This window comes from Kitasatospora sp. DSM 101779 (assembly GCF_025655475.1).
Classification (GTDB): Bacteria; Actinomycetota; Actinomycetes; order Streptomycetales; family Streptomycetaceae; genus Kitasatospora.
Genome location: NZ_JAHTIK010000001.1, coordinates 1,452,874 through 1,495,849, shown reverse-complemented (window position 1 = coordinate 1,495,849; position 42,976 = coordinate 1,452,874). Strand labels below are relative to the sequence as shown.

Here is a 42,976-nt window from a genome sequence, read left to right as displayed (position 1 = left end):
CGTACGCCGGACTGTTCGCCGTCGAGGGCATCGGCGCCGCCGTCCGCGGGCCGGTCGACCACAACCGGGCACTGCTCGCCGCGGCGGCCGGCGACCGAGCCGCCGCGGACCGCCACGCGGCCGCCGCCCGTACCCTCGCCGCCGCTGCGGGCATGCCCGAGCCCGCGCCGACACCCACCTCGGCACCGGCACCGGCACCGGCCGCAGAGTCGTCCGAGCCCGTCGGGGCGCCGGCCGTGTTCCGCTTCGACGGCGGTCGATGGCTGCTGCGCTACGCCGGACGCGAGGCCGGGCTGCCCGACAGCAAGGGCCTGCGCGATCTCGCCGTGCTGCTCGCCCGTCCCGGCACCCCGGTACCGGCCCTCGACCTCGCCACCGCCGTGACCGTCGGACATCCGGGCCGGGACCACGGCGGCCTCCACCGTCCCGCCGACACGGGCGAGTTGATCGACGCCACGGCACGTGCCGCGTACCGCCGGCGGCTGCGCGAGCTCGCCGAGGAGACCGAGGAGGCGGACGCCGCGGGGGACGCCGAACGCTCCGCCCGGCTCGCCGTCGAGCAGGACGCCCTGCTCGGGCAGCTGTCCGCCGCGTACGGGCTCGGCGGGCGGGCACGCCGCACCGGGTCGGCCGCGGAGCGGGCGCGCACGGCCGTCACCGCCCGGATCCGGACGGCGGTGTCCCGGATCACCGCGGTGCATCCGGAGCTCGGCCGGCACCTGCAGGCGGCCGTCCGGACCGGCACCTTCTGCGAGTACCGGCCCGAGCAGGCGCCGCCGTGGCGGCTGTGAGATCACCGTGCCGTCCGATCTCACGCCCCCGGGGCAGGAGCAACAGCCCGAGGAGGACACCATGACCACCACCACCGCCCGCCCGGCGACCACCACCCCCGACGAGGAGACCGTCCGCCGGCTCGCCGGCCTGCTGGTGGACTTCCTGCAGACCGGCGTGCCGCCGCAGGGCCTGTTCGCCCCCGACGTGTTCTGCGACCTGACCGTGCCGCAGTGGCGCCTGCAGGCCACCGGACCCGAGGGCGTGACCGCGCTGCGCCGGGCAGGCCACCCGGCGACCGGCACCGTGCCGCGCAGCCGGATCGACCGGACGGAGACCGGCTTCCTCATCGAGGTCGAGGAGCGCTGGGAGGCCGGCGGCGACCACTGGTACTGCCGCGAACTGATGCGCATCGACGTCCGGGACGGCGCGATCTCGGCGATCTCGGTCTACTGCACCGGCGACTGGGACTCGGCGCAGCAGCGCCGGCACGCCGAGGAGGTGCAGCTGATCCGCCCCTGAGGTCCCGGCGTTGACGCGCCCTCAGGGCCGGCGGAGCGTCTGCCCGCAGCCGCCGCCGCGACCGGCCGGTCTATTCCCGTGACCGGCCGGTCGCCGAGTGAAACAGACCACAGCCCCACCCCCTGCTGCTACGCGGCCGATCATGGCAGAATGGCGGCAGTAGTAGTGACGTTCAGCGCACTCCGGGGTCGGTGAAAATCCGAACCGGCGGTTACAGTCCGCGACCCGTCCGCAGCCAGCGGCCGGTTGACCAGGTGAAATTCCTGGACCGACGGTTAAAGTCCGGATGGGAGGCGTGCGCGGCGGACGAGCAGGTCCATGGCCCGGCGACGGGCCGTGGTGAGTGTGCAGGAGAGCTCTCTTCGGCGACGGTGCCGGAGCCGGGTTCCTCCTCTCCGTGCTGTCCGCGTCATCTCCCGTGCCGCCCCGGAGTCCGCGCCCCTAAGCGCGAGGAGTACCCGGGTGTTCACCGGCATCATCGAAGAGCTCGGCGAGGTCGTCTCCATCGAGGAGATCGGCGACTCCTCGCGTATCCGCCTGCGCGGCCCGGTGGTCTGTTCCGGTGCGAAGCACGGCGACTCCATCGCGGTCAACGGCGTCTGCCTGACCGTCGTCGACAGCTCCGAGGAACTGGCCGCAGAGACCGGCGAGTTCAGCGCCGACGTGATGGCCGAGACGCTGCACCGCTCCAGCCTCGGCGCCCTGCGGCCCGGCTCGCGGGTCAACCTGGAACGGGCCATGGCGCTCGGCGCCCGGCTCGGCGGACACCTCGTCCAGGGGCACGTCGACGCCACCGGCGAGCTGCTCTCCCGCGCCCCCGGCGACCTCGACGCCGACGGCAACCCCCGCTGGGAGGTGCTGCGCTTCTCACTGCCGCAGTCCATCACCCGGTACCTGGTCGAGAAGGGCTCGATCACCGTGGACGGCGTCAGCCTGACGGTCGTCGACGCGGCCCTCGACTCCTTCAGCGTCTCGCTGATCCCCGCCACCCTCGAACTGACCACCCTCGGCACCAAGGCCGTCGGCGACCCGGTCAACCTCGAGGTGGACGTCCTCGCGAAGTACGTCGAGCGGCTGCTCGACACCCGCACCCTGCCCGACCACCTCGCGAAGGACGCCTCGTGAGCGCGCTGACCTCCGTCGCCTTCACCGCCTTCGGCGAGCCGGTGAAGTGGGCCGACATGATCGGCAACCTGCTCGGCCTGGCCGCGCTCGCCCTCGGCTGGCGCCGCTCGGTGCTCAGCTGGCCGGTGCAGCTGCTCGCCGGCGCCGTGCTGGTCGCCGCCTTCCTCGGCGGGCAGGCCCCCGGCATGGTCGGCAAGCAGCTGATCGTCATCGTCACCGCGGCCTGGGGCTGGGCCCGGTGGCAGCGCGGCCGGCGCGACGGCGGCGCGATCGCCGTCCGGTTCGCCTCCTGGCGCGAGCGCGCCCTGCTGGTGGCGGGCGCCGCGCTCGGCACCGCCGCCGTGGCGGGCCTGTTCATGGCCTTCCCGAAGCTGTCCTGGGCCCCCTGGCTGGACGCCTACATCTTCGTCGGCACATTGACGGCGATGGTCGCCCAGGCCCGCGGCTGGGTGGAGTTCTGGTTCGCCTGGATCGCCGTCGACCTGATCGGCGTCCCGTACTCCTACACCCACGGCTACGTCTTCTCCGCCCTCACCTTCGCCATCTACTTCGTGCTGGTGCTGCTCGGCCTGCGCGCCTGGTGGCTGAGCACCCGTACGGCCCGTCCCTCGACCGCCAACGTCCCGCAGGGAGTCACGGCATGACCATCCAGCACCCCGACGAGCTCGCCCTCGACCCGGTCGAGCGCGCCATCGCCGACATCGCCCTCGGCCGCGCGGTGATCGTGGTCGACGACGAGGACCGCGAGAACGAGGGCGACATCGTCTTCGCCGCCTCCGCCGCGACCCCCGAACTCCTCGCCTTCACCATCCGCTACAGCTCCGGCGTGATCTGCGCCCCGATGACCGGCGAGGAGCTCGACCGGCTCAAGCTGCCGCCGATGACCGCCGTCAACGAGGACCGCAAGGGCACCGCCTACAGCATCTCCGTCGACGCCCGGGACGGCGTGGACACCGGCATCTCCGCCGCCGACCGCGCCCGCACCATCCGGCTGCTCTCCTCGCCCGGCACCGAGCCCGCCGACCTCACCCGCCCCGGCCACGTCTTCCCGCTGCGCGCGGTGGACGGCGGCGTCCTCGTCCGCCCCGGCCACACCGAGGCCGCCGTCGACCTCGCCCGGCTGGCCGGCCTCGCCCCGGCGGGCGCCATCGCCGAGGTCGTCAACGACGACGGCACCATGGCCCGGCTGCCCGAACTCGTCGCCTTCGCCCGCGAGCACGGCCTCGCGATCATCTCCATCGAGGACCTGATCGCCTACCGCCGCCGCACCGAGCTGCACGTCGACCGGGCCGCCGTCACCGCCCTGCCCACCGAGTACGGCGACTTCACCGCCGTCGGCTACAGGGGCACCATCGACGGTGTCGAGCACCTCGCGCTGGTCGCCGGCGGCCTCGACGCCGACGGCCGCCTGCCCGAGGGCGAGGACGTCCTCGTCCGGCTGCACTCCGAGTGCCTCACCGGTGACGTGCTCGGCTCGCTGCGCTGCGACTGCGGCCCGCAGCTGCAGGCCTCGCTGCGCCAGGTCGCCGAGGCCGGCCGCGGCGTCGTCCTCTACCTGCGCGGGCACGAGGGCCGCGGCATCGGCCTCAGCCACAAGCTGCGCGCCTACGAGCTGCAGGAGCAGGGCCGCGACACCGTCGACGCCAACCTGGACCTCGGCCTGCCGGCCGACGCCCGGGACTACTCGATCGGCGCGCAGATGCTCGCCGACCTCGGCGTCCGATCGCTCACCCTGCTGACCAACAACCCGCACAAGCAGAACGCGCTCACCGAGCACGGCCTCAAGGTGAAGGGCCGGCTGCCCGTCGAGACCCGGGTCGGCGAGCACAACGAGCGCTACCTGCGCACCAAGCGGGACCGGATGGGCCACGACCTGCCGTGGCTCGACGCCGACTCCTGAGCAACCCCGCACCACCACCAGCACAGCCTTCGAGACAGAGGAAGTACGACGTGAGCGGCCACGGAGCCCCCGAGCTGACCATCAAGAACTGCGCCGACCTGCGGGTCGCGGTGATCGCCGCGCAGTGGCACGACCAGGTGATGAACGGCCTGCTGGACGGCGCCCACCGCGCCCTCAAGGAGCTCGGCATCGAGGAGCCGACCGTGCTGCGGGTGCCCGGCACCTTCGAGCTGCCGGTCGCCGCCAAGCACCTCGCCGGGCGCGGCTACGACGCCGTGGTCGCCCTCGGCGTGGTCATCCGCGGCGGCACCCCGCACTTCGACTACGTCTGCGAGGCCGCGACCATGGGCCTGACCCAGGTCGCGGTGGACACCGGCGTCCCGGTCGGCTTCGGCGTGCTGACCTGTGACAACGAGCAGCAGGCGCTGGACCGCGCCGGCCTGCCCGACTCGGCCGAGGACAAGGGCCACGAAGCGGTCACCGCAGCCGTCGCCACCGCCGTGGCGCTGCGGGGCGTCAGCGAGCCCTGGCGGTAGAACGGGGGATTGTCCCACCGGACTGTCCACGGTCCGGAACCGTTTACCGTCGGTCAGCCCGTACCCCGTATGGTGAGGTCATCATGGCTTCGAAGACATTCGAGGAGCTCTTCGCCGAGCTCCAGCAGAAGGCCGCCGACGGCGACCCCTCGTCCTCCCGCACCGCGCAGCTCGTCCAGCAGGGCGTCCATGCGATCGGCAAGAAGGTCGTCGAGGAGGCCGCCGAGGTCTGGATGGCCGCCGAGTTCCAGTCGGACGAGCAGACGGCCGAGGAGATCTCCCAGCTCCTCTACCACCTTCAGGTGATGATGATCGCCCGCGGGCTGACGCTCGACGACGTGTACGCCCACCTCTGACCGCACCGTGCCAGCCACCCTCCCACAGTGAAGGACTCATCTCCCATGCTCCGCATCGCCGTTCCCAACAAGGGTTCTCTCTCGGGTCCCGCGGCGGAGATGCTGCATGAGGCCGGCTACCGCCAGCGCAAGGACCCGAAGGAACTGGTGCTGGTCGACCCGGAGAACCAGGTCGAGTTCTTCTTCCTGCGGCCGCGGGACATCGCCGTCTACGTCGGCTCCGGCCGGCTCGACGTCGGCATCACCGGCCGCGACCTGCTGCTCGACTCCGGTGCGGACGCCGAGGAGGTGCTGGCCCTCGGCTTCGGCGGCTCCACCTTCCGCTTCGCCCGCCCGCTCGGCGTGCAGGTCGAGGACGTGCAGGGTCTGGAGGGCATGCGGATCGCCACCTCCTACACCGGCCTGGTGGAGCAGCACCTCGCCGAGCGCGGGGTGAAGGCCACCGTCACCAAGCTGGACGGCGCGGTCGAGACGGCCGTGCAGCTCGGTGTCGCCGACGTCATCGCCGATGTCGTCGAGACCGGCACCAGCCTGCGCAACGCCGGCCTGGAGGTGTTCGGCGACCCGATCCTGGTCTCCGACTCCGTGGTGATCCGCCCCAAGGGTGCCGGTGACGACGCGGGCGTCGAGCAGTTCCTGCGCCGCCTCCAGGGCGTGCTGGTGGCCCGCCGGTACGTGCTGATGGACTACGACATCCGCGCCGAGAAGGTGGGCGAGGCCGTCGCGCTGACCCCGGGCCTGGAGTCGCCGACCGTCTCGCCGCTGCACACCGAGGGCTGGGTGGCCGTCCGGTCCATGGTGCTCCGCAAGGAGGCCCAGCGGATCATGGACGACCTGTGGGGGATCGGCGCCCGCGCCATCCTGGTCACCAACATCCACGCCTGCCGCCTCTGACCGAACCTTCCGGGCGGGGGCCGGCCGGCCCCCGCCCCGCGCCATGGAGCCACCCCGTTGTCCACCCCCGCCGCCGCCCTCCCGGTGACCTGGTCGCCGCGCCGCAACCGCTACGTGCTGCTGCCGCTCTGCGCCGTCCTGGTGATCGTCTTCACCGTGCTCGCCGTCATCCTCCCGGCGAACTGGCACACCAACGACCGCGCCATGATGGTGGTCAGCGGGCTGCTCTTCGCCGGCGTCGGCCTGATGCTCGCCCGGCCCCGGGTGAGCGCCGACGAGAACGGCGTCACGGTGGTCAACTTCGTCCGCAGCCGCCGCCTCGCCTGGCCCGAGATCGTCCGGGTCAACCTGCGGGCCGGAGACCCCTGGGTGATCCTCGACCTCGCCGACGGCACCTCGCTCGCCGCGGTCGGCATCCAGCCCGCCGCCGGCCGGGAGCAGGCGATCACCGCCGCCCGGACGCTGCGCGACCTCGTGGACGAGCGCGGGACGGCGCGTCGCTGACGGTCCGCGGAGGCGGGATCCCTACACTCGTTCGGTATCGTCTAGGCTGGTGACGGCTGGTAAAGCCGGGGCAAAAGTGCCCGCCACCCCCCGAACGACCTGAGGAGTGACTCTCCCCATCCATGGACGATCCGTCCGGTAGTACCCGCGCCGCCCTGCGTCCGACCCTCGGAAGTCAGGCGGCCCGATGACCACCGCCTGGCTGTTGTTGCTCGCGGCCTTCCTGCTCATCCTCGCGAACGGCCTCTTCGTGGCCGCAGAGTTCGCCTTCGTGACCGTGGAGCGCGGCACCGTCGAACGCGCCGCCAAGGCCGGCGACCTCCGGGCCCGCAGCCTCTCCAGGGCCCTGCGGCACCTGTCGTTCCAGCTCTCCGGAGCCCAGCTCGGCATCACCATCACCTCCCTGGTGGTCGGCATGCTCGCCGAGCCCGCGCTCTCCGTGATCCTCTCGCCCGTGTTCACCGCGATCGGCCTGTCCGACGCGGCCGCCCGCGGCGCCGCCGTCGTCATCGGCATGATCGGCGCCACCGTGCTGCAGATGGTCATCGGCGAGCTCGTCCCGAAGAACTGGGCGATCTCCCGACCGCTCCAGGTCGCCTACGCGGTCGTCGGCCCGCAGCGCGCCTTCTCGGCCGCCTGCCGCCCGCTGATCAGCTTCCTGAACGGCTCCGCGGACAAGATGGTCCGCGCGCTCGGCATCGAACCGCAGGAGGAGCTGGGCCACGCCCGCACGCCCGCCGAACTCGTCGCGCTGGCCCGGCACTCCGCCCGCGCGGGCGCCATAGACCAGCAGTCCGCGACCCTCTTCGTCCGCACCTTCGGCCTCGGCCGGCTCACCGCCGAGTCCGTGATGACACCGCGGATCGACGTGGTCGCCCTGCACCACGACGCCACCGCCGCCGACGTCGTCAACCTCGTCCGCGCCACCGGCCTGTCCCGCTTCCCGGTGTACGTGCACAACCTGGACGAGATCACCGGCACCGTCACGCTCAAGGACGCGCTCGCCGTGCCCGAGGACCGCCGCGGGCACACCCGCGTCGCCCACCTCGCCTCGGCGCCGCTGCTCGTCCCCGAGACCCTGCCGGCCGAGCAACTGCTCGACCGGCTGCGCCGCCAGCAGCCGATGGCCGTCGTGGTCGACGAGTACGGCGGAACCGCCGGCGTCGTCACCGTCGAGGACATCGTCGAGGAGATCGTCGGCGAGGTACAGGACGAGCACGACCCCGCCGACGAGCCCGACCTGCGGCCGATGCCGCCGGAGAACGGCCTGCCCGTCTGGGAGGCCGACGGCCTCACCCGGACCGGCCAGCTGGAGATCATCGGCCTGCAGGCCCCCGAGGGCCCCTACGAGACGCTCGGCGGCCTGCTCGCCGACCTGCTCGGCAAGCTGCCCGCCGTCGGCGACACCGCCGAACTGCCCGGCTGGCGCTTCACCGTGCTCGCCGTCGACCGGCACCGCACCGGCCGGGTCCGGATCCAGCGGACCGACCCCGACCTCGCGGGCGACGACGGCAAGGGCGGCAAGGACGGCAAGGACGGGGGGAAGGGCCGATGACCTTCCTCCAACTGGCCGCAGCGATCCTGCTGCTGCTCGGCAACGCGTTCTTCGTCGGCGCCGAGTTCGCCGTCATCTCGGTGCGCCGCAGCCAGATCGAGCCGCTCGCCGAGTCCGGCAACCGGCGCGCCCGCACCGTGCTGCACGCCCTGTCCAACGTCTCCGCGATGCTCGCCGCGGCCCAGCTCGGCATCACCGTCTGCTCGCTGGGCCTCGGTGCCCTCGCCGAGCCGACCATCGCCCACCTGCTGCACGACCCCTTCCACGCGGTCGGCGTGCCCGAGTCGCTGATGCACCCGCTCAGCTACGCGGTCTCGCTCGCCGTCGTGGTCTTCCTGCACATGGTGGTCGGCGAGATGGTGCCCAAGAACATCGCCCTCGCCGGCCCGGAGAAGGCCGCGCTCTGGCTCGGCCCGCCGCTCGACCGCCTCGCCCGGATCCTCCGCCCGTTCATCGCCTTCCTGAACGCCTTCGCCAACGCCGTCCTGCGCCTGTTCAAGGTCGACGCCAAGGACGAGGTCGAGTCGGTCTTCAACAGCGAGCAGCTGCTGCACCTGCTGGCCGACTCCGCCGACGCAGGACTGCTCGACGAGCAGCGCCAGGAGCGGCTGGAGGACGCCCTCGAACTCGGCGAGCGGCCGGTCACCGAGGTGCTGCTGAAGCCCGACCAGCTGGTCACCGTGCCGGCCGGGGTGACCGCCCGGGAGATCGAACGGCTCGCCGTCCGCACCGGCTTCTCCCGGTTCCCGGTGGTCGACGCCGCCGACACCGTGCTCGGCTACCTGCACGTCAAGGACGTCCTCGACGTGGAGGACCCGGACGCGGCGATGCCCGACCGGCTCCGTCGCCCGATCCCCGAGCTGCGCGCCGGACTGCCGCTGGACGACGCGCTCGGCGCCATGCGCCGGGCCGCCGCCCACCTGGCGGCCGTCGTCGACGCCGACGGCCGCCAGCTCGGCCTGGTCGCCCTGGAGGACGTCCTGGAGGAGCTGGTCGGCGAGGTCCACGACCCGGACCACCGCAGCGCGGCCCTGTAGGGGGCGCACCCCGATCCGCCGGCCCCGTGCTCACCGCACGGGGCCGGCTGCCTTCTCCCGCCCGCCGTACACGGCGAACACCACGGCGGAGGCGAGCTCCACGGCCGCGCCGGCCGCCAGCGGAGCGGCCGGCCCGGCCCGCAGCAGCAGGGCGCCGAGTGCCGCCCCGGCGCACATCACGACCACCGCGGAGGCGGCCCGCTCGCGCGAGTCCATCTCCGCGTGCACCCGCAGCAGGCCGGTCAGTCCGCGGGTGAGCACGGTGGTCGGCAGGTCCGGGGCGGAGATCCGCAGCGCGATGGCGTTCCGCCAGCCCATCGCCAGCGCCAGCACGGCGAGCACCACCAGTGCCCGGCCCGAGGGCAGGTCCTGCTGCTCCGGCAGACCGGTCGCGGCCACCGCGGCGGCCGCCAGCATCAGCCCGACCCCGGCCACCGCGGGCGGCGGCCAGAGCGCCCCGTGCCGCCGCACCAGCACCTCGTTGATCCGGTGACCGAAGAGCGCGCCCAGCGAGAACGCGGCGAGGCCCAGCCCGGCCCCGGCCACCGACACGTGCGCGCCGCCGAGCCCGAAGCCCAGGAAGAGGATGTTGCCGGTCATCACCGCGGTGTACACGTGGCCGAGGCCCAGGAAGCTCGCGGCCTCGACGATGCCGGTGACCGCCGTCAGCAGGAGCAGTGCCACGGTCTGCGGGGAGGGGCGCCGGGTCGTCGCGAGCACCCTTGTTGATACCAGCCGGGCTGCGCGGGGCGGCGGAGACCGGCCGTCGGTGCGCGGCCGCTCACCGGAAAGGCCCACGGCCCGGGGCGGAGGCGCTCAGCTGGTACGGCCGTCGATGAGCTCGCCGTACGCCTGGAGCAGGTCCGGCAGGCGGAGGGTGGCGAGGTCCTCCCGGCTGGGGAGGTCGCGGTGGGCGCTGAGCCGCAGATCGCGGTAGGCGCAGGACTTCTCGTAGAGGGTGCGGATGAACCGGCCGTTGCCGAGCTCGTCTATCCAGCCCTCGGCGACCACGTGGGCGCAGATCGAGGAGAGCTCCTCGGCGGCGTCCTCGTCCCAGCCGTCACCGCCCGTCAGCGCCAGGCTGCGGCCGATCTCGGTCAGCTCGCCGGGGCGGTAGCTCGGGAAGTCGACCCGGGTGGTGAACCGGGAGTTGAGGCCGGGATTGGCCGCCAGCAGCCGGTTCATCCCCTCCGGGTAGCCGGCCAGGATCACCACCAGCCGGTCCCGGTTGTCCTCGGCCCGCTTCAGCAGCACCTGCAGCGCCTCGTCGCCGTACGCGTCGCCCTTGCTGTAGCCGGAGTTGGACAGGCTGTACGCCTCGTCGATGAACAGCACGCCGTCCAGCGCCGAGTCGATCAGCTCGTTCGCCTTCACCGCCGTCTGCCCGAGGAACTCACCGACCAGGTCGGCTCGTTGGGCCTCCACCAGATGGTCGCCGGAGAGCAGGCCGAGGGCGTGGAAGACCTGGCCGAGGATCCGCGCCACCGTCGTCTTGCCGGTGCCGGACGGTCCGGAGAAGACGAAGTGCCGCTTCGGCGGCTGCACCGGCAGCCCCCGCTCGGCCCGCAACCGGGCCATCCGCAGCTGCGCCGAGAGCGCCCGCACCTGCCGCTTCACCGGATCCAGGCCGACCATCCGTTCCAGCTCGGCGAGGGCCGCGTCCAGCTCCTGCTGCAGGCTCGCCGCGGCGGTGCCCGCGGGCGACGGCCCGCCCGACGTCTCGGCCTCGCCGGGCGTGCGCGGGGGAGCGGCCGACGCCGCCTCGGCGGCGCCCGAGCGCTCCGCCACCGGCTCGGCCGCCGCCGGTGCGGCCGCCCCGCCCTGCTCGGTCCGGCCCAGCCCGCCCATCAGTCCGCCGAAGCCCGAGGTGTCCGTCAGATCGGCCGGCTCCCCGAAGCCGGGCGGCTGGGCCGCCGGGGAGACCGCCTCCGGCACCGTCTCCAGGGTGTCCAGCACGTCCGGTCCGTCGAAGGACTCCGGGACGTCCAGCGGGTCGATCAGCCCGTCCAGCGCGGCGTCCTCGGCGGTGATCGCGGCGAGCCGGGCGGCGGTGTCCATGAACGCCGGGTCGGCCCGGTGCACCGCCCGGTACAGCGGCAGCGCGGCGGCGCTGCGGCCGGCCCCCTCGTAGGCGCGGGCCAGCCAGTAGCGCAGCTCCTTGCGCTGCGGCTGCTCCGAGCGGCAGCGCGCCAGCGAGGCGGCCAGCGGAGCCTGCGCCTGCGCGCACATGTCGAGCCTGACTCTCGCCATGCCGCCGAACAGGCCCGCCTCGATACCCAGCAGCGGGTCGTCCAGCAGCCGGTCGGTGTCCCGGATCAGCTGCTCCCAGTCCTTCACCAGGTAGGAGCGGCAGGCGTGCAGGAAGCGCACCGACGGGTCCTCGTCGGGCGGCGGGCAGTCGGCCAGGGCGCGGTCCAGCTCGGCCAGGTGCCGGCCGTCGAGCCAGTGCGAGGCGTGCGCGAGCGCCAGGTCGCGGACGTCCTCCAGCACCGGCTGCACCCACCAGCCGAGCCAGTACCAGGAGCTGAGCGGGCGCCGGTGGCGCAGCCGCTGCTCGCCGAACCGGGCCCGGTGGCGGTGCATCGCGAGCAGTGCGCCGGAGGTGTCGCAGCGCAGTGCGTGCAGTCCGAGCCAGGCGTCGGCCATGCCCGGATCGAGCCGGACGGCCGCGCGGAACTCCTCCTCGGCGCGGGCGTAGGAGCCCGCCGCGTACGCGTCCATCGCCCTGAGCCAGGCCCGGTCGGCCTGCCTGTGCGGTCCTGTGCCGCCGGAACCGTTGCCGCTGTCCACCGTCACCCCACGCCCCCCGCAGTGTGCATCGAGGCCCGGTCGGCCGACGGATCGCCGGACGGACCATCCGTCAGTTCGCGCAGCCCCCGGGGCGCATGCGCGCCTGCCTGGAATCGTACCGGGGCGGAGCTGATCCGGAAGGGTGCCGCGCCGGGTCAAATATCCGTGGCAGCGCGGTCGTTGAGAGGCGGGCGACGAGGTCGCGAACGCAGAACGGCATCTCCGGCTCACGGGGGAACAAGCCGGAGATGCCGTGTCGAGAGGTTGCGAAATCAACCGATCTCGCGACGCCACGAACTTAAATCCTGGCGATACCCCAGGTCAAGAGGGGGATGCGGGCTCACCGTGGGTGCATCCGACGATCCTCCCGGTGATCCCGTCGACCGTCACATCGGCGTGCGGCCGGCTCGGATCGCCGGCGAAATGAGCCCGCTCGGCGCGGATCCAGCTCTGCCAGAACGCTGCCAGTTCGGGGCCGTCGCGCAGCAGCCCGCGGGCGTTCGCGGACGCGGCGTCAAGCTCCATCCACACCAGCTGCGCGAGCACCGGGCGCACCGCGCGCCGGCCCGCGCCCACCCCCTCCACCAGCACCACGGGGGCGGCCGGCACCGTACAGGGCTCGCCGAAGCGGTGCCGCTCCCAGTCGTACACGGGGTAGGAGGCGTCCTCGCCGCGCGCGAACGGGGCCAGTACCTGGTCGTGCAGCCGCCCCGTCCAGCCGAAGGGCTCCTCGTGCGTGGCCAGGTCGTCCAGGTGCACCACCGGGGCGCCGCCCAGTTCGGCGGCGAGCTTGTCGGCGAAGCTGGTCTTGCCCGAGCCCGCGTGTCCGTCGACCGCGACCAGCCGGACCGGGCCCAGGGACGGCGGCAGTGCCGCCAGCCGGATCGCGAGATCACCGAGTTCCGTCATGCGGCCAGCGTACGGCGGTGCACCACCGGGACCGGAACACCCCGGAGGGGCACGCGCGCCGCGTGCCGGACGCGCCCCGCCCGGCCGGCGGGCAGCGGCCGTGTGCCGCCCGACCGGCGGAGGTGCCCCGCACTGCGAGGGCCGTGGCCGGCCCGTCAACCGCGCCGGGCCGCGGATCACCCGCGGGCGCGGCACAGCCCCACCGGGGGCCTCGTCCGAACCGGTGAGGGCCCGGCCGCCGGCGTTCGGGCGTGTCGGGGGGAACGCTCGGCGGGCGCGGGGGAGACCCGGGACGACCCCGCCGAGCGGAGGGAACGGAAAGCGGTGCCGCGGAGTCACCCACGACCGTGGGGACGGTGACGGCCGCGGGAGCGGCCGGCGGTCACGCGGCACCCCGCCGGGGAGACGGCTCCGCCGGGGAAGCGGGCCGGGCCGGACGGCCCGGCACGGCGATCCTCCGCCGGGCGGTCAGCGCCGGCGGGAACGCTGCGCGGGGATCCGCGCGGGGCCGTCGGCGGGCGCGCCGGCGTGCGAGAACGGCTGGGTGCGCCAGTCGAGTTCGGCGGGGAGGCTGAGCAGCGCGGCCAGGCCGGTGCCGCCGTCCTCGGCCGGCTCCTCGCACTCGGCGAGCTCGTCGGTCGGCGTGCCGGTGCCCGGGCAGAGCGCCGCGGAGAAGGGGTGCCAGGCGGTCGGCAGCACGGCGTGCTGCGGGAGCCGCTCCTCGTCGCCGATCAGGGCGATCGGGCGGTCGCAGGCCGGGCAGTGCACCCGGACGATCTCCCAGGTGTCGGCCTCGCCCGGGTCCACCCCCAGGGTGTACTCGAACTCGGTGCGTTCCTCGTCCTCGCTGCGCGGGCGGTGGTCAATTGCAGGCATGTGATCCCCCTCGGATCGGGCCGGGCCTACGTCGTCCCCGGCCACCACCAGCACTTCCCGCCGACGGGGGGTCATAACCCTGCATGACGGCGCACGGTGATGCACGGGCTGTGGCCTTCGCCACATTCCCGCGGCATGTGCCGCCGGGCCCGCTCCCCGTGCGCCCCCCGGCCGCCGCGGCGCACCCGCCGGGACGGTGCGCCGACGCGGTGGCGACGCGGCCGTGCACCATCGAGTAGGTTTGCGCGTTGTGGAGGATCTCGACCAGCGCATCGTCCAGCTGCTCCTGCAGGACGGCAGGATGAGCTACACCGACCTGGGCAAGGCCACCGGCCTGTCCACCTCGGCGGTGCACCAGCGGGTGCGCCGCCTCGAGCAGCGCGGGGTGATCCGCGGCTACACCGCGATCATCGACCCGGAGGCCGTCGACCTGGCGCTCACCGCCTTCATCTCGGTCAAGCCCTTCGACCCGAGCGCCCCCGACGACACCCCGGAGCGGCTCGTCGGCCTCCCCGAGATCGAGGCCTGCCACAGCGTCGCCGGCGACGAGAACTACATCCTCAAGGTGCGCGTCGGCGCCCCGGGCGACCTGGAGGACCTGCTCGCCCGCATCCGCTCCGCCGCAGGCGTCTCCACGCGCACCACCGTCGTCCTCTCCACCCCGTACGAGGCGCGCCCCCCGAAGCTCTGACCCGGCGCCCCCGGGGTGCAGACTGGGCCCATGACCGAACGCACCAACCGCACCGTGCTGCTGCGCGGCGGCAACGTCTACAGCCCCGCCGACCCCTTCGCGACCGCCATGCTGGTCGAGGGCGAACACATCGCCTGGGTCGGCAGCGACGGAGCCGCCGAGGCGTACGCCGACACCGCCGACGAGGTGGTGGAGCTCCACGGTGCCCTGGTCACCCCGGCCTTCGTCGACGCCCACGTGCACGCCACCTCCACCGGCCTCGCCCTGACCGGCCTCGACCTCACCGGTTGCCCCACCCTCGCCGAGGCCCTCGACCGGATCGCGGCCGCCGCGCGCACCACCGACGGCGTCCTCATCGGCCACGGCTGGGACGAGAGCGGCTGGCCCGAGGGCCGCCCGCCGACGCTCGCCGAACTCGACGCCGCCACCGCCGGCGCCCCCGCCTACCTGTCGCGCACCGACGTGCACTCGGCGCTCGCCACCACCGCCCTGCGCGCCCTCGCGGAAGGCCTCGCCGACCTCCCCGGCCACGACGCCGAGGGCCCGCTCAGCCGCGACGCCCACCACGCCGTCCGCCGAACCGCCCTCGCCCACCTGACCCCCGCTCAGCGCCGCACCGCCCAGCAGGCCGCCCTCGCCCGCGCCGCCGCACTCGGCATCGGCGCGCTGCACGAGTGCGCAGGACCCGACATCTCCTCCGAGGACGACCTCGCCGAACTCCTCGCGCTCGCCGCCGAGGGCAACGGGCCCGAGGTCTTCGGCTACTGGGGCGAACTCGGCGGCATCGACACCGCCCGCCGGCTCGGTGCGGTCGGCGCCGGCGGCGACCTCTTCGTCGACGGCGCGCTCGGCTCCCGCACCGCCTGCCTGCACGCCCCCTACCGCGACGCCGGCACCGCCGACGCCCCCGTCCACGGCACCGCCTACCTGACGGCCGACCAGATCGCCGACCACGTCGCCGCCTGTACCGAGGCCGGACTGCAGGCGGGCTTCCACGCCATCGGCGACGCCGCGGTCGACGCCGTCGTCGCGGGCGTCCGCGCCGCCGCCGACCGGGTCGGACTCGACCGGGTCCGCGCCCTGCGGCACCGCGTCGAACACGCCGAGCACCTCGACGACAAGTCCATCGCCGCCTTCGCTGAACTCGGCCTCACCGCCTCCGTGCAGCCCGCCTTCGACGCCGCCTGGGGCGGGCCCGACGGCATGTACGTCCAGCGGCTCGGCGCGGAGCGGGCCGCCGCCCTGAACCCCTTCGCCGCGATGCTGCGGGCCGGCGTCCCGCTGGCCTTCGGCTCGGACGCCCCGGTCACCCCGCTCGACCCGTGGGGCACCGTCCGCGCCGCAGCATTCCACCGGACCCCGGAGCACCGGATCTCCGTCCGGGCCGCCTTCACCGCCCACACCCGCGGCGGCTGGCGGGCCCTCGGCCGGGACGCCGACGGGGTGCTGGTGCCCGGCGCGGTCGCCAGCTACGCCGTGTGGGAGGTCGACGACCTGGTCGTCCAGGCCCCCGACTCCCGCGTCGCCGGCTGGTCCACCGACCCCCGCTCCGGCACCCCCGGCCTCCCCGATCTCACCCCCGGCCACCCCCTCCCCACCTGCCTCCGCACCGTCGTCCGCGGCCGCACCGTCCACCAGGCCTGAAACGCCGGGGAGGCGAACCAGCGGGACCGGCAAGGCCACATGGGGGCGCGGGGAACTGCGCGAGACGGAAGGGCACATCCGCCAACGGCTCCGGAACAGCGGTTGCACCGCCGTTCCGGACCACCGGTCGGGTTCCTTCCGATGTCGCGCAGTTCCCCGCGCCCCCTGGTGCCTCGGCCTGTTTCGTAGGCGTAGGGTGAGTACGAAACCGTTTCGTTCCGTGCCGTTCGCCGGGAGGTCGCCATGGCGCCGGATGCCGAGCCGAAGGTGCGCCGCAGCCGTCTGACCGAGGAGCGCGAGCGCGAGCTGTACGACGCCGTGATCGAGCTGCTCCGCGAGGCGGGGTACGACGCGCTGACCATGGACGCGATCGCCGCCCGCACCCGCTCCAGCAAGGCCACGCTCTACCGTCAGTGGAACGGCAAGCCGGAGCTGGTCGCGGCAGCCCTCCGCAGTTGCCGCCCCATCACCGCCGCCGACGTCGACACCGGCACCCTCCGCGGCGACCTCCGCGAACTCCTCCGCATCCGCTGCACGACCTCCCTCCGGGACGCCTCACTGATGCGTGCCCTCGGCCAGGCGATGCACAGGGACCCGGACCTGCTCCGCGCCTTCCGCACCCTCGTCGTCGAGCCCGAGACGGCGGCCCTCGCCGCGATGCTCGACCGCGGGGTGCGCCGCGGTGAGCTGGCCGCGGACTGCCCGGCCGCACCGTTCGTCCCGCACATGGTGCTGGGCGCCCTCGCGGCCCGTCCGCTGCTGGAGGGCGTCGAGGCCGACGCGGAGTACCTCGCCCACTACGTCGAAGCGGTGGTCCTCCCCGCCCTCGGCCTCTGACTCCCAGCCCCCCCCAGGACGGACATTGCCACCCGCCGACCCGCCGCCGACCGCCACGACCGAGCAGCCCGCCCCTGCGGACAGGCCCGTCCACCCGGAGAAGTCCTCTCCGCCGGCGAATCCGGCGCGCCCGCATCCCGTCCGCGAGCTGCTCCTGATCGCCGTCCTGTACACCGTCTACCGGCTCGGCCGGGTCGCCGCCGAGGGCCACGTCCCGCGGGCGTTCCGCAACGCCACCGACGTGTGGAACCTGGAGCGGACCCTGCACCTCCCCGGCGAGGCGGACATCCAGGACCTGCTGCTCCACAGCGACCTGCTGGTGCACGCCGCGAACGCCTTCTACGCGACGGTGCACTTCCCGGCCACGGTGCTCTTCCTGCTCTGGACGTACTGGCGCCGCCCCGGGCACTACGTGTGGATACGCCGGGTGCTGACCGTCCTCACCGGCGCCGGCCTGGCGCTGCACCTGCTGCTGCCGCTGGCCCCGCCGCGGATGCTGGAGGCGACCGGCCTCGTCGACACCGCCCGGGTGTACGGCCCGGCGGTGTACGGCGACCCGGCCACCGACAGCCTGTCCAACCAGTTCGCGGCGATGCCCTCGCTGCACGTCGGGTGGGCACTGACGGTGGCGGTCGGTCTGATCGCGGCCACCCGCTCCCGCTGGCGCTGGCTCTGGCTGCTGCACCCCGCGGTGACCTATCTGGTCGTCGTCGGCACCGCCAACCACTACTGGCTGGACGGCATCGTGGCGATCGCCCTCACCGGTGCCGCCCTGCTGCTGCTCCGCCCGCCCGCCTCCGCCGCGCCCCCGCCGCCGCTGCCCGGCCAGCGCGGCCCGGCCGCCCCCGCCCGCGCCGCCACCGCCGCCTCCTGACCTCTTCCCAACGGCTCCGGGAGCGCCCCCGCCGCACCCCCGACCCTCCGGAGGCACACTGATCCGGGGTACCGTCTTCGGACGGCCGCCCACCAGGGCGGACCGACGGACCAGGCGGTACAGCCAGAGGGACGGTGTACAGGTGGCACTGCCGGTGGAACAGGAGCAGCCGGTGGCGGACGAGGCGGACACCGCCGCGCGCCCGCGGCCCGAGCGGCCCGCACGCCCGGGGCGGCCGGCCCGCATCCGCGCGGGCCTGCCCAGGACGGGCCTGGCCGTGCTCGCCGGTCTGCTGATGGTCGCCGCCTTCCCGCCGTACGACCTGTGGCCGCTGTCGATCGTCGGCGTCGCGGCGCTGTCGCTGCTGACCCGCGGCCGCACACTGCGCCAGGGCGCCTGGACGGGGTTCGCGTTCGGCCTCCCGTTCTTCCTCGGTCTGCTGGCCTGGCTGCGGGTGGTCGGCTGGGACGCCACCGTCGGCCTGTCGGTGATCGAGGCGCTGTTCGTCGCCGCCCTCGGCGCGGGCCTCGCCGCGACCTCGCGGATGCGCGCCTGGCCGGTGTGGGCCGCCTGCCTGTGGGTGACCCAGGAGTGGGCCCGGGACCGGCTGCCGCTCGGCGGCTTCCCGTGGGGCCGGCTGGCCTTCGCGAACACCGCCAGCCCCTTCACCCCGCTGGCCTCGCTGGGCGGTGCCCCGCTGGTGACCTTCGCCGTCGCGCTCTGCGGCACCCTGCTGGCCTGGGCCCTCCTGCGGGTCCGCCGGGGCCCGTGCCGCTCGCCCAAGGCCGCCGCGCTGGCGGGCCTCGGCGCGGTGGCCGCGCTGCTCGCCGGTCTGGTCGTCCCGGTGCCGACGAAGGGCGACGACACCGTGAAGGTGGCCCTGGTGCAGGGGAACGTGCCGCACCCCGGCATGGACTTCCTGGGCCGCCCGATGCAGGTCCTCGACAACCACGCGAGCGAGACGGAGAAGCTCGCCGCGGACGTCGCCGCCGGCCGGGCCCCCAAGCCGGACGTCGTCATCTGGCCGGAGAACGCCTCCGACCTGGACCCGTTCTCCGAGCCCGCCGCCTATCAGCGGATCGACCAGGCCGTCCGGGCGGTCGGCGTGCCGACCCTGGTCGGCGCCCTGGTGGACGGCCCGGACGCGCAGCACGTCCAGAACGAGGGCATCGTCTGGAACCCGACGACCGGCCCCGGGGCCTCCTACACCAAGCAGCACCCGGTGCCGTTCGGCGAGTACGTGCCGTTCCGCGCCGAGCTCTCCAAGGTGATCGAGCGCCTGCAGCGGGTCGCCCGCGACTTCTACCCGGGCGACCACAATGGCGTGATGCAGCTCGGCCCGGCCCGGATCGGCGACGTCATCTGCTTCGAGGTGGCCTACGACGAGATCGTTCGCGACACCGTCAACGACGGCGGCCGGGTCATCGTGGTGCAGACCAACAACGCCACCTACAACCGCACCGGCCAGACCGAGCAGCAGCTCGCCATGAGCCGGCTGCGCGCCGTCGAGCACGGCCGGGCCGTCCTGATCGCCGCGACCAGCGGCATCAGCGCGGTGATCGCCCCGGACGGCTCGGTGGTCTCCCGGACGAAGGAGCTCACCCCGGCGGTGCTGAACGCCACGGTGCCGCTGCGCGACTCCCGCACGGTGGCCGACCGGGTCGGCGCCGCACCCGAGTGGGCGCTGGCCGTCGCGGGCCTGCTGGCCTGCGGTGTCGTGGCCGGCGGCGCCGTCCGCCGCCGACGTTCGGGCGGAACACCCGAGGCGGCGGAACCGTTGGACCAGGTGGTGCCGTAGTCGCGGCCGGAGCGTCCGGCCGGAGGGAGAGCACCTTCGGAGTGGATTCGTCCGTGTCCCAGCAAGCAACCACGGCCCGGCCGGCGCGCCGCAGCACGCTGCGCCGGGTGCTTCCCCTGCTCGTCGCCGCCTGGCTGGTGCTGGAGATCTGGCTGGTGACGGTGGTGGCCTCCGCGGCCGGCTGGTTCAGCGTGCTGGTGCTGCTGCTGGCCGGCGTCTTCGTCGGCGGCTGGCTGATCAAGCGCGCGGGGCTGCGGGCCTTCTCCGCGGCCGTCGAGCAGAGCCGCGACCCCCGGCCGAAGCAGGCGCAGACACCGACGACCATGACGGTCCTCGCGGGCGTGCTGCTGATCGTGCCGGGCTTCCTGTCGGACGTGCTGGCGCTGACGCTGCTCTTCCCGCCGACGCGGGCACTGTGGCGGGCCGGCGCCCGTCGGGCGGCGCGCGACGTGCTGCGCTCGACGGCCCCGGTCGGTGAGGACCGCTTCGCCGACGCGATGCGGCTGCAGGAGCAGCTGCGCATCCACCGCCCCGGCGGCACGGTGATCCAGGGCGAGGTGGTGGAGCCCGGCACCGGCGCCGGTCCGGACACCGAGTACCGCCCGCCGATCACGGGCTGAGCAGACCGTCCCCCGATGCCCCCGGGCCGCCCGCCCGGGGGCATCGGCGTGCTGTTCTCCCTGTTCCGGTGCCCCTGTTGCGGGCCGGATCCGGGCATGCCGAAGGGCCCGGACGACTTCGTCCGGGCCCTTCACGGTTGTCGGTGCCGCCCCCGGCATCGCCGGGGGAGGACCTCACGCGCTCTTGCGGCTGTCGCGCGGGTGGACCGCGAGGTTCATGCCACCGGAGCGGAGAACGGCCAGCCGCTCGGCCAGCACCTCCTCCAGCTCCTCGCGCGTCCGACGCTCCATCAGCATGTCCCAATGGGTACGCGTCGGCTTGGTCTTCTTCTCCTCCGGCTCCTCACCGTCGAGGAGCACGGCCTCCTGGCCGCAGAAGCGGCACTCCCACACCGAGGGAATCTCCGCCTCCACGGAGAAGGGGACCTCGAAGCGGTGTCCGTTCTGACATGCGTACTCGACGGTCTGGCGGGGAGCCAGATCGATACCACGGTCGGTCTCGTAGCTAGTGGCCCCGAGTCGCGTGCCGCGGAGAGCTCGCTCGCTCATGAATCGTGCCTCCCGGGCTTATGGCCCACAGGACTAGTGGTCGCTGTCTTCGTCGTTCGGTCAACGCTCGGCCGTCGACGAAGATTCCCGTCCGGGGACATGCGTCGCCTGTCGTGCCGCCCACGTTTGTACCCATCGGCGCCCGATTTGTCACATCTGGACGGGGATGTCACCCTGCGTGCCACTCCTGGCGCACACAGCGATCACTCGGACGCCGCACCGGGCTCCCCGATCGGCCGATCCACCGGCCGCGGCTCACCAGACCGGCCGCGGCCGGACCGACCCGGTGTCCTTGCCGAGTTCCACGCCCAGCTCGGCGACCAGGTCCTCGGCCCGGCCGGCCGGCGAGGCCGGCGCGGACGACGGGGCGGCCGCCTCCGTCCGGGTGTCCCGGTGCGGCAGCAGGGCGATCACCGCGTCCCGCAGCTGGGCGGGCGCGTCCTCGTCGAGCGGGTCCACCGTGGCGGGCACCTGCAGTCGCACGGGGGCGGCGGCGCCGACCCGGGCGTAGCCGCGGCCGGCCGGGGTGTGCGCGGCCGGCGTGATGTCCAGTGCGGCGCCGAGCGCGGCCCGGCCGAGGTCCGGGGTGACCGGGCCGAGCACCACCTTGGTGCGGGTGGCGGCCCGGACGGTCGGGCGCAGCCGGTCCAGCGCCTCCACGCCCTCGGCGATGACCACGGTGACCCGGGCGGCGCGGCCGTGCCGCAGTGGGATCTCCAGCAGGTCCTGCGGGTCGGGGCGGTCCTCGGCCTGGGCCAGCTCGCTGAGCTCCGTGGGGTGGTCGAGCAGCAGCCACAGCGGCCGGGTGGCCTCCTCCGGGGCGGCCACCCCGTGGTGCCGGGCCGCGTTCAGTACGCCGAGCCGCCGCTCGGTCTCCTTGGCAGCCCACTCCAGAGCGGCGACCGCGCCGTGCAGGCTGGTCTCGACGGTGTGCACGCCGGGCCGGTTGACCAGGCAGGCGTGCTCGCCGGTGCCGGCACCGTCGATCACCACCAGGTCGCCGTGCGGGAGCGCCTGCAGCGCGATCGAGCGCAGCAGGGTGGAGGTGCCGGAGCCGGCGGAGCCGAGCGCGAGCAGGTGCGGCTCGGCGCTGCGCGGGCCGACCCGCCAGACCACGGGCGGCTGCTGGGCGACGGTGCCCGCCTGGTTGACCGGGATGGTGCGACTGCTGCCGAGTGCGTCGGTGAAGCCGAGCACGATCTCGCCCGGCGCGGTGACGAAGCGCTGCGCGGTGATGTCGGTGGCCAGCGGGGCGAGGGCGGTGACCCGCAGCCGGTTGGACTCCTCGTCCCAGTCGAAGCGGTACTCCCGGGCCCGGCCCGCCTTGCCCTGGACGACCTGCTCGATCCGCGCCCGGGCGGCCGGCTCGGTGTCGGTGAAGTACGCGGGGTAGGCGATCTCCAGCGCGGAGAGCCGGCCGTCGGCGTCGAACTCCCAGCCGCCGAAGACGTTCTTGTAGTGGCCGTCGAGGGTGTAGAGCGGGCTCATGTCGTCCGGCCCGGCGAGGTACGGGGTGAGGGCGGCGTACAGCGCGGCGAGCTTCAGGTCGGCGGCGTCGGGCTCCGGCGCGGGCGCGGCCTTGGGGCGGCGTCCGGTCCAGGCGGCGCTGGCCATCAGGGCGGCCAGGGTGAACAGCAGGCCGTGCGGCAGCAGGAAGACGCCGAGCGCCAGGGCGGCGGTCAGGAACAGCGTGGGACCGCGCCGTTCCTTGGGGGTCGCGGCCCAGCGGCTCTTCGTCCACTCGAGGTGGTGGCGCAGACCGCGGCCGATGAGCGTGAGCGGCGCGAACATGTCGGCGGCGTGGTCGCCTGCGGTGCGGGCGAGGTCGCGGCCGCGGTGGAGATGGCGGGTGAGGGACATGGCGGGCTCCCCGAGCGGTGGGACAGGGATGGGGGCGGGGCGGTGGCGCAGAAACGGAACGGGGGGTGGGACGGGCGATGGCCCGGGGCGGTGGGGTCCGCTCCCGGGCCGCGGTCGTGCGGTGGGGGTCAGAACTTGATGCCGCCGATGAGGCTGGCCAGTGTCGCGCCGCCGGCGGTGATGCTCGGCGCGATCGAGGAGCCCGCGACGTAGAAGCCGAACAGCGCGCACACCAGGGCATGCGAGACCTTGAGTCCGTCCCGGCGGAAGAAGAGGAAGGCGATGGTGCCGAAGAGGACGATGCCGGAAATGGAGAGGATCACGTGGTCAGCTCCTCGTGAGGGGGCGGGGACAGGTGTTACTGAAAGTGTTCTTATCGTGACAAAAAGTAATAGATGATGGAATGTGGCAAACGGGTGGATCTGCTCGCGTCCGATGCATCGGGGGTATGCGCACCGAGCCCCGGCCGTGCGCTCCAAGGCGTCCCCCTGCGGCGTGATCGCCCTCGGCGGAACGGGGAAATTCGCTCGAACGGATGCGTGACCCCGTGGCGGCGACGGCCCGGGACCCCTTCCGCTACGGTGCGTACCGGAATCCGCGCACCCGAGGTGCGCCCGTCAGCACCCTCAGGAGAGGCCCGGAAATGACCGACGAGACCCCGCAGACGCCCGACCCCGAGGTCGTCGAACTGGCCGGCCGGCTGTTCGACGCCGCCCGCTCCGGCGACGCCGAGCTGCTCGCCGCCTACCTGGCGGCCGGCGCCCCCGCCGACCTCTCCAACGAGCGAGGCGACAGCCTGCTGATGCTCGCCGCCTACCACGGGCACGCCGCCGCGGTGGCCGCCCTGCTGAAGCACGGCGCCGCGGCCGACCGGGCCAACGACCGCGGCCAGACCCCGCTCGCAGGCGCCGTCTTCAAGGGCCACGACGAGGTGGTCACCGCCCTGCTCGACGGCGGCGCCGACCCGACCGCCGGCACCCCGTCCGCCCTGGACACCGCGCGGATGTTCGGCAAGGACGAGCTGGTCGCCCGGTTCGAGAGCCGCTGACCGGCCCCCTTAGGCTTGGTGACCATGTCGAACACCTCGAAGACCTCGGACATGGAGCTGCGGACCACCGGCTACGGGCACCCGGACGCGGCAAAGCTCGCCGCGGAGGTGCAGCAGGAGTACGTCCGCCGGTACGGGGACATCGACCAGACGTCGATGCACGAGGACCACTTCGACCCGCCGGGCGGTCTGTTCCTGGTCGGCTACCTCGACGGCGAGCCGGTCGCCTGCGGCGGCTGGCGCGCCAAGGAGGCCGACGCCGACGGACTGCGCGACGGCGACGCCGAACTCAAGCGGATGTACGTGGTCGAGCGGGCACGCGGGCGGGGCCTCGCACGTGTCCTGCTGCGCCGGCTCGAGGCCACCGCGCGCGCGGCCGGACGGACCAGGCTCGTCCTGGAGACCGGCACCGAGCAGCCCGAGGCGATCGCGCTCTACGCCTCCGAGGGCTACGTGCCGATCACCAAGTTCGGCTTCTACAAGCACTCCGAGCAGAGCGTCTGCATGGGAAAGCCGCTCGACGGCTGACGCCCCGGCGGGGGACGATCGCCGGATGGACGTGACCGAGGACGTGCCGACCGGGCCGCCGATCCGCCGGCTCGCCGCCGAACTCGCCGCCGTGGGGGGGGCGTCGTGGGCGTCTGCCTCGGCGGCAGCCGGGCCCGCGGCACCCACCGCCCGGACTCGGACACCGACCTCGGCCTGTACTACCGCGGCCCGCTGGACACCGGTGCGCTGCGGGAGCTGGCCGCCCGGACGGCCGGGCGGCCGGTGGAGGTCACCGAACCCGGTGGCTGGGGGCCGTGGGTGGACGACGGCGCCTGGCTTACCGTCGGCGGCGCCCGGATCGACTGGATCTACCGGGACCTCGACCGGGTGCGACACCACTGGTCCGAGGCCCGGGCGGGCCGGTACGGGACGGGAATCCAGGCCGGGCATCCGCTCGGCTTCCACTCCCACGCCTACCCGGGCGAGCTGGCGCTCGGCCGGGTGCTCGCCGATCCCACCGGCGCACTGGCCCGGCTGCAGGCCGAGGTGGTGCACTACCCGGCCGCGCTCGGCGCCGCGCTGGTGGCGACGGCCCGCTGGGAGGCGCCGTTCACCCTCGCCAATGCGGCAAAGGTCCCGCACGACACCGCCTACCTGCACGGCTGCCTGTTCCGGGTGGTCGGGCTGCTGGCGCACGCCCTGCACGGCCGGGCCGGGCAGTGGCTGGTCAACGAGAAGGGCGCGGTGGACGCGGCCGGACGGCTGCCGGGTGCGCCGGCCGGCTTCGCCCGTCGGGCGCACGGCCTGTTCCGTGCGGAGGCCGCCGCCGCCCTGGCGGAGGCGGCGGCCCTGACCGACGAGGTGCTCGCGGGCGGGTGACGGACCCGTTCGGGCTACTTGAACCAGTAGCGGACGCCGCCGTGGTGCGAGCAGGTGCCGGAGAAGGTCGCCGAGAAGGACGCGGTGCCGTCGTTGCACGCCGCCGTCTCACCGCTCGACGCCGGGCTGGCTCCGACGTCCCAGCCGCAGAGGCCGGTGGTGTGGTGGGCGCAGGTGTGGCCTGCCGCGGTGGTGGGCGCCGGCTTGGGTGCGGCGGTCGTCCGGGCGGCTGCCGCCGTGGTCCGGGTCGGGGCGGGCGCGGTGGCCCGGGCGGCCGGGGTGGTCGGCGGGGCTGCGGGGGCGGCTGCCCCGGCGGTGGCGGGGCTCGGCGTGGGCGACGAGCTGGGCGACGAGCTGGGGGACTCGCTCGGCGCGGCGGGCGCGGAGCTGTCCGGTGCGCTCGGTGTCGCGGAGGTGGTGGCGGCCGGGGGAGCGGCAGTGCTCGTGGTGGTGTCCGCCGGGTCGCACGCGGCGCTGAACAGGGCGAGGGCGAGCAGGGCGGCTGCGGGCAGCAGTCTTCGGCCGCTGAAGGAGAGTGTCACGGGCGGCCAAGCTACGGCAGTCCGTGTCCCTTCCATGCGGATTTTCCGATTTTCCGACGTCGACGAAGGCGGCGGTGTAGGGCTGCCCAGAACAGTGCTGCAGCATCGTGCCGAAACTTGCTGCAGCAGACTTGAAATGACATCTGGTCAAACGGGCCGGTGCCGGATCAGCGTGCGCCGGTGGTACCGGGAGTGACCCACCCCCGATGTGACCTCGGCGGGGGCGGGGACCCGCAGCCGGACGTCCTCCGGGTGCCGCCGAACCACCCGGAGGAAGGACCCTCCGTCACGCCTCCACCGGTGCGGCGACCTCGCCGGTGCGCCGGAGCTTCTGCCAGCGCAGTCGGCCACCGGTCACCGCGGTGATCGCGGACTGCAGCAGGACGATGTACATCAGCTGCCGGTAGACCAGCTGCTGGGTCGGCAGGCTGATCAGGTGCCAGGGCTTCTCGCGGTCGAGCTTGAAGGCGTACCAGGACAGCACCGCCTGGATCAGCAGGAAGCCGCCGAAGCTGGTGAGTGTCAGCTGGGCGTCCGCGAAGAACACGCCGTACAGCAGGAAGATGTCGACCAGCGGCGCCAGGAGCGGGGCGACCACGCCGAACATCACGACGAGCGGCAGCCCGAGGCGGCCGAAGCGCCCGGCCGGCCCGCGGGCGGTGACGGCGCGGCGGTGCTTCCACATCGCCTGCATCGAGCCGTAGCTCCAGCGGTACCGCTGGGACCAGAGCTGCTGGAGGCTGGCGGGGGCCTCCGTCCAGGCGCGGGCGCGCTCGGCATAGACGACCCGCCAGCCTTCGCAGAGCACCGCCATGGTGATGTCGGTGTCCTCGGCGAGCGTGTCGTCGCTCATCCCGCCGACGGCCTGCAGGGCCTCCCTGCGGAAGGCGCCGACCGCGCCGGGGATGGTCGGGATGATGCCGAGCATGTCGTACATCCGGCGGTCCAGGTTGTGGCCGAGGACGTACTCGATGTGCTGCCAGGCGCCGATCAGGGTGTCGCGGTTGCCGACCTTGGCGTTGCCCGAGACCGCGCCGATCCCCGGGTCGGCGAAGGGCTGGACCAGCTCGCGCACGGTGGACGGCTCGAAGACGGTGTCGCCGTCCATCATCACGACGATGTCGTACGAGGCGGCCGCGATGCCGGCGTTGAGCGCGCTGGACTTGCCGCCGTTGACCTTGCGGATGAGCCGGACGAACGGCAGGTCCATCTCCTCGACGATGTCCGCGGTGCCGTCCGAGGAACCGTCGTCGATGACGATGACCTCGATCGGGTAGTCACTGGCGGCCAGCGAGTTGAGGGTGTTGGCGATGCACTCGCGCTCGTTGTAGGCCGGGACGAGCACGGTGACCGGCTCGGTGACGGGCTCGCCCCAGGCGTCCAGCCGCTTGGAGCGGCGGGCGTGGATCGGAGCGAGGACCAGCATCAGCGCGAACCGGCCGAAGTTCAGGAAGCCGACCACGGCCAGCAGTGCGATCAGCACCGGCAGGGTGCTCACTCCCAGCTGGGTGGCCCAGATGTAGCCCTTGCCCGTCCACAGCTGGAAGCCGTGCACCGGCGTGGTGGCGCTGGAGGCGCCGAGTGCCTCGGTGATGGTGGCGAAGCGGTAGCCGTCGGCCTTCAGCTTGTCGATGAGCACGCCGAGTGCCTCGACGGTCTGGGAGCGGTCGCCACCGGCGTCGTGCAGCAGGATCAGCTCGCCCGCGCCGGGCTTGGCCGGCACCGCCTCCTTGACGATCGCGTCCACGCCCGGACGCTTCCAGTCGTCGGTGTCGTGGTCGATGAAGGCGGTGACGTAGCCCTGGGCGCCCAGGTACTTGATCACCGGGTAGCTCCAGTCGTCCAGCGCGGCCGAGTTGGAGGAGTACGGCGGGCGGAACAGCGAGCTGTGCACCCCGGCGACGCCGGCCAGTGCCAGCTGGGTCTGGGCCATCTCCCAGCTGATCCGGGCGTGCGACTGGAACGCCAGGTCGGGGTGGGTGAAGCTGTGCAGGCCGATCTCGTGGCCGCCCGCCACGATCTTCCGGATCAGGTCCGGGTTGCGGGCGGTCATGGCGCCGGTCACGAAGAAGTCCGCGTGGACGTGGCGGGACTCGAGGATCTCCAGGATCTTCGGGGTCCACTCCGCCGAAGGGCCGTCGTCGAAGCTCAGGACGACGGTGCGGTCCGGGATGCTGTAGCTGACCGGGTGGTCGTTCCGGTCGCCGCGGGCGTCGATGATCGGGCCGCCCTTGAGCAGGTCCGTCGGCACGGTCGTCTTGTCGGCCGAGTCGGCGACCCGGGCGTCGTGGAACACCTCGTTGGTGGCCAGGCCGCGCAGGACGATGAGCAGGAGCAGGCACGCCAGCAGGGACAGCGGCATGAAGAATCGCAACGGCGGCGCGGCCAGTCGGCGCGGCCTCCGCAGGGATTGCCGGCGGCGCTGGTGGCGGGACAATGGCGCTCCTGGAGATGGGTGGTACGGCGGTTCAGGGTGCTGGGTCGCCCGGCCCGAGAGCGTCCTGGGCAGCCGGCCGTGCAGACCGGACTGGTCGACGGACGCAGGTGCGGGAGCGTAGGCCGAACGTTAGTGCAACGGCCGGAATCGAATGGGGTTCGATGGGTGGATTTGGCCCGATCTGGCGGGGGGTTGTAATCGGATCGAAATGCCGGTCGGCGCCTGCCGGAATGCCGGCACCGAGGACCTCGGACTCCGTCCCTCCGGATCCGGAGGGCGCCCGCCGGAGGGGCCTGCGCATCCCGTTAGGATGACCCCCTCATCTGATCAGTGCGCACGTGCGACCGGTCCGCCCCAAGGAGCCCGCGTGAGTCAGCCCCGCCGCATCCCTCGTCACCGCGCGTGGAGCGTGCTCGCCCTCCCGGCCCTGCTGTGCGTGCTCACCGCCTGTTCGAGCGGTGCGGCCTCCGGCGGCGGTGACGGCGACGAGGCCGCCGCGACGGCGAAGAACGGGTCCGCGACCAGCGCCTCGCCGACCCCGACCGGCCCGCCGGGAACCCTGTTCGACAGCTTCCACTACACCGGTCCCACCGACCCCGCGCTCAACGCCCACGGCTGGGAGATCCGCACCGGCGAGGGCGGACCCGGGATCAAGGACACCTGGTCCGACGCCGGCGCGAGCTTCCCCGCCGACACCACCGCCCAGGGCGGCCGGACCCTGCAGCTGCAGGCGTCCACCGACGGCACCCAGAAGGGCACCAAGCAGGTCGAGATCCAGAGCACCGGCAGCAAGCTCTTCAACGGCACCTTCGCCGCCCGGGTCTACCTCAGCGACAAGCCGGCCGGCGGCAAGAACGGCGATCACGTCGTCCAGTCCTACTTCCCGATCTCCCCCCAGGACGACTCGGCGAACTACAGCGAGCTCGACTACGAGTACATGACGAACGGCGGCTGGGGCACGCCCGGTCCGCAGCTCGACACCACCAGCTGGTTCAAGGCCGACCCGCCGGACCGGGTCACCAAGCCGCACAAGCAGCGCCTCGGCGGCTGGCACATCATGATGGTCACCGCCGTGGACGGGAAGGCCACCTACTCCATGGACGGCAAGGAGCTGTTCACCAGCACCGGCAAGTACGTCCCGCGGGAGAAGATGGACGTCCACTTCAGCAACTGGTTCATCGACCTGCTGCCGTCCCTCGGCGGGCAGCGCACCTGGAACCTGAAGATCAACTGGTTCTACTACAAGGATGCCGCGGCCGTCTCCTACGCGGACGTCCAGAAGACGGTGGACGGCTTCTACAGCGCCGGCACCGACTTCGTGGACACCCTGCCGAAGTCCTGAGCCCGGCCCGGGGCGAGGAGTCCCGGCCGATCACCCGGACGGCCCGAAGGCGGACCGGAGGAGACGGACCGATGGCTCCCGCCTGAAGAACCCCAGGCGGGAGCCGTCGCCGGTGCTGCCTCAGATCAGTGTCCGCCAGTAGTACCAGAACCTGTTCAGGACCAGCAGCGCGATCCCGAGGTACCAGAGCGCGGGCACCACCCAGTGGTAGCGGGCGACCGACGGCCACCAGCGCGGGGCCGGCAGCACCCCCGTCCGCAGGTTGTGCAGGGTGAGGTACCAGGCCAGCGGCCCGACCACCGCCCACACCACCATGCAGTACGGGCAGAGCGCGCCTATCTCGTACAGCGCCTGGCTGATCAGCCAGACGGTGAAGGCCAGCCCGGCCAGCGCGCCGGCCTGCAGGCCCAGCCAGTACCAGCGGCGGTAGCGGGCACCGGCCAGCAGGCCCGCACCGGCCGCGATCAGCACCGCGAACGCCGCCAGGCCGAGCAGCGGGTTCGGGAAGCCGAAGACCGACGCCTGGTCGGTCCGCATCACCGAACCGCAGCTGATCACCGGATTGATGCTGCAGCCGGGCCGGTAGGCCGGGTTCTCCAGCATCCGCAGCTTGTCGAAGGTCAGCACCGCCGAGGCCGCCAGACCCAGCAGACCGCCCACCACCAGCAGCCGGGCGAGGCCCCGCCCGGCACCGATCGTCGCACCGGTGGCCATGTCAGGCCCCGGTCGACTGGCGGACCAGCGCCGTCCACTGCTCGCCCGTCACCGGCCTGCCGTCCTTGCCGAAGACGTTCAGCGTCCTGCCGTCCAGCACCACCGTCGGGGTGCCCTGGGCGCCGCTGGCCGAGAACGCCGCGTCCACCTTGGCCGCCCACGGCCGGTAGGTGCCCTCGGTGACGGCCTTGGTGAATGCCTCGGTCTTCAGGCCGGGGACCTTCTGCGCCAGCTCCAGGATCCGGTTGACGTCCCCGAAGCCGTCCTCGCGCTCGTCCGGCTGGTTGGCGTACAGCACGTCGTGGAACTGCTTGAACTTGTCCACGCCCTCGTTCAGCGCCGCCCCCGCGGCGGCCAGCGCCGTCCGCGAGCCCTTGCCGCCGAGGTTCTTGTCCAGGAACGCCGCCAGGTGGTACTCGATCTTGTACTGGCCGCTGTCGGCGAGCTGCTGCACCGCCTGGCCCGCGGAGGCCTCGAACTGCTTGCAGACCGGGCAGCGGAAGTCCTCGTACACCTGCAGCGTGTGCGGTGCGTCGGCCTTGCCGTACACCACCACGGTGCCGTCCTGGCCGGTGGTGTTGACCGGCACCGTCAGCGGTGCCGAGGCCGCCGGGTCCGCGTCCGAGGCGGTGGCGATCGCCGCCACCGTGCCGCCCGCCACGGCCAGCGCCGCCACGACGCTCACCGCGACCACGGTACGCCGCCGGACGACGGCCGCCTTCTTCTCCCGGCGGTGGGCCTCCTGCAGGCGCTCACGGGCCGAGGTACGGGACTGCTGGGGCTGGGTGCTCATGATGATCCGTCGAATCCTCGCGTACGGGTGCACCACCGGGCCGCGCGGCCGCGCAGTGGTGCACCGGAAGAAAAGGGGGAAGGCACGCGGGCCCGCCCGCCCGACGGCAGCGCCGTCAGCAGGCGAGCGCGAACACCGGCGGGCCGCGACGCGGCGCCGGCGAGGGAACGACGGACTCCGGGCGGGGCAGCGACTCCCGCGTGTCCGGCGAGGGCGCCAGCTCGGCCGGGCAGGCCGGCAGCGGCGCGAGGACCGACAGCAGACGCCAGGCGACCGCCCCGGCCACCGCCCGCAGCGCGCGCAGCACCTGCGCCGCGCCGCCGAGCGCGGCCGCACCCAGGCGCAGCCACAGCGCCGCAGCGAGCGCCAGCGCCAGATGAGCCAGCAGCACCACCAGCCGCAGCGAACCGGCGGACTGCCCGGCCAGACCCGACAGCATCGGGCTGCCGTCCACCGAACCGCCGCCGCAGACCAGCAGATCCACCCCGTGCGACCGGGCAGCGACCGTCGTACAGCCGTCCTGCCCCAGGTTGAAGGCGGTGTTCAGCAGCAGCTCGACCGGCACCATCACGGCCGTCAGCCGCCACAGGCTGTGCCGGGCGCCGTCCAGCGCCACGGCCACCAGGAAGACGGCGGCGGTGCACGCCAGGACCAGCGTCATCGGCAGCGGCCGACCCGTCAGCACGACCTGGCCCAGGGCAGCGAGCGGCACCGCGAGGGCGGTGAACACCGCGGCCCGCAGAACCCTCGTCGCCCGGCTCTTGGTCATGGAGAGCGAGTATGCCAGGTCGCGGATCAGGACCGTGTAAGCGTCCGCACGGGTGATACGGCGTCAGGACGGCCCGCTCCGCACCCCCGCAGGCATACCCTGGAGACCCGGGAAGAGGGTGGTGAGCGTGCCGCACGGAGCCGAGCCCACCGCCGGCACGGTCCTCGGCGGGTGGATCTCCCGGCAGACCGAGACCCTCGCCGGCCTGGCGGACGCCGTCCGCGCCGACGAACCGGACGCCGTCCACCGGATGCGGGTCACCTGCCGCCGCCTGCGCAGCACCCTGCAGGCCTACCGGCCGCTGATCGGCGCCGACACCAGCGCCCTCGTCATCGCGCTCAGGGACCTCGCCTCGGACCTCGGTGCCGCCCGGGACACCGAGGTCCTCGCCGAACGGCTCACCGCGGACGCCCGCGCGCTGCCCGAGGACTGCCGGCCGGACGAGGTCGTCGCCGCCCTCGCCGCCTGGGCCGCCGAACGCACCGCCGGCGCCCGCCCCGAGGCGCTCGCCGCCCTCGACGGCCCCGGCTTCCCCGCCCTGCTCGCCGCCCTGCGCGGCCTCGTCGCCGAACCGCACTTCACCGCCCGCGCCGACCGCCCGGCCCCGCGCGAGCTCGCCAGGGTCGCCCGCCGTCAGCAGCGCCGCACCGCCCGCCGGATCGAGGCGGCCCGCGGCGCCGCACCCGGCGAGGCCACCGCCACCGCCCTGCACGAGGCCCGGAAGGCCGCCAAACGCGCCCGCTACGCCGGCGAGCCTGCCGGCCCCGCCGCCGACCGCTTCACCCGCCGGATGAGAGACCTCCAGGACCTCCTCGGCACCCACCAGGACGCCGTCCTCGCCGGCCGCACCCTGCACGGCCTCGCCGCCGCCGACCCGCAGCACGCCTTCGCCTACGGCGTCCTCTACGACCGCCAGCTGACCGCCGCGGCCGCCGACCGGGCCCGCCTCCCGAAGACCTGGCGCAGGGCGAGCGAACCGGCGTCGTTCTGAGCGGGGGCGCACCGGGGATGCGCCGGCGTCCCCGAGGAGTCAGAGCAGGCCCGCCGTGCGGGCGGCCGTGGCCAGCAGGTCGCGCAGCATGGCCGGGGTGAGGCGGCCGGTGTAGGTGTTGCGGGGGCTCACGTGGTAGCAGCCGAAGAGCTCTAGGGGCGGCCCGCCGTCCGCGGCGGGCAGGGTGGCGCGGGCGCCGTGGCCGAAGACGGGCCGCGGGCGGGGGACCGTCCGGCCGGAGGCGGCGAGCGCGGGCAGGACGGCCTCCCAGGCGAAGCCGCCGAGGGCCACCACCGCGCGGACGGTCGGCCGCAGGTACTCGAACTCGCGGGTGATCCACGGCCGGCAGGTGTCCCGCTCGTCCCGGGTCGGCCGGTTCTCCGGCGGGCAGCACCGCACCGGGTCGGTGATCCGCACCCCGTGCAGTTCCATCCCGTCGTCCCGCCACGAGGCGTGCGGCTGCGAGGCCAGGCCCAGCTCGTGCAGGGCTGCGTACAGCAGATCGCCGGACGGATCGCCGGTGAAGATCCGGCCGGTGCGGTTGGCGCCGTGCGCGGCCGGGGCGAGACCGACGATCACCAGCGCCGCGTCGGCCGGCCCGAAGCCGGGGATCGGGCGGGCCCAGTACTCGTCCTGCAGGTAGGCGCGGCGCTTGGTGCGGGCGGCCTCCTCGCGCCAGGCGACCAGGCGCGGGCAGGCCCGGCAGTGGGTGACGACCTCGTCCAGTTCGGCGAGGCCGCGGGCGGCGGCGGCCGCTGCGGCCGGGTGGTCCGGCGCCTGCGAGTCCCGGGCCGCGGGGAGCGCGGAGGGCCGGTCGCGGTCCGGGACGCCGGAGGGCGGCGGTGGGGGCGGCTCCATGCCGAGGATCGTAGGCGCTGCGCGCCGGCCGGGCGGCGGGATCCGGGCGGGCCGTGGACATCGGAGTAGCGTGGAGAGCAGGGTCCCTGCGTGTGCCAGAGGTGACGCAATGATCATTCTCGACGCGATCCTGGGCGCGCTGATCGTCCTGGCCATCTGGGCCGGGGTGAGCATCCGTGTGGTGCAGCAGTACCAGCGCGGTGTGGTGTTCCGGTTCGGCCGGGTGCGGGACGAGGTGCGGGACCCGGGCCTGGCCTGGCTGCTGCCGATCGCGGACCGGCTGAAGCGGGTGAACGTGCAGATCATCACCATGCCGATCCCCGCACAGGAGGGCATCACCCGCGACAACGTGACGGTGCGGGTCGACGCCGTCGTCTACTACCGGGTGGTCGACCCGGTGAAGGCCACCGTCAACGTGCAGGACTACAACTTCGCGATCTCCCAGGTCGCCCAGACCTCGCTCCGCTCGATCATCGGCAAGAGCGAGCTGGACGACCTGCTGGCCAACCGCGAGCCGCTGAACCAGGGCCTGGAACTGATGCTGGACAGCCCCGCGCTGGGCTGGGGCATCGAGATCGACCGGGTGGAGATCAAGGACGTAGCCCTGCCGGAGTCGATGAAGCGCTCCATGTCGCGGCAGGCGGAGGCGGAACGGGAGCGCCGGGCGCGGATCATCACCGCCGACGGCGAGTACCAGGCCTCGGCCCGGCTCTCGGAAGCTGCCGCGATCATGAGCACCACCCCGGCTGCGCTCCAACTGCGGCTGCTGCAGACCGTGGTGGAGGTCGCCGCGGAGAAGAACTCCACGCTGGTGCTTCCCTTCCCGGTGGAGCTGCTCCGTTTCCTCGACAGCGTCACCGAGAAGCCGGCGCCGGCCCCCGAGCAGGCCGCCGCGCCCGGCCCCGAGCAGCTGGAGCTGCCCGATCTCCCGGCGCTGGACGAGGTGTTGGCGCGTGACCCGCTGGAGGCGGCGCCGGGCGAGACGGTGAACGGCTCGCGGCCCGAGGTGGCGGCCCCGCGGGGCCGGGACCACGATGGAGGGACGGAGGTCTGAGGCACGGCGGGAGGCCTGACCATGACCACAGCCAGAGAGATCATGCACCCTGGCGCCGAGTGCGTCGGGGAGTTCGAGACGCTGGCCGACGCGGCCAGGATCATGAAGGACCGGGGTGTCGGCGCGCTGCCGATCTGCGGCGAGAACCAGAAGCTGCTGGGCATCCTCACCGACCGGGACATCGTGCTGAAGTGCGTCGCCGAGGGACTCGACCCGATGAAGGTCAAGGCGGTCGACCTCGCCGTCGGGCGGCCGATGGTGGTCGAGGAGGACGAGGACGCCGAACAGGTCCTGCGGGTCATGGAGCAGCACCTCGTCCGCCGCCTTCCGGTGATCAACCACCCCGACCACAAGCTGGTCGGCATGATCAGCGAGGCGGACATCGCCCGGCACATGCCGCAGGAGCGGGTCGCCGAGTTCGTCACCACCATCTGCGCCGAGGAGGCGCCGCAGTAGCGGGTCCAAGGGGTCCCGCGGGACACGGGGGGCCGGCCGGGCGGTGGGGTGTGCCGCCCGGCCGGCCGCTGCCCGCGGCCGGAGCCGGAACTGCCGGGAGCTGCCTTCAAACGGCACTCGGGAGGTCCCCCCGTGCGCCCCTATGCGGCATCCGTGCGCCTTTGAGGCACGCCCTAGAGCTTCGCCAGGAAGGCGTCGGCGATCACCTGGTAGCCGGCGTCGTTGGCGTGGATGTCGCCGCGCGCCATGTTGGTCCACTGCATGATGCGGGCCACGTTCAGCGGCACCTGGGCGCCGTTGAAGGGCACCGGGCGCAGCTCGTCGGTGTCGAAGGCGCGGGCGACGTCCGCCGTCGGCACCCGGTGCGCCGCGTCGGCGATGCCGATGGCGGCGTTCAGCGCATGGGACAGCGGCAGCGACATCGCGGCGGTGGCCCTGCCCTGGTCGCCGGTCAACCAGGCGGCGAGGAACGGGTCGTAGAGGTTCATGCCGACGATCCGGGTGCGCGGGCCGGCCGCCGCCTGCAGCCGGGCCAGGATGTCGGACAGGCCGCGTCCCGCGGTGGCGATGCCCTGCAGGGCGCACGGCAGGTCGATGCTGCCGCCGCTCGCGCAGCGGTTGACGTCGTTGGCGCCGATGTCGATGGTCACCAGCACCCTGTCCTTCCGGTGCTCGTGCAGGAACCTTTCGGCGGCGGCGAGTTGGGAGTCGGCCCAGGGGTGCGGCCAGGGGCAGCCGCCGTTCGCCAGGGTGCCGGTGGTCTCGCCCGGGCAGCCGAGGTCGGTGAAGTCGAACGGCTTGTGGCGGGCGGCGGCGCGCTCGCCCAGGACGCGGGCGATGTCCTGCGCGTAGCCGCGGCCGACCACCCGGCCGCCGTCCGGGGTGGTCTGGTAGCCCGCGGCGAGCGAGTCGCCGAGGGCCAGGTACCAGCGGGGCACGTCGGCGGGGACGGGGCGGTGGTCGGCCGCTGCGGCGGGAGCGGCCGTCAGGCCGAGCGCCGAGGCGGTGAACAGGGCTGCGGCGACGGCGAGTCTGACGCCTCCGGGCAGGGGTGTGCGCATCGGGCCTCCAGGGGTGGTGGGGGTCGCAGTGGGGTGCGGCCCGGTGAGGCTACTGCGCGGTAGGCCCGGTGAGTAGGGGTCGGACGGGATCAGCCGGGGAAGGCGTACACGGTGCTGGCGTGCGCGGCCGGCTCCTCCTCGCCCTCCGCCGTCATCACCACGTCGACGAAGGCGAGTCGGCGGCCCAGCTTGGTGATCCGGGCGGTCACCAGCACGTCCGCGCCGACCACCGCCCGCTGGAAGGTGGTCGACTGCTGGATCGTGGTCATCGGGCCGAAGCCGCCGCGGGCCGCGGACACGGCGACCACGGTCGCCGTGTCCGCGGCCGCCATCAGGGCCTGGCCGCTCAGTCCGCCGCCCTCCCGGGCGAGTTCGTCCGACCAGGGCAGCCGCAGGACGGCGTGCCGGTCACCGGTCTCGGTGACGGAGAGCTTGAGCGCCTGCACCCAGGGCGCGAAGTTGTCGGCGAGGATGGTGTCCGCCTCGGCGGTGGAGATCGTCACCGTGTCATTGTGGCGGCGCCCCGCCGCCCGCGCCACGACCGTGCAGCGGTGTTCCCGGCCGGCCGCGGCCCCGCCTACTCCGCCGCGCGGATCGCCCGCCGTACCAGCTCCGCCAGGTGGACGGCCCGGCGCCCGTCCGCGAGTTGGGCGATCTGGGTGCGGCAGCTCAGACCGTCCGCGAGCACCACCGTGTCCGGCGCGGCCGCGCGCACCGCCGGCAGCAGCACCCGCTCCGCCGCCGCGACCGAGACCTCCCAGTGTCCGCGCTCCATCCCGAAGTTGCCGGCCAGCCCGCAGCAGCCGGAGTCCAGCACCTCGTTGCGCACCCCCATCCGTTGCTCCACGCGCCGGTCGGCCGCGGTGCCGAGGACGGCGTGCTGGTGGCAGTGCACCTGGGTGACGGCCACCGCCTCCGACCGGGGCAGTTCGACCCCGCTGCCGTCCAGGAACTCGGCGAACGTCCGCACCCGGGACGGCAGTTCGCCGGCCTCCCGGCCGAGCAGCCGGGGCAGCTCCTCGCGCAGGGCGGCGGTGCAGCTCGGCTCCAGACCGACCACCGGCAGCCCGGCCGGGACGGCCCGCAGGCTGCGCCGCATCACCCGCCGGGCGAGGCCGAGTTGGCCGGTGGAGAGCAGGGTGAGCCCGCAGCAGACCGGGCCGGAGGGCAGTCGCACCTCGAAGCCCAGGTGCTCCAGCACCTCCACCGCGGCCCGGGCGGGCTCCGGGTCGAGCAGCTCCGCCATGCTGTCCGGCCAGAGCAGCACCGGCTGCGCACCGGGGCGGACGGGGTGGGCGGCCCGCCACCGGTGGAACCAGGCGGTGAAGGTCTGCTCCGGCAGTGCGGGCAGGCTGCGCCGCGGGTCGATCCCGCCGAGCCGCTTGAGCGCGGCGCCACCGGGCCCGGACTGCAGCAGCCGGTCGGCGAGCCGCGGCGCGAGCGCGGCGCCGCGCAGCCACAGTGGCAGCCAGCCGAGCGCGAGGTGGGAGGCCGGGCGAGGCCGCCACCGGTAGTGCCGGTGCAGGAACTCGGCCTTGTACGTCGCCATGTCGACATGGACCGGGCAGTCGCTCGCGCAGCCCTTGCAGCCGAGGCAGAGGTCGAGCGCCTCGCGGACCTCCTCGGAGCGCCAGCCGTCGGTGACGAGCTCGCCGCGCAGCATCTCGGCGAGCAGCCGGGCCCGGCCGCGGGTGGAGTGCCGCTCCTCGCCGGTGGCCATGTAGCTCGGGCACATCACCCCGGAGGAGGTGTCCACGCAGGCGGCGACGCCGACGCAGCGGTGCACGGCCTTGAGCAGGCTGCCGCCGTCCTCCGCCAGGGGCAGCGTGACCGGCAGGTCGCGGCCGGGGAAGCGCAGGTCGGCGTCGAGCGGCCGGGGGTCGACCAGCACCCCGGGGTTGAGCAGGTCGTCCGGGTCCCAGATCCCCTTGAAGCGGCGGAACAGGTCCAGGACCTCCGGCGGGTACATCCGGGGCAGCAGCTCGGCCCTGGCCTGGCCGTCGCCGTGCTCGCCGGAGAGCGAGCCGCCGTACGAGACGCACAGGTCGGCGGCCTTCTCCAGGAAGGCGCGGAACCCGGGCAGCCGGGCGGGGTCGGTGAGCGGGAAGTCCAGCCGCAGGTGGACGCAGCCCTCGCCGAAGTGCCCGTACGGGACGCCGCGCAGCCGGTGCCGGGCGAGCAGGCCGCGCAGCGCGCGCAGGTAGTCGCCGAGGTGCTCGACGGGGACGGCGGAGTCCTCCCAGCCGGGCCAGGCCTCGCCGCCGCCGGGGAGGCGGGTGACGATGCCCGCGCCGGTCTCCCGGATGCGCCACAGTTCGCGCTGTTCGCCGGGGTCGGTGACCACCACGGCGGTGGCCCGGCCGGTGCGCCGGACGGCGTCGGCGAGGGCACGGGCGGCGTCGCGGGCGGCAGCCGGGGTGTCGCCGCCGGTCTCCAGGAAGAGCCAGCAGTCGCCCGCGGGCAGCCGGTCGAGGGCGGCCGGGCGGCGGCCCGCCGCGAGCAGCGCGGCGACCAGGTCGGCGGACATCCCCTCGACGGTGAGCGGGCCCAGCGGCAGCAGCGCGGGCACGGCGTCGGCGGCGGCGCTCTCGTCGGGGTGGCCGGTGACCACCAGGGCGCGGGCCGGCGGGTCGGGGACCAGGCGGACGGTCGCGCCGAGCAGGACGGCGCAGCTGCCCAGCGTGCCGGTCAGGGCGCGCGCCAGGTCGTAGCCGTGCTCGGGCAGCAGGGCGTCGAGCGGGTAGCCGGAGCCGCGCCGGGGCAGGGCGGGCATGGTCTGCCGCAGCACGGCCAGGTGGGCGCCGGCGAGATCCTGCAGGGCGCGGTGCAGGGCGCCCTCGCGGCCCGGGAGTTCGCGCAGCCGGGCGCGGGCGGCGGCGTCCAGCGGTCCGGCGGCGGTGAGCTCGGTGCCGTCGGCGAGCAGCACGTCGAGGGCGTGCACGTTGTCCGAGGTGCGGCCCCAGGCCACCGAGTGCGATCCGCAGGCGTTGTTGCCGATCATGCCGCCGAGGGTGCAGCGGCTGTGCGTGGACGGGTCGGGGCCGAACCGCAGCCCGTGCGGGCGGGCGGCCCGCTGCAGGTCGTCCAGGACGGTGCCGGGCTCGACACGGGCGGTGCGGGCGTCCGGGTCGACCGAGAGCACCCGGCCGAGCCGTCGCCGGAAGTCCAGCACGACGGCTCCGGGGCCGATCGCCTGGCCGCCGATACTGGTGCCGGAGCCGCGCGGCACCACCGGCACGCCGAACTCGCGGCAGAGCGCGACGGCGGCCCGGACGTCGTCGAGGTCGGCGGGCTTGACCACGCCCCGCGGGACGTGCCGGTAGTTGGAGGCGTCGTGGCCGTAGACGGCCCGTTCGGCGGTGCCGAAGCGCACCTCGCCCCGCAGGGCGGCGGTCAGCGCGCGTTCCAGTCCGGTGGCCATGGGCCGATCATCGCAAACCGGTGGACCCGGGGCGCCCACCCCCGGCCGCGGGGTGACGGGGTGTCATCCGGCAGACTCGGCCCATGAGCGACGATCATGCGAACCCGTACCTCGCCCGCCTGCCGATCGGCGAGTCCGTGCCCTTCCCCGCGGAGGGCATGCCGGGCTGGGACATCTTCCCGTTCGAGGGCGACGTCAAGGTCAGGCCGCTGAAGGCGCCCGAGCTGCCCGAACCGCCCCGGGACGGCGAGGACGGGCCCGCGGACTGCAGCCAGTGCGCCCGCCCCGACGGGGACTTCCTGTGGACGGACGAGCACTGGCGGCTCTCCGGCCCCGGCGAGCCCGCAGCCGTCCCGGCGATCGTGCTGCTGCAGCCGCGCGACCACCACGACCTCGCCGACCTGCCGCCGGAGCGGGCGGCGGAGCTCGGCCCGATGCTGCAGCGGGTGGAGCGCGCCGTCATGTCGCTCGGCGGGATCGCCCGGGTGCACCAGAACAAGTGGGGCGACGGCGCCGCCCACCTGCACGTCTGGCTGATCGGCCGGCCCGCCGGGATGATGCAGCTGCGCGGCAGTCTGCTCCCGGTCTGGGACGACCTGCTGCCGAAGGTGCCGGTCGAGGAGTGGCGGGAGTCCGGTCGGCGGATCGCCGCGGCGATGGCGGCCGACGGCGGCACCGCGCACGTCTGACGCGGGTCCACCACAACGGACGCCGGGTCCACCACAAGGGCCGCGGGGAACTGCGCAATCCGGATGCGGTCCGCCGTACGAATCCCGGCTCGGCCCATGTCACGACGGTGCCCGCCCCGGGACTGCCGCAGTTCTCCCCCCGGCCTTCGGCCGGGAGGTGCCCCCGAACGCCCCTGAGGTGACCAGCGCCTACCGGCGGCCGGCGACCGCACCGCGGGCGATGTGCGAGAGCTTGGCGACCTCGAAGGCGGCGTAGGCACCGCTGGACAGCAGCGAGAACTTCACGCCCTCGCGGCCGTCCGGCCGCCGGTAGCCCTCGGGCTGGTAGCCGCGGTAGTGCTCGGAGGCCCGCTGGAAGAACTGCGGGCGTTCGGAGCGGTCCACGCAGCCGCCGAGGTCGAAGACGAAGAGGTAGTGCCGGATCATCCGGGTGAACAGCTGCGGCCACAGCGCGGCGGCGTCCGGCGAGCCGGCGAGCAGCTCGAAGCTGCGGGCGTACTGCTCGAACAGGTCGAACTGGCTGGCACCGGGCGAGCCGACCGGGTGCAGCGTGTGCCGGCGGCGGATGGTGACGCACTCGCGCGGCAGGACGGCCACCCGGCGGGCGGCCAGCATCGCGGCGTGCACCACCGGGACCTCGTCGTAGTGGCCGTCCGGGAAGGCGGCCACGGTGCCGCGGCGCAGCAGGCGGTCCCAGACCAGCGGCGGGGTGCCGAGCAGGGCGGGTCGCTCGGCGGCCGTGGTGACCTCGGGCCCGGCCTCGGCCAGCACCCGCTCGGCACCGCCGGGCCACAGCCTGTCGCGGTAGAACCGGTTGTGGCCGAACTGGAGGACGTCCACCTCGCCGGTCTGCTCCAGCCGCTCCGCGAGTGCGGCGAAGGCGTCCTCGTCGAGCAGGTGGTCGCTGTCGAGGAAGAGCAGGTAGTCGCCGGTGGCGCGGGCGGCGCCGGCGTTGCGGGCTCGGCCGATCCCGACCGCCGCGTTCAGCCGCAGCACGCTGACCCGGGGGTCGCGCATGCCGTAGGCGTCGGCGATGCGCTCGGGGCAGTCCGGCGAGGTGTCGACGACGAGGACGATCTCGAAGTCGCGGAACGACTGGGCGAGCAGTGCGTCGAGGCACTCCTTCAGCTGGCCGTTCCGATCGTGGGCGGGGAGCACGACGGAGATGAGGGTAGCCATGGCGGGGAGGCTAAAGAGGTCTACAGGCCCCCGCAATGTCCCTAAGCGGAGCCAATCGCTCCAAAAGCGGTCAGAGTCGATCGATCGCACCCGATATCTGCGCTCGGCCTTCACGGGAACCCGACAAACAGTCACCGCGGGTCGCGGGGAGTGCCGCGTCCGGTGACGAGGTGCAAGAGCAGGCCGTCGAGGACGCCGCGGGGCGCGTGGACGGTTCCACGCGCCCCGCGGCGTCGGTCGGCCCGGAGCCGGATCAGTACCAGTGGTGCGCCTGCCAGAAGGCCCAGGCGCCGCACGGGCTGCCGTACCGGCTGTTCATGTAGTTGAGGCCCCACTTGATCTGGGTCGCGGCGCTGTCGCGCCAGTCGGCACCGGCCGAGGCCAGCTTGGACGCGGGCAGGGCCTGCACCAGGCCGTACGCGCCGGAGGACTTGTTCACCGCGTGGACGTTCCAGCTGCTCTCGTGGAACACGATGTTGCTGAAGCAGGCCAGCTGGTTGGCCGGCACGAGCTGCGCGGCGATCTGCTTCGGGCTGCCGGTCGGCGCGGCCTTCAGGGCGCTGCGCTGCTGCGAGCGGGAGGCGGCCTGCGCCTTGGCCTTCGCGTCCGCGGCGGCCTGCGCGTCGGCAGCGGCCTTGGCGTCCGCCGCGGCCTGCGCGTCGGCAGCGGCCTTGGCGTCGGCGGCCGCCTTGGCGTCCGCGGCGGCCTTCGCGTCGGCGTCCGCCTTGGCCTGGGCGTCGGCCTGCGCCTGCGCGTCGGGCTGGGGCTGCGCCGGGGCGGCGGCGGCCTGGGTGGCGGCCGGAGCGGCGGCGACGGGGGCGGCGGCGACGGCGGTGGAGGTGTCCTGCGGCAGGGCCAGCGCCAGGATCGCCGTGCCGGCCACGGTCAGCGTGCCGACGCTCGCGAAGAAGGCGTGCGGGCGGTGCGTCAGCGACAGGTTCTTGGGGAGCGGGAGCTGCATGGAGGGGGACAACCTCTTCCATCGGTCGGGGGCCGATTCCGGGCACACGGGCATCGCGAAGCGTGTTCGGGAGGAACAGGCCCGCAGAGCCGTGCGGACGGCCTGGGCGCCCCGGCCGGTGGACCGGAGCGGGCGGGGTGCGCGGCGGAATCGGGCCGCGCTGCCTTGCGACCGGGACATTCTTGACAGAGCCGCAGAAACACGGCAACGAGCTCGAGAACTACGCCCGGTCGTAGACGGCCGGTAGCGCCCGCCCCTGCTCCGGGCCCTCCCCGTGCACCCGGACGGTCCTTGCCGCCGACCGCGGGACCGGGCCGGACACCTCGACTGACCAGCGGATTCGCCGCCCCGCACGGCCGGCACCGGGGCGCTGCCCGGGGGCGGGCGCCGCGCCAGGCCGCCGCGACGACTATCGGGGGCAGTAGCGGGCCGAAGCCCTGTGCCGGGCTTCACAGGCGCCGGCCGCGGAGATCGGCGCCCCGTCACCGGCCGGTCACCCAGGGGTGGCCGGCGAGGCGGAGACGCGGGTCACGGCCGTCCGACGCCCGCGGGGCGGCCGACCACGGCCGGGACGCCAGCGGCGGCGGTGACGGCGGCGCGCAGCACCGGGTCCGGGCGGCGTCGCGGGGTTCGCCGGGTCGGACG

Annotated in this window: 42 protein-coding genes, 1 pseudogene and 1 riboswitch; of the genes and pseudogenes, 25 read left to right on the top strand and 18 right to left on the bottom strand. The window is 74.1% G+C overall.

The window, feature by feature from the left end; genetic code table 11:
* The 11 genes and pseudogenes from KSNIM_RS06895 to KSNIM_RS06845 all read left to right on the top strand — a co-directional run.
* Nucleotides 1-791: pseudogene (locus tag KSNIM_RS06895) on the top strand (ATPase); the annotation flags it as partial.
* 61 nt (nucleotides 792-852) lie between these two features.
* Nucleotides 853-1,293 carry a hypothetical protein gene (locus KSNIM_RS06890; protein WP_263102336.1) on the top strand — a complete coding sequence of 147 codons (441 nt, stop codon included), beginning with the start codon at nucleotides 853-855 and terminating at the stop codon, nucleotides 1,291-1,293.
* Between the two features lie 174 nt (nucleotides 1,294-1,467).
* A riboswitch (FMN riboswitch) is annotated at nucleotides 1,468-1,595 on the top strand.
* A 160-nt stretch (nucleotides 1,596-1,755) separates the two neighbouring features.
* Nucleotides 1,756-2,418: a riboflavin synthase gene (locus tag KSNIM_RS06885; RefSeq protein WP_263102335.1), complete on the top strand. Its 663-nt coding sequence runs from the start codon at nucleotides 1,756-1,758 to the stop codon at nucleotides 2,416-2,418.
* A gap of 56 nt (nucleotides 2,419-2,474) precedes the next feature.
* Nucleotides 2,475-3,062, top strand: a complete 588-nt coding sequence (locus KSNIM_RS06880; RefSeq protein ID WP_411543847.1) for a nicotinamide mononucleotide transporter family protein — start codon at nucleotides 2,475-2,477, stop codon at nucleotides 3,060-3,062.
* Nucleotides 3,059-4,318, top strand: a complete 1,260-nt coding sequence (locus KSNIM_RS06875; protein WP_263102333.1) for a bifunctional 3,4-dihydroxy-2-butanone-4-phosphate synthase/GTP cyclohydrolase II — start codon at nucleotides 3,059-3,061, stop codon at nucleotides 4,316-4,318. Before KSNIM_RS06880 ends, KSNIM_RS06875 begins: the two co-directional genes overlap by 4 nt.
* Before the next feature lie 50 nt (nucleotides 4,319-4,368).
* Complete coding sequence (ribH, locus tag KSNIM_RS06870) at nucleotides 4,369-4,854, top strand: 6,7-dimethyl-8-ribityllumazine synthase (RefSeq protein ID WP_263102332.1); 486 nt, start codon at nucleotides 4,369-4,371, stop codon at nucleotides 4,852-4,854.
* Nucleotides 4,855-4,937: 83 nt separating this feature from the next.
* Nucleotides 4,938-5,210 (top strand): phosphoribosyl-ATP diphosphatase, encoded by a 273-nt coding sequence (locus tag KSNIM_RS06865; RefSeq protein WP_263102331.1) that lies wholly within the window; start codon nucleotides 4,938-4,940, stop codon nucleotides 5,208-5,210.
* 45 nt (nucleotides 5,211-5,255) lie between these two features.
* Entirely contained in the window at nucleotides 5,256-6,104 is an 849-nt protein-coding gene (hisG, locus tag KSNIM_RS06860; protein WP_263102330.1) for an ATP phosphoribosyltransferase, read from the top strand.
* Between the two features lie 57 nt (nucleotides 6,105-6,161).
* On the top strand, nucleotides 6,162-6,608 hold the full coding sequence (locus tag KSNIM_RS06855) for a PH domain-containing protein (protein WP_263102329.1): 447 nt from the start codon (nucleotides 6,162-6,164) through the stop codon (nucleotides 6,606-6,608).
* 187 nt (nucleotides 6,609-6,795) lie between these two features.
* Nucleotides 6,796-8,163, top strand: a complete 1,368-nt coding sequence (locus tag KSNIM_RS06850) for a hemolysin family protein (protein WP_263102328.1) — start codon at nucleotides 6,796-6,798, stop codon at nucleotides 8,161-8,163.
* A complete protein-coding gene (locus KSNIM_RS06845; RefSeq protein ID WP_263102327.1) occupies nucleotides 8,160-9,200 on the top strand; it encodes a hemolysin family protein in 1,041 nt (346 codons plus the stop codon). Before KSNIM_RS06850 ends, KSNIM_RS06845 begins: the two co-directional genes overlap by 4 nt.
* A gap of 30 nt (nucleotides 9,201-9,230) precedes the next feature.
* On the opposite strand, the gene KSNIM_RS06840 is transcribed toward KSNIM_RS06845, so the two are convergent.
* The 4 genes from KSNIM_RS06840 to KSNIM_RS06825 all read right to left on the bottom strand — a co-directional run bounded on the left by KSNIM_RS06840 (nucleotide 9,231) and on the right by KSNIM_RS06825 (nucleotide 13,775).
* Nucleotides 9,231-9,920, bottom strand: a complete 690-nt coding sequence (locus KSNIM_RS06840) for a DUF1275 family protein (protein WP_263102326.1) — start codon at nucleotides 9,918-9,920, stop codon at nucleotides 9,231-9,233.
* 96 nt (nucleotides 9,921-10,016) lie between these two features.
* Nucleotides 10,017-11,921 carry an AAA family ATPase gene (locus KSNIM_RS06835; protein WP_263107856.1) on the bottom strand — a complete coding sequence of 635 codons (1,905 nt, stop codon included), beginning with the start codon at nucleotides 11,919-11,921 and terminating at the stop codon, nucleotides 10,017-10,019.
* Nucleotides 11,922-12,311: 390 nt separating this feature from the next.
* A complete protein-coding gene (locus KSNIM_RS06830) occupies nucleotides 12,312-12,899 on the bottom strand; it encodes a uridine kinase (protein WP_263102325.1) in 588 nt (195 codons plus the stop codon).
* 468 nt (nucleotides 12,900-13,367) lie between these two features.
* Nucleotides 13,368-13,775 carry a hypothetical protein gene (locus KSNIM_RS06825; RefSeq protein WP_263102324.1) on the bottom strand — a complete coding sequence of 136 codons (408 nt, stop codon included), beginning with the start codon at nucleotides 13,773-13,775 and terminating at the stop codon, nucleotides 13,368-13,370.
* Nucleotides 13,776-14,025: 250 nt separating this feature from the next.
* Between KSNIM_RS06825 and KSNIM_RS06820 the strand changes: the two genes are divergently transcribed.
* From KSNIM_RS06820 to fxsA, 6 genes are all read left to right on the top strand, one after another.
* Nucleotides 14,026-14,466, top strand: a complete 441-nt coding sequence (locus tag KSNIM_RS06820; RefSeq protein WP_263102323.1) for an Lrp/AsnC family transcriptional regulator — start codon at nucleotides 14,026-14,028, stop codon at nucleotides 14,464-14,466.
* A 30-nt stretch (nucleotides 14,467-14,496) separates the two neighbouring features.
* Nucleotides 14,497-16,110: an amidohydrolase gene (locus KSNIM_RS06815; protein ID WP_263102322.1), complete on the top strand. Its 1,614-nt coding sequence runs from the start codon at nucleotides 14,497-14,499 to the stop codon at nucleotides 16,108-16,110.
* 267 nt (nucleotides 16,111-16,377) lie between these two features.
* On the top strand, nucleotides 16,378-16,947 hold the full coding sequence (locus tag KSNIM_RS06810) for a TetR/AcrR family transcriptional regulator (protein ID WP_263107855.1): 570 nt from the start codon (nucleotides 16,378-16,380) through the stop codon (nucleotides 16,945-16,947).
* A gap of 25 nt (nucleotides 16,948-16,972) precedes the next feature.
* Entirely contained in the window at nucleotides 16,973-17,821 is an 849-nt protein-coding gene (locus KSNIM_RS06805; protein WP_263102321.1) for a phosphatase PAP2 family protein, read from the top strand.
* A gap of 142 nt (nucleotides 17,822-17,963) precedes the next feature.
* On the top strand, nucleotides 17,964-19,619 hold the full coding sequence (gene lnt / locus KSNIM_RS06800; RefSeq protein ID WP_263102320.1) for an apolipoprotein N-acyltransferase: 1,656 nt from the start codon (nucleotides 17,964-17,966) through the stop codon (nucleotides 19,617-19,619).
* Nucleotides 19,620-19,672: 53 nt separating this feature from the next.
* Entirely contained in the window at nucleotides 19,673-20,239 is a 567-nt protein-coding gene (gene fxsA, locus KSNIM_RS06795) for an FxsA family membrane protein (protein ID WP_263102319.1), read from the top strand.
* A gap of 174 nt (nucleotides 20,240-20,413) precedes the next feature.
* Here fxsA and KSNIM_RS06790 read toward each other — a convergent pair whose 3' ends face one another.
* From KSNIM_RS06790 to KSNIM_RS06780, 3 genes are all read right to left on the bottom strand, one after another.
* Nucleotides 20,414-20,788 carry an RNA polymerase-binding protein RbpA gene (locus KSNIM_RS06790; RefSeq protein WP_030276069.1) on the bottom strand — a complete coding sequence of 125 codons (375 nt, stop codon included), beginning with the start codon at nucleotides 20,786-20,788 and terminating at the stop codon, nucleotides 20,414-20,416.
* Nucleotides 20,789-21,043: 255 nt separating this feature from the next.
* Nucleotides 21,044-22,648, bottom strand: a complete 1,605-nt coding sequence (locus KSNIM_RS06785; RefSeq protein WP_263102318.1) for an FtsK/SpoIIIE domain-containing protein — start codon at nucleotides 22,646-22,648, stop codon at nucleotides 21,044-21,046.
* A gap of 128 nt (nucleotides 22,649-22,776) precedes the next feature.
* Nucleotides 22,777-22,971: a hypothetical protein gene (locus KSNIM_RS06780; RefSeq protein ID WP_095871811.1), complete on the bottom strand. Its 195-nt coding sequence runs from the start codon at nucleotides 22,969-22,971 to the stop codon at nucleotides 22,777-22,779.
* A gap of 320 nt (nucleotides 22,972-23,291) precedes the next feature.
* Between KSNIM_RS06780 and KSNIM_RS06775 the strand changes: the two genes are divergently transcribed.
* The 3 genes from KSNIM_RS06775 (at nucleotide 23,292) to KSNIM_RS06765 (ending at nucleotide 25,064) form a co-directional block, all read left to right on the top strand.
* On the top strand, nucleotides 23,292-23,696 hold the full coding sequence (locus KSNIM_RS06775) for an ankyrin repeat domain-containing protein (protein ID WP_263102317.1): 405 nt from the start codon (nucleotides 23,292-23,294) through the stop codon (nucleotides 23,694-23,696).
* 51 nt (nucleotides 23,697-23,747) lie between these two features.
* Complete coding sequence (locus KSNIM_RS06770) at nucleotides 23,748-24,224, top strand: GNAT family N-acetyltransferase (protein WP_263107854.1); 477 nt, start codon at nucleotides 23,748-23,750, stop codon at nucleotides 24,222-24,224.
* Between the two features lie 105 nt (nucleotides 24,225-24,329).
* The gene (locus KSNIM_RS06765) at nucleotides 24,330-25,064 is read left to right on the top strand and encodes a nucleotidyltransferase domain-containing protein (protein WP_411543667.1); all 735 of its coding nucleotides are present in this window, start codon (nucleotides 24,330-24,332) and stop codon (nucleotides 25,062-25,064) included.
* A gap of 14 nt (nucleotides 25,065-25,078) precedes the next feature.
* Here the strand turns inward: KSNIM_RS06765 and KSNIM_RS06760 are convergent, their stop codons facing one another.
* Together KSNIM_RS06760 and KSNIM_RS06755 are read right to left on the bottom strand one after the other, a co-directional pair.
* Entirely contained in the window at nucleotides 25,079-25,606 is a 528-nt protein-coding gene (locus KSNIM_RS06760) for a DUF3761 domain-containing protein (protein ID WP_263102316.1), read from the bottom strand.
* Nucleotides 25,607-25,892: 286 nt separating this feature from the next.
* Nucleotides 25,893-28,043 (bottom strand): bifunctional polysaccharide deacetylase/glycosyltransferase family 2 protein, encoded by a 2,151-nt coding sequence (locus KSNIM_RS06755; RefSeq protein ID WP_411543666.1) that lies wholly within the window; start codon nucleotides 28,041-28,043, stop codon nucleotides 25,893-25,895.
* A gap of 367 nt (nucleotides 28,044-28,410) precedes the next feature.
* On the opposite strand from KSNIM_RS06755, the gene KSNIM_RS06750 reads away from it, so the two are divergent.
* Complete coding sequence (locus KSNIM_RS06750) at nucleotides 28,411-29,385, top strand: glycoside hydrolase family 16 protein (RefSeq protein WP_263102315.1); 975 nt, start codon at nucleotides 28,411-28,413, stop codon at nucleotides 29,383-29,385.
* Between the two features lie 120 nt (nucleotides 29,386-29,505).
* Here KSNIM_RS06750 and KSNIM_RS06745 read toward each other — a convergent pair whose 3' ends face one another.
* The 3 genes from KSNIM_RS06745 to KSNIM_RS06735 all read right to left on the bottom strand — a co-directional run bounded on the left by KSNIM_RS06745 (nucleotide 29,506) and on the right by KSNIM_RS06735 (nucleotide 31,661).
* Nucleotides 29,506-30,099: a vitamin K epoxide reductase family protein gene (locus KSNIM_RS06745; RefSeq protein ID WP_263102314.1), complete on the bottom strand. Its 594-nt coding sequence runs from the start codon at nucleotides 30,097-30,099 to the stop codon at nucleotides 29,506-29,508.
* A gap of 1 nt (nucleotide 30,100) precedes the next feature.
* On the bottom strand, nucleotides 30,101-30,892 hold the full coding sequence (locus KSNIM_RS06740; RefSeq protein WP_263102313.1) for a DsbA family protein: 792 nt from the start codon (nucleotides 30,890-30,892) through the stop codon (nucleotides 30,101-30,103).
* Nucleotides 30,893-31,007: 115 nt separating this feature from the next.
* The gene (locus KSNIM_RS06735; protein WP_263102312.1) at nucleotides 31,008-31,661 is read right to left on the bottom strand and encodes a hypothetical protein; all 654 of its coding nucleotides are present in this window, start codon (nucleotides 31,659-31,661) and stop codon (nucleotides 31,008-31,010) included.
* A 127-nt stretch (nucleotides 31,662-31,788) separates the two neighbouring features.
* Here KSNIM_RS06735 and KSNIM_RS06730 point away from each other — a divergent pair, with 127 nt between their 5' ends.
* Nucleotides 31,789-32,652: a CHAD domain-containing protein gene (locus tag KSNIM_RS06730; RefSeq protein WP_263102311.1), complete on the top strand. Its 864-nt coding sequence runs from the start codon at nucleotides 31,789-31,791 to the stop codon at nucleotides 32,650-32,652.
* A 39-nt stretch (nucleotides 32,653-32,691) separates the two neighbouring features.
* On the opposite strand, the gene KSNIM_RS06725 is transcribed toward KSNIM_RS06730, so the two are convergent.
* Nucleotides 32,692-33,510: a uracil-DNA glycosylase gene (locus KSNIM_RS06725; RefSeq protein ID WP_263102310.1), complete on the bottom strand. Its 819-nt coding sequence runs from the start codon at nucleotides 33,508-33,510 to the stop codon at nucleotides 32,692-32,694.
* A gap of 109 nt (nucleotides 33,511-33,619) precedes the next feature.
* Here KSNIM_RS06725 and KSNIM_RS06720 point away from each other — a divergent pair, with 109 nt between their 5' ends.
* Together KSNIM_RS06720 and KSNIM_RS06715 are read left to right on the top strand one after the other, a co-directional pair.
* Entirely contained in the window at nucleotides 33,620-34,564 is a 945-nt protein-coding gene (locus KSNIM_RS06720) for a slipin family protein (protein WP_263102309.1), read from the top strand.
* Nucleotides 34,565-34,585: 21 nt separating this feature from the next.
* Nucleotides 34,586-35,020, top strand: coding sequence for a CBS domain-containing protein (locus tag KSNIM_RS06715; RefSeq protein ID WP_263102308.1), 435 nt, complete (start codon nucleotides 34,586-34,588; stop codon nucleotides 35,018-35,020).
* 173 nt (nucleotides 35,021-35,193) lie between these two features.
* Here KSNIM_RS06715 and KSNIM_RS06710 read toward each other — a convergent pair whose 3' ends face one another.
* From KSNIM_RS06710 to KSNIM_RS06700, 3 genes are all read right to left on the bottom strand, one after another.
* Entirely contained in the window at nucleotides 35,194-36,081 is an 888-nt protein-coding gene (locus KSNIM_RS06710) for an SGNH/GDSL hydrolase family protein (protein ID WP_263102307.1), read from the bottom strand.
* An 89-nt stretch (nucleotides 36,082-36,170) separates the two neighbouring features.
* Complete coding sequence (locus KSNIM_RS06705; RefSeq protein ID WP_263102306.1) at nucleotides 36,171-36,584, bottom strand: PaaI family thioesterase; 414 nt, start codon at nucleotides 36,582-36,584, stop codon at nucleotides 36,171-36,173.
* Between the two features lie 74 nt (nucleotides 36,585-36,658).
* Nucleotides 36,659-39,502 (bottom strand): FAD-binding and (Fe-S)-binding domain-containing protein, encoded by a 2,844-nt coding sequence (locus tag KSNIM_RS06700; protein ID WP_263102305.1) that lies wholly within the window; start codon nucleotides 39,500-39,502, stop codon nucleotides 36,659-36,661.
* Between the two features lie 83 nt (nucleotides 39,503-39,585).
* Between KSNIM_RS06700 and KSNIM_RS06695 the strand changes: the two genes are divergently transcribed.
* Nucleotides 39,586-40,191, top strand: coding sequence for a hypothetical protein (locus KSNIM_RS06695; protein WP_263102304.1), 606 nt, complete (start codon nucleotides 39,586-39,588; stop codon nucleotides 40,189-40,191).
* A 189-nt stretch (nucleotides 40,192-40,380) separates the two neighbouring features.
* On the opposite strand, the gene KSNIM_RS06690 is transcribed toward KSNIM_RS06695, so the two are convergent.
* Both KSNIM_RS06690 and KSNIM_RS06685 read right to left on the bottom strand, forming a co-directional pair.
* Entirely contained in the window at nucleotides 40,381-41,370 is a 990-nt protein-coding gene (locus KSNIM_RS06690; protein WP_263102303.1) for a glycosyltransferase family 2 protein, read from the bottom strand.
* 253 nt (nucleotides 41,371-41,623) lie between these two features.
* Nucleotides 41,624-42,331 (bottom strand): lytic transglycosylase domain-containing protein, encoded by a 708-nt coding sequence (locus KSNIM_RS06685; protein WP_263102302.1) that lies wholly within the window; start codon nucleotides 42,329-42,331, stop codon nucleotides 41,624-41,626.
* Between the last annotated feature and the right edge of the window lie 645 nt (nucleotides 42,332-42,976).

Bases quoted from the DNA above. Each gene is read 5' to 3' on its own strand.
- KSNIM_RS06725 (WP_263102310.1), bottom strand. From the start codon at position 33,510: ATGGAGCCGCCCCCACCGCCGCCCTCCGGCGTCCCGGACCGCGACCGG.
- KSNIM_RS06700 (WP_263102305.1), bottom strand. From the start codon at position 39,502: ATGGCCACCGGACTGGAACGCGCGCTGACCGCCGCCCTGCGGGGCGAG.
- KSNIM_RS06890 (WP_263102336.1), top strand. From the start codon at position 853: ATGACCACCACCACCGCCCGCCCGGCGACCACCACCCCCGACGAGGAG.
- hisG (WP_263102330.1), top strand. From the start codon at position 5,256: ATGCTCCGCATCGCCGTTCCCAACAAGGGTTCTCTCTCGGGTCCCGCG.
- KSNIM_RS06835 (WP_263107856.1), bottom strand. From the start codon at position 11,921: ATGGACGCGTACGCGGCGGGCTCCTACGCCCGCGCCGAGGAGGAGTTC.
- KSNIM_RS06695 (WP_263102304.1), top strand. From the start codon at position 39,586: ATGAGCGACGATCATGCGAACCCGTACCTCGCCCGCCTGCCGATCGGC.
- KSNIM_RS06735 (WP_263102312.1), bottom strand. From the start codon at position 31,661: ATGACCAAGAGCCGGGCGACGAGGGTTCTGCGGGCCGCGGTGTTCACC.
- KSNIM_RS06740 (WP_263102313.1), bottom strand. From the start codon at position 30,892: ATGAGCACCCAGCCCCAGCAGTCCCGTACCTCGGCCCGTGAGCGCCTG.
- KSNIM_RS06825 (WP_263102324.1), bottom strand. From the start codon at position 13,775: ATGCCTGCAATTGACCACCGCCCGCGCAGCGAGGACGAGGAACGCACC.
- KSNIM_RS06775 (WP_263102317.1), top strand. From the start codon at position 23,292: ATGACCGACGAGACCCCGCAGACGCCCGACCCCGAGGTCGTCGAACTG.
- KSNIM_RS06865 (WP_263102331.1), top strand. From the start codon at position 4,938: ATGGCTTCGAAGACATTCGAGGAGCTCTTCGCCGAGCTCCAGCAGAAG.
- KSNIM_RS06815 (WP_263102322.1), top strand. From the start codon at position 14,497: ATGACCGAACGCACCAACCGCACCGTGCTGCTGCGCGGCGGCAACGTC.
- KSNIM_RS06770 (WP_263107854.1), top strand. From the start codon at position 23,748: ATGGAGCTGCGGACCACCGGCTACGGGCACCCGGACGCGGCAAAGCTC.
- KSNIM_RS06830 (WP_263102325.1), bottom strand. From the start codon at position 12,899: ATGACGGAACTCGGTGATCTCGCGATCCGGCTGGCGGCACTGCCGCCG.
- KSNIM_RS06785 (WP_263102318.1), bottom strand. From the start codon at position 22,648: ATGTCCCTCACCCGCCATCTCCACCGCGGCCGCGACCTCGCCCGCACC.
- KSNIM_RS06790 (WP_030276069.1), bottom strand. From the start codon at position 20,788: ATGAGCGAGCGAGCTCTCCGCGGCACGCGACTCGGGGCCACTAGCTAC.
- KSNIM_RS06690 (WP_263102303.1), bottom strand. From the start codon at position 41,370: ATGGCTACCCTCATCTCCGTCGTGCTCCCCGCCCACGATCGGAACGGC.
- KSNIM_RS06880 (WP_411543847.1), top strand. From the start codon at position 2,475: ATGATCGGCAACCTGCTCGGCCTGGCCGCGCTCGCCCTCGGCTGGCGC.
- KSNIM_RS06715 (WP_263102308.1), top strand. From the start codon at position 34,586: ATGACCACAGCCAGAGAGATCATGCACCCTGGCGCCGAGTGCGTCGGG.
- KSNIM_RS06875 (WP_263102333.1), top strand. From the start codon at position 3,059: ATGACCATCCAGCACCCCGACGAGCTCGCCCTCGACCCGGTCGAGCGC.
- KSNIM_RS06710 (WP_263102307.1), bottom strand. From the start codon at position 36,081: ATGCGCACACCCCTGCCCGGAGGCGTCAGACTCGCCGTCGCCGCAGCC.
- KSNIM_RS06850 (WP_263102328.1), top strand. From the start codon at position 6,796: ATGACCACCGCCTGGCTGTTGTTGCTCGCGGCCTTCCTGCTCATCCTC.
- KSNIM_RS06845 (WP_263102327.1), top strand. From the start codon at position 8,160: ATGACCTTCCTCCAACTGGCCGCAGCGATCCTGCTGCTGCTCGGCAAC.
- KSNIM_RS06745 (WP_263102314.1), bottom strand. From the start codon at position 30,099: ATGGCCACCGGTGCGACGATCGGTGCCGGGCGGGGCCTCGCCCGGCTG.
- KSNIM_RS06720 (WP_263102309.1), top strand. From the start codon at position 33,620: ATGATCATTCTCGACGCGATCCTGGGCGCGCTGATCGTCCTGGCCATC.
- KSNIM_RS06685 (WP_263102302.1), bottom strand. From the start codon at position 42,331: ATGCAGCTCCCGCTCCCCAAGAACCTGTCGCTGACGCACCGCCCGCAC.